Origin of the sequence: Spirosoma terrae (assembly GCF_010435915.1) — a bacterium.
Classification (GTDB): domain Bacteria; phylum Bacteroidota; class Bacteroidia; order Cytophagales; family Spirosomataceae; genus Spirosoma; species Spirosoma terrae.
The window spans coordinates 1,095,146-1,152,816 of record NZ_JAAFZH010000001.1; the positions used below are offsets into that span (position 1 = coordinate 1,095,146).

At 47.3% G+C, this 57,671-nt stretch carries 45 protein-coding genes (1 of these 45 cut by a window edge); 14 read left to right on the top strand and 31 right to left on the bottom strand.

Annotation, left to right across the window (positions count from 1 at the left end; translation table 11 throughout):
• On the top strand, positions 1 to 654 hold the 3' portion of the coding sequence (locus tag GK108_RS04800; protein WP_163943537.1) for a phosphotransferase family protein. Its footprint begins 414 nt before the window's first position; only the last 654 of its 1,068 coding nucleotides appear in the window; its start codon lies off the left edge, out of view; it ends in the stop codon at positions 652 to 654.
• A 46-nt stretch (positions 655 to 700) separates the two neighbouring features.
• On the opposite strand, the gene GK108_RS04805 is transcribed toward GK108_RS04800, so the two are convergent.
• The 17 genes from GK108_RS04805 to GK108_RS04885 form a co-directional block, all read right to left on the bottom strand.
• Complete coding sequence (locus GK108_RS04805) at positions 701 to 1,741, bottom strand: aminoglycoside phosphotransferase/kinase family protein (RefSeq protein ID WP_163943540.1); 1,041 nt, start codon at positions 1,739 to 1,741, stop codon at positions 701 to 703.
• A gap of 110 nt (positions 1,742 to 1,851) precedes the next feature.
• A complete protein-coding gene (locus GK108_RS04810; RefSeq protein WP_163943543.1) occupies positions 1,852 to 3,210 on the bottom strand; it encodes a glutamine synthetase family protein in 1,359 nt (452 codons plus the stop codon).
• A 211-nt stretch (positions 3,211 to 3,421) separates the two neighbouring features.
• Positions 3,422 to 4,663, bottom strand: a complete 1,242-nt coding sequence (locus GK108_RS04815; RefSeq protein ID WP_163943547.1) for a NupC/NupG family nucleoside CNT transporter — start codon at positions 4,661 to 4,663, stop codon at positions 3,422 to 3,424.
• Between the two features lie 142 nt (positions 4,664 to 4,805).
• Complete coding sequence (locus GK108_RS04820; RefSeq protein ID WP_163943550.1) at positions 4,806 to 5,384, bottom strand: Uma2 family endonuclease; 579 nt, start codon at positions 5,382 to 5,384, stop codon at positions 4,806 to 4,808.
• A 40-nt stretch (positions 5,385 to 5,424) separates the two neighbouring features.
• Positions 5,425 to 7,761: a polyphosphate kinase 1 gene (gene ppk1, locus GK108_RS04825; RefSeq protein WP_163943552.1), complete on the bottom strand. Its 2,337-nt coding sequence runs from the start codon at positions 7,759 to 7,761 to the stop codon at positions 5,425 to 5,427.
• 68 nt (positions 7,762 to 7,829) lie between these two features.
• The gene (gyrB, locus tag GK108_RS04830; RefSeq protein WP_163943554.1) at positions 7,830 to 9,830 is read right to left on the bottom strand and encodes a DNA topoisomerase (ATP-hydrolyzing) subunit B; all 2,001 of its coding nucleotides are present in this window, start codon (positions 9,828 to 9,830) and stop codon (positions 7,830 to 7,832) included.
• A 421-nt stretch (positions 9,831 to 10,251) separates the two neighbouring features.
• The gene (locus tag GK108_RS04835; RefSeq protein ID WP_163943556.1) at positions 10,252 to 10,659 is read right to left on the bottom strand and encodes a hypothetical protein; all 408 of its coding nucleotides are present in this window, start codon (positions 10,657 to 10,659) and stop codon (positions 10,252 to 10,254) included.
• Between the two features lie 116 nt (positions 10,660 to 10,775).
• Positions 10,776 to 11,990: an alanine dehydrogenase gene (locus GK108_RS04840; RefSeq protein ID WP_163943558.1), complete on the bottom strand. Its 1,215-nt coding sequence runs from the start codon at positions 11,988 to 11,990 to the stop codon at positions 10,776 to 10,778.
• Between the two features lie 58 nt (positions 11,991 to 12,048).
• Positions 12,049 to 12,471, bottom strand: a complete 423-nt coding sequence (gene tsaE / locus GK108_RS04845; RefSeq protein ID WP_163943574.1) for a tRNA (adenosine(37)-N6)-threonylcarbamoyltransferase complex ATPase subunit type 1 TsaE — start codon at positions 12,469 to 12,471, stop codon at positions 12,049 to 12,051.
• Between the two features lie 69 nt (positions 12,472 to 12,540).
• Positions 12,541 to 13,830 carry a Gfo/Idh/MocA family protein gene (locus tag GK108_RS04850; protein ID WP_163943577.1) on the bottom strand — a complete coding sequence of 430 codons (1,290 nt, stop codon included), beginning with the start codon at positions 13,828 to 13,830 and terminating at the stop codon, positions 12,541 to 12,543.
• Positions 13,831 to 13,913: 83 nt separating this feature from the next.
• The gene (locus tag GK108_RS04855) at positions 13,914 to 15,641 is read right to left on the bottom strand and encodes a RagB/SusD family nutrient uptake outer membrane protein (protein ID WP_163943580.1); all 1,728 of its coding nucleotides are present in this window, start codon (positions 15,639 to 15,641) and stop codon (positions 13,914 to 13,916) included.
• Positions 15,642 to 15,723: 82 nt separating this feature from the next.
• Positions 15,724 to 18,975, bottom strand: coding sequence for a SusC/RagA family TonB-linked outer membrane protein (locus tag GK108_RS04860; protein WP_163943583.1), 3,252 nt, complete (start codon positions 18,973 to 18,975; stop codon positions 15,724 to 15,726).
• Between the two features lie 190 nt (positions 18,976 to 19,165).
• A complete protein-coding gene (locus GK108_RS04865; protein WP_163943586.1) occupies positions 19,166 to 20,920 on the bottom strand; it encodes a phospho-sugar mutase in 1,755 nt (584 codons plus the stop codon).
• 204 nt (positions 20,921 to 21,124) lie between these two features.
• The gene (locus GK108_RS04870; RefSeq protein ID WP_163943589.1) at positions 21,125 to 22,771 is read right to left on the bottom strand and encodes a D-alanine--D-alanine ligase family protein; all 1,647 of its coding nucleotides are present in this window, start codon (positions 22,769 to 22,771) and stop codon (positions 21,125 to 21,127) included.
• 157 nt (positions 22,772 to 22,928) lie between these two features.
• On the bottom strand, positions 22,929 to 23,195 hold the full coding sequence (locus tag GK108_RS04875; RefSeq protein ID WP_163943592.1) for a NifU family protein: 267 nt from the start codon (positions 23,193 to 23,195) through the stop codon (positions 22,929 to 22,931).
• Between the two features lie 41 nt (positions 23,196 to 23,236).
• Positions 23,237 to 24,340 carry an Mrp/NBP35 family ATP-binding protein gene (locus GK108_RS04880; RefSeq protein WP_163943595.1) on the bottom strand — a complete coding sequence of 368 codons (1,104 nt, stop codon included), beginning with the start codon at positions 24,338 to 24,340 and terminating at the stop codon, positions 23,237 to 23,239.
• Positions 24,341 to 24,392: 52 nt separating this feature from the next.
• Complete coding sequence (locus GK108_RS04885) at positions 24,393 to 25,391, bottom strand: GSCFA domain-containing protein (protein WP_163943597.1); 999 nt, start codon at positions 25,389 to 25,391, stop codon at positions 24,393 to 24,395.
• 264 nt (positions 25,392 to 25,655) lie between these two features.
• Here GK108_RS04885 and GK108_RS04890 point away from each other — a divergent pair, with 264 nt between their 5' ends.
• Positions 25,656 to 26,027 (top strand): hypothetical protein, encoded by a 372-nt coding sequence (locus GK108_RS04890; RefSeq protein WP_163943600.1) that lies wholly within the window; start codon positions 25,656 to 25,658, stop codon positions 26,025 to 26,027.
• A 60-nt stretch (positions 26,028 to 26,087) separates the two neighbouring features.
• Here GK108_RS04890 and rplI read toward each other — a convergent pair whose 3' ends face one another.
• From rplI to GK108_RS04910, 4 genes are all read right to left on the bottom strand, one after another.
• The gene (gene rplI, locus GK108_RS04895) at positions 26,088 to 26,531 is read right to left on the bottom strand and encodes a 50S ribosomal protein L9 (RefSeq protein WP_163943602.1); all 444 of its coding nucleotides are present in this window, start codon (positions 26,529 to 26,531) and stop codon (positions 26,088 to 26,090) included.
• Between the two features lie 81 nt (positions 26,532 to 26,612).
• Positions 26,613 to 26,864: a 30S ribosomal protein S18 gene (gene rpsR, locus GK108_RS04900; RefSeq protein WP_012925715.1), complete on the bottom strand. Its 252-nt coding sequence runs from the start codon at positions 26,862 to 26,864 to the stop codon at positions 26,613 to 26,615.
• Positions 26,865 to 26,875: 11 nt separating this feature from the next.
• The gene (gene rpsF, locus GK108_RS04905; RefSeq protein ID WP_163943605.1) at positions 26,876 to 27,241 is read right to left on the bottom strand and encodes a 30S ribosomal protein S6; all 366 of its coding nucleotides are present in this window, start codon (positions 27,239 to 27,241) and stop codon (positions 26,876 to 26,878) included.
• A 138-nt stretch (positions 27,242 to 27,379) separates the two neighbouring features.
• Positions 27,380 to 28,321: a hypothetical protein gene (locus GK108_RS04910; protein ID WP_163943607.1), complete on the bottom strand. Its 942-nt coding sequence runs from the start codon at positions 28,319 to 28,321 to the stop codon at positions 27,380 to 27,382.
• Between the two features lie 180 nt (positions 28,322 to 28,501).
• Here GK108_RS04910 and GK108_RS04915 point away from each other — a divergent pair, with 180 nt between their 5' ends.
• The 6 genes from GK108_RS04915 (at position 28,502) to GK108_RS04940 (ending at position 34,333) form a co-directional block, all read left to right on the top strand.
• Positions 28,502 to 29,164, top strand: a complete 663-nt coding sequence (locus GK108_RS04915; RefSeq protein WP_163943855.1) for a YggS family pyridoxal phosphate-dependent enzyme — start codon at positions 28,502 to 28,504, stop codon at positions 29,162 to 29,164.
• Positions 29,165 to 29,306: 142 nt separating this feature from the next.
• Positions 29,307 to 29,684, top strand: a complete 378-nt coding sequence (locus GK108_RS04920) for a DUF423 domain-containing protein (protein WP_163943611.1) — start codon at positions 29,307 to 29,309, stop codon at positions 29,682 to 29,684.
• Positions 29,685 to 29,779: 95 nt separating this feature from the next.
• Positions 29,780 to 31,375 (top strand): peptide chain release factor 3, encoded by a 1,596-nt coding sequence (locus tag GK108_RS04925; RefSeq protein WP_163943614.1) that lies wholly within the window; start codon positions 29,780 to 29,782, stop codon positions 31,373 to 31,375.
• 81 nt (positions 31,376 to 31,456) lie between these two features.
• Positions 31,457 to 31,789 (top strand): hypothetical protein, encoded by a 333-nt coding sequence (locus GK108_RS04930; protein WP_163943617.1) that lies wholly within the window; start codon positions 31,457 to 31,459, stop codon positions 31,787 to 31,789.
• Positions 31,790 to 31,879: 90 nt separating this feature from the next.
• A complete protein-coding gene (locus tag GK108_RS04935; protein ID WP_163943620.1) occupies positions 31,880 to 32,119 on the top strand; it encodes a hypothetical protein in 240 nt (79 codons plus the stop codon).
• Positions 32,120 to 32,308: 189 nt separating this feature from the next.
• Positions 32,309 to 34,333 (top strand): PAS domain-containing sensor histidine kinase, encoded by a 2,025-nt coding sequence (locus GK108_RS04940; protein ID WP_163943624.1) that lies wholly within the window; start codon positions 32,309 to 32,311, stop codon positions 34,331 to 34,333.
• On the opposite strand, the gene GK108_RS04945 is transcribed toward GK108_RS04940, so the two are convergent.
• The 3 genes from GK108_RS04945 to GK108_RS04955 are packed head-to-tail and all read right to left on the bottom strand — an operon-like array spanning position 34,334 to position 37,578.
• Positions 34,334 to 34,909, bottom strand: coding sequence for a biliverdin-producing heme oxygenase (locus tag GK108_RS04945; protein WP_163943627.1), 576 nt, complete (start codon positions 34,907 to 34,909; stop codon positions 34,334 to 34,336).
• Complete coding sequence (locus GK108_RS04950; protein WP_163943631.1) at positions 34,906 to 35,337, bottom strand: response regulator; 432 nt, start codon at positions 35,335 to 35,337, stop codon at positions 34,906 to 34,908. Before GK108_RS04950 ends, GK108_RS04945 begins: the two co-directional genes overlap by 4 nt.
• Positions 35,338 to 35,340: 3 nt before the next feature.
• Positions 35,341 to 37,578, bottom strand: coding sequence for an ATP-binding protein (locus tag GK108_RS04955; RefSeq protein ID WP_163943634.1), 2,238 nt, complete (start codon positions 37,576 to 37,578; stop codon positions 35,341 to 35,343).
• 569 nt (positions 37,579 to 38,147) lie between these two features.
• Here GK108_RS04955 and GK108_RS04960 point away from each other — a divergent pair.
• Together GK108_RS04960 and GK108_RS04965 are read left to right on the top strand one after the other, a co-directional pair.
• Positions 38,148 to 40,580: a TonB-dependent receptor domain-containing protein gene (locus GK108_RS04960; protein WP_163943637.1), complete on the top strand. Its 2,433-nt coding sequence runs from the start codon at positions 38,148 to 38,150 to the stop codon at positions 40,578 to 40,580.
• Between the two features lie 120 nt (positions 40,581 to 40,700).
• Positions 40,701 to 43,658, top strand: coding sequence for a glycosyltransferase family 117 protein (locus GK108_RS04965; protein WP_163943640.1), 2,958 nt, complete (start codon positions 40,701 to 40,703; stop codon positions 43,656 to 43,658).
• Between the two features lie 100 nt (positions 43,659 to 43,758).
• Here the strand turns inward: GK108_RS04965 and GK108_RS04970 are convergent, their stop codons facing one another.
• The 6 genes from GK108_RS04970 to GK108_RS04995 form a co-directional block, all read right to left on the bottom strand.
• Positions 43,759 to 44,895 (bottom strand): cellulase family glycosylhydrolase, encoded by a 1,137-nt coding sequence (locus GK108_RS04970; RefSeq protein WP_163943643.1) that lies wholly within the window; start codon positions 44,893 to 44,895, stop codon positions 43,759 to 43,761.
• Positions 44,896 to 44,966: 71 nt separating this feature from the next.
• Positions 44,967 to 46,160, bottom strand: a complete 1,194-nt coding sequence (locus GK108_RS04975) for an aldose epimerase family protein (RefSeq protein ID WP_163943646.1) — start codon at positions 46,158 to 46,160, stop codon at positions 44,967 to 44,969.
• Positions 46,161 to 46,257: 97 nt separating this feature from the next.
• Complete coding sequence (locus tag GK108_RS04980; RefSeq protein ID WP_163943649.1) at positions 46,258 to 47,262, bottom strand: glycoside hydrolase family 43 protein; 1,005 nt, start codon at positions 47,260 to 47,262, stop codon at positions 46,258 to 46,260.
• Between the two features lie 164 nt (positions 47,263 to 47,426).
• On the bottom strand, positions 47,427 to 47,942 hold the full coding sequence (locus GK108_RS04985) for a Fur family transcriptional regulator (protein ID WP_163943652.1): 516 nt from the start codon (positions 47,940 to 47,942) through the stop codon (positions 47,427 to 47,429).
• A gap of 105 nt (positions 47,943 to 48,047) precedes the next feature.
• Positions 48,048 to 48,398 (bottom strand): DUF6686 family protein, encoded by a 351-nt coding sequence (locus GK108_RS04990; RefSeq protein WP_163943655.1) that lies wholly within the window; start codon positions 48,396 to 48,398, stop codon positions 48,048 to 48,050.
• 174 nt (positions 48,399 to 48,572) lie between these two features.
• Positions 48,573 to 53,210: a translocation/assembly module TamB domain-containing protein gene (locus tag GK108_RS04995; protein ID WP_163943658.1), complete on the bottom strand. Its 4,638-nt coding sequence runs from the start codon at positions 53,208 to 53,210 to the stop codon at positions 48,573 to 48,575.
• 132 nt (positions 53,211 to 53,342) lie between these two features.
• On the opposite strand from GK108_RS04995, the gene tsaD reads away from it, so the two are divergent.
• From tsaD to GK108_RS05015, 4 genes are all read left to right on the top strand, one after another.
• The gene (gene tsaD, locus GK108_RS05000; protein WP_163943661.1) at positions 53,343 to 54,362 is read left to right on the top strand and encodes a tRNA (adenosine(37)-N6)-threonylcarbamoyltransferase complex transferase subunit TsaD; all 1,020 of its coding nucleotides are present in this window, start codon (positions 53,343 to 53,345) and stop codon (positions 54,360 to 54,362) included.
• Between the two features lie 11 nt (positions 54,363 to 54,373).
• Entirely contained in the window at positions 54,374 to 55,264 is an 891-nt protein-coding gene (locus GK108_RS05005; RefSeq protein ID WP_212592713.1) for an MOSC domain-containing protein, read from the top strand.
• Positions 55,265 to 55,332: 68 nt separating this feature from the next.
• On the top strand, positions 55,333 to 56,160 hold the full coding sequence (locus tag GK108_RS05010; protein WP_163943665.1) for a UbiA prenyltransferase family protein: 828 nt from the start codon (positions 55,333 to 55,335) through the stop codon (positions 56,158 to 56,160).
• A gap of 81 nt (positions 56,161 to 56,241) precedes the next feature.
• A complete protein-coding gene (locus GK108_RS05015) occupies positions 56,242 to 56,634 on the top strand; it encodes a VOC family protein (protein ID WP_163943668.1) in 393 nt (130 codons plus the stop codon).
• On the opposite strand, the gene GK108_RS05020 is transcribed toward GK108_RS05015, so the two are convergent.
• Positions 56,631 to 57,614, bottom strand: a complete 984-nt coding sequence (locus tag GK108_RS05020) for an alpha/beta fold hydrolase (RefSeq protein WP_163943671.1) — start codon at positions 57,612 to 57,614, stop codon at positions 56,631 to 56,633. The genes GK108_RS05015 and GK108_RS05020 overlap by 4 nt on opposite strands.
• Positions 57,615 to 57,671 lie beyond the last annotated feature (57 nt).

Below are 57,671 nucleotides of genomic sequence, written 5' to 3' on the forward strand. Positions count from 1 at the left end.
GAGACACTGATCGATAACTTACTTGACATTCATTCGCTGGATATCGTTAAAACGGGTCTTGTGCAGCTTGGTAAACCCGACGGTTATGTACAACGTCAGGTTGAAGGCTGGATCAGGCGATATCGGCAGGCTCAAACGGATGTGATTTCGGCCATGAACGTAGTGGAAGAATGGCTTGTAAATCAGTATCCACCAGTGCAGCCCCCGGCTTTTCTGCATAACGATTACAAATACGATAACGTACTGTTTAGAGCTGATGAGAGCAGTTCGGGACCAAGTCCAGCCATTGTTGGTGTGCTGGATTGGGAAATGGCCACTGTTGGCGATCCGTTGATGGACTTGGGTGCTACGTTAGCCTACTGGTCTGAAGCGTCTGACTCCGATGCTTATCGTACATTCAATCTGACATGGCTACCCGGTAACCTGACCCGGCAGGACGTAGCACACCGCTACGCCGAACGTAGTGGCCGTAATCTGTCTAACATTGTCTTTTACTACGTATTTGGGCTGTATAAAAATGCCGTCATTGCTCAGCAGATTTATGCACGATGGAAGCAGGGACACAGCCGCGATGAGCGCTTTGGACGAATTTTACCCATGATTATCGAATTGGCTGATAAAGCGGTTTCGGCCATAAAAAGCGGCCGACTCTAAACGAATACGATTCTAAGTAACGTGCTCGTTGAGAGTCGGATCTGGATTAGATGCCAAGCCGCTTCAGAATTTTATCGGCATCAAACGTTTCAATGGAAGGAAAATACGTTTGATAGGCTTCGCGCTGAAGTTTGGTTGCGTAGGTGCGATGGAAGAAGTATCGACCGTACTTGATAACGTAATTGAGAATAAAAAAGCGATACGCTTCGGGCAGAAACCGAATTTCATTTTCCGTTAATGGATACACACGGTGGTATTCCTCCAGGAATAGCATAAAACGCTCTTCCATCAGCGGACCTATTACGTAGCTGAATACGGTTCGATCACCAACGTCGGAGGTGACCCGGCTAAAGAAGTAGAAATCCATGACCCGGTAACTGATTCTGAACCAGTCATAATCCCAGCGCGAGAATAATTCCTGATTTTCAGTAACGGAAAAATTGCCGATGTTCCAGTCTACGAAAACCGGCATGGTCTCAACCGAGCCAGCTACGAGTTTCTGGCGATTTTCGAGAAATAGATTGCACTGTTGTTTAAGCTCATCAACGTGCATTCGGTGTTCAAACTGCCCGGTTTCGGTTTCGAGCATATCCAGTAAATCCCAGATATCGGAACGTAGCGTTTTTGATGACTTGGGCAGCACTGGGCTGACGCGCGAACAGGCTTTATGGAATTTACCGATTTGGGTACCAAGCTTACGAATTTGCTCTTCGTTTAATCGGCGGGGTAGTCGGTACTGACTTCGAATAGGATTATAAAACACCACCCATGCATCAACCAGCCCTTCCTTATGGCGATACGTATAGACCTGACCGTCACGTACCAGCGATTTGGCCAGTACATTCTCAAATGGGTAAAGCAGGTTGTTTGAGAGCGCGTGGATGATTCGATGATCTTCTACGAAATGCTCATGTTTACCGAAATAAGAAAGCTTGGCAATAATGCTGTCACCATCTTCAAACGTGACTTTGAAAACGTGATTGGTTGACACCTTGGCGCTAATATCCGTGATACTTTGAATTTGCTCCGTCGGATCAAAGCTAGCCCAGGCTTTTTTTATGATAGTAGGGTAATCAACTAGACGCATGAAGGTTCTTCGTTTTCAGTTTATGGTTTATAGTAGCTGACGCGTCAAGATTCCTTTGCGTCAGCCACTGCTCGGGCAGCCCCGTGAAAACTCTAAACTGAAAACTCATTTTATATAATTTCAAAATATCGTTTCAATTCCCAATCGCTGACCTGGCTGACGTATTGTCGCCACTCCCAGTCGCGCGTGCGGGTGAAATGGTCAACAAATTCGGAGCCAAACAGTTCCGTTGCAATTGGCGAATTTGCCATTGCTTTAGTGGCTTCGTGTAAATTAGCCGGTAAAACGCCATGCTGTTTATCGACATACCCATTGCCAACCGAAGCCGGAATATCGAGCGTAAGTTGATGTCGAATACCGTATAATCCCGAAGCGAGCGCAGCCGCAATGGCTAAATACGGATTTGAGTCGGAGCCGGAAACCCGGTGTTCCACCCGCGTATAATTCTCATTCCGATTCAGTACACGAAGAGCCGTGGTACGATTATCTACTGACCACGTAACGGTTGTTGGCGCCCATGCCCCTTCCACCAGCCGCTTGTAGCTATTGATCGTTGGCGCAAACATAGGGGTGATATGGGGCAGGCAGTGAAGCTGACCAGCTATAAATTGCTTCATCAGTTCACTCATCCGGTCAGGTTGATCCGTGGCGTAGAATAGATTGTTTGTTTTATCCTGATTCCATAAGCTTTGGTGGATATGACCACTACAACCAGGGAGGTGGGCATTCCACTTAGCCATAAACGTAGCCACAACGCCGTGCCGGTAAGCTATTTCGCGAACAGCGGTCTTGAACAGGATTGCTTTATCGGCCGCCCTCACTACGTCATCGTGGGTAATGGCGGCTTCGTAAACGCCTGGCCCCGTTTCGGTATGGAGACCTTCTAACGGAATATCGAATTCGCTTAACAAATCGAATAAGTCATGATAAAATGCGCTTTCGAGCGAAGGGCGCAAAATGGAGTAACCAAACATACCGGGTGTTAATGGTTCCAGATTACGAAAATCCTTCTCCTGAAGGCTCTGCGGTGTTTCCCGGAAATTGAACCATTCGAACTCCTGCGCATATTCGGCATGAAAGCCCATGCTCTGGCACTGAGCCGCTATTCGTTTCAGCAACGAGCGGGGGCATGCTGCCAAATCATTGCCTTCGGGCTGGCTAAAGTCCGCCAGAAAGAACGGAATGTTTTCTTCCCAGGGAATTTGGCGGAACGTAGCGAGGTCGAGCCGGACCGGAGCGTCGGGATAGCCAGAGTGCCATCCCGTCGTTCGCCCATTATCGTAAGGCATATCGGACGAATCCCAGCCCCACACAACGTCGCAAAAACCGTAACTATCGGATAAGCCATCTATAAATTTTTGCCGGCCAATGATTTTACCACGTAGTATACCATCAATGTCGGCAAAAGCATATTTAATTTTCTTTATGTCGTTTTGCTCGATGAAAGAAAGAATTTCTTGTTGGTTCATGGCGTGTTGATGGGTAATTCCAAATCGCGTCAAAGATCAGTAAATAGTTTATCCGTTAACGAATTTAGGTCAATTATGGCTCAAAAAAGCGGTAGGAATAGGGTAAGAGTGCGATTTATAAAAACTCCCCCAGTTAGACAAACAAATTGGGCTGCCTTACTGAGGGCAGCCCAATTCAGAATAATGATTTGGCTAGTATGTCGAAAGGGAGTTACAAGAGCAACCCTGCCAGCGTAGCTGACATATAACTCGCTAACGTACCACATATCAGTGCCTTGAAGCCAAGGCGGGCCAGATCGCTTCGGCGGCCAGGCGCTAACTCGCCAATACCGCCTACCTGGATAGCAATCGAGCTAAAATTCGCGAATCCACATAGGGCGAAACTCGTGATAGCAATCGTCTTGGGGTCAAGCGTTGGTTTTACTTTCACCAGTTCAAGATAGGCGACAAATTCGTTAACAACCATTTTGGTCCCCATCAATGAACCAGCAACCTCAATATCTTTGCTGGGAACACCCATTGCCCAGGCAAATATCGAAAAGACCTTGCCCAGAAGGAAGTTCATGCTCAGGTTATCCATGCCGAAAACGTAAAAGCCTAATCGGAACAAAATACTGTCGAGCAGGGCAATCAGGGCAATAAAGCCAATCAGCATGGCTACTACGTTAAGTCCCACTTTTAGTCCTTCACTGGCTCCGGCAGCAATTGCATCCAGCAGATTGGCATGGGTCTTTTTTATTTCTACTTTGATAATTCCCTGGGTTTCCGAGACCTGGGTTTCCGGCATCACAATCTTACTGATCACCAAGGCACCGGGAGCGGCCATAATGCTGGCTGCCAGCAAATAAGGAGCCGGTACGCCCAGTGAAATATAAACGGCCAGAACCCCACCAGCAATGCAGGCGAATGACCCTGTCATCGAAGCCAGTAGCTCAGAGTTCGTCATTCCGTTCAGATACGGTTTGATCATGATTTGCGCTTCGACCTGCCCCACAAACGTACTCGCTACGTTGGAAAGCGCTTCGGCACCACTAACACCCATCAGCCATTTCATAGCGCGTGCCATGATAGCCACAATACGTTGCATGATGCCCAGATGGTAGAAAATATTGACCAGTACCGCTACGAAAATAATGGTTGGAACGACCTTGAAGAAGAAGATAAAATCGTTACCGGGGCCAAAGGCTTTAGCTAATACGTCGGAGCGTACCAACGATGAAAAGACAAACTCAGCACCTGTATTGGCTTTTTGAAGCAGACGGTCAACGTAATAGCCTAAACCCTGAAAAAGCTGCTGACCAGCATCAGTTTTTAAGACAAAGACCGCTAACCCGAACTGAAGGGCAAGACCGACACCGACTGTACGGTAATTAATTCTTTTTTTATTGTCGGAAAGGGCATAGGCAATGCCCAGAATTAATGCAATGCCTAGCAGGCCGGTAAAACGATCCATTCAGTGAAAATACAAATACAGTTAGGTTGGCGAATATACAAAAAGAAGGCTATGAATGAGTAGCTTGTGCGGGTTAGTAAACGATAAGGGGTGAAATGACAAACATTATTCGTCATTTCACCCCTTATGATGTGTAAAAAGATTAGTCAACCAGCCTGGCAAGATCGAGCGAAAAGCCAGGAAGGACGTCTTCGCCCGAGAGTAATTCCAGACCGTTAACTTCCTGCCGTTCCTGACCGGGTCGATAAATATATGTTAGTTGATTTGTTAGATCGATAAGCCAGCCTAATCGGCACCCATTAGCCATCCAATCATCCATTTTTTCAAAGCAATCTTTCAACCGATCTGATTGCGAACGAAGTTCCAGAATGAAATCAGGGCAAATTGGAGCAAAGGTTTTACGTTGATCCAGAGTCAATGCATTCCAACGGCTCCCTTCTACTACTGCTACGTCAGGCGACATAATTGAGGTATCTGGCAATGTAAAACCGCCCGATGAATCAAAGACTTTTCCGAATTGGGCTTGTCGATTCCAAATCACAAAATCAGCATTCAGTTCTGAATTATTAGCTGCCGTTTCACTGCCTGTAATACCCATAAAAACAATATCGCCGTTTTTTCGACGCTCAAACTTCAGGTCAGGATTGTCCTGGCAAAAGCGGAAGAACTCATCATCGTTCATCCGTAAATCTTCTGGCAAGTGTACGCGTATCGATTCCATGTTTCCTGTAATTAAGCAATCAAAACTACGAAATTGTTTACTAAATATTCGCGATAGCTCGCTCGGCACCTTCCTGATATTCTTCTTCTATTTGAGCGATTTCGGCTGGTTTGATTTCGGGGTCAAATAAGCGGGCTTGCATGGCTTCTTTTTCGGTTACGTCAAAGAAACGTTTATGAATGTTAAATGGCTCGCCACCTTCGGGGACTTCACATTTAGTAAAGTTGCCATCTTCCAGCAATTCGTAGGCATTGACGTTGTCTTTTAAATTATAATCCAGAATCAGGATTGCCAATTGTTTTACCCGTTGGTCGGCCAGAAAGAATAAGGATTCAATACGTCGGTCGAAGCTACGTACCATAACATCGGCACTGCCGCCATATACTTTCGGATCGCCATTGTTATGGAAATAGTAAACCCGGGTATGCTCCAGAAAGTCGCCCACAATCGAACGCACTGCAATGTTCTCACTTAAACCTGCTCGCTGGGGACGTAAGCAGCAAATACCCCGAACGATGAGACGAACTGGTACGCCAGCTTGCGAGGCTTTATATAGTTCATCAATCACCAGCTTATCTTCCAGTGAGTTGACTTTAATGCAGATGCCGCTTGGCAGGCCACGTTGTGCGTTATCGGCTTCAATCTTAATCAGACGCAACAACTGCTCGCGCATGTCGCGGGGCGCTGTAATCAGATACTGATATTCGTTCGGTAAAGAATGACCGGTTATTACGTTGAAAAATTCCGAAATGTCGTGCGTATACGTTTCGTTAGTCGTTAGCAGACCAATATCAGTATAGAGTCTCGACGTATCTTCGTTATAGTTACCCGTAGCCATATGGGCGTATCGTACTACTCGGCTGCCTTCGTTACGTACAACGAGTAACAGTTTCGTATGCGTTTTGTAACGGCTAATGCCATAAATAACAAAGCAGCCAGCCTTTTGCAGACGTTGGGCCTCGCGGATATTATTTTCTTCGTCGAAACGGGCTTTTACCTCAAACAGAACGGAAACGTGCTTCCCATTTTCAGCCGCTTTCAGTAAGGCTTCGGTAATACGTGAACGTTTGGCTAACCGATAAACCGTTATTTTGATCGCCAGTACGTTCGGGTCTTCGGCGGCTTGCTCCAGGAGTTGAAGTACTGGTTCAAAGTTGTTATAGGGATGATGCAAGAGCAGATCGCGCTGCTTGATCACTTCGAAGATATCATCATTCTTGTCGCGGCTATACCCTATTGGTGGCACAGGTGGGTGGGTAGTAGGCATATCATCCTTAAATTCGGGATGGCCGATAATCTGCCAGAAGGCTGAGAAATCAAGCATCGTGTCGGATTCAAAGATGTTCAGATCGTCGATCTCCCAGCGCTTTTTGATCAGGTTCATCATCCATTCAGAACCTACTTCACCTTTGCTATTGGTTTCGACTTCTACGCGAGTAACCCGGCCCAAACGACGGCTCTTAATTTTCTGCCGGACTTCATCCAGAAAGTCTACTTCATCGTCATCATTCTCGTCAAGTGTAAAATCGCCATTACGAGTTACACGGAACAGATTGAGCGATAGTATTTCGATGTTTCTATACAGTTTCTTGATATTCTGCCGGACAACCTCCGCAATAGGCAGAAACACAATCTTATCATCCCGCTCAAAAGAGAGGAAGCGGGGCAAATTAGCCGGAATCTGAACGAACGATAGTCGCTGACGATCTTCTTCGTCTTCTGAACGAAGGCTTTGGAGATTGGCTCCGTCAGGATTTTGCGTTACGACACCAAAAATGAGCACCTTAGCCAACAGAACCGGAAAGGTGTGGGTGTAGTCGTAAAGCATTGGCGTCAGCGTCGGATAAATCGCTTTGTCGAAATAGTCGGTTGCTTCGGCCTGTTCTTCAGATGTTAGCTCATTGAAGTTGACGAGTTGTAGCCCATTCTCGGCAAATAAAGGAAGCAATTGCTGAGTGAATACTTCCCGTTGATCGCGGCAGAACTGTTGGGCGTTCGTATAAAGCGCTTTCCGGAAAGGTACTTCCCGTAGCCCGGAATAATCAACCCGCTGTTTATGGTAGTCGAGGTAATTATAGAGGCTGCCAACCCGGATCATAAAAAACTCGTCGAGGTTGGATGCCGATATAGCAAGAAATTTCAGGCGTTCCATGAGAGTTCGGTCAGTGCTACGTGCCTGATCGAGAACGCGCTCGTTGAACTTTAACCAACTTAAATCACGACTGAGGTAGTCGCTCTGATCGATAACACTGCTAACCTTTTCGCTAACTTTTGCCATTTTATCAGTTGCCGACGTAGTTTGATCCTGTTGACGGTGGGTAAACCGGGAAACGATGTTGCCCAGTATTGAACGGTTTGGATTTAGGGAATAACGCATACTTAAATTAAAACGTTGAAATAAAACAAAAAAGCGGGCTAAAAAGCCCGCTCTGTGTTATCATTCGGTTAAACATCGACTCGGGCGTATTTCGCATTTCGTTCGATGAAGTCGCGTCGGGGAGCGACCTCATCGCCCATCAGGGTTGAGAATACGTGATCGGCATCGGCGGCCGACTCAACCGTTACAATTTTCAGGCTACGGGTGTCCGGGTTCATCGTAGTACTCCAAAGCTGCTCGGCGTTCATTTCTCCAAGACCTTTGTACCGTTGTACGCCTACACTTTCTTCACGACCGGCGCCTGCCAATTCTTTAACGGCTGCTTCTCGCTGGGCTTCGGTCCAGCAATACCGTTCTTCTTTCCCTTTCTTTACCAGATAGAGAGGAGGCTGAGCGATATAAATATAACCATTATCGATCAACGCCTTCATGTTCCGATAGAACAGCGTCAGAATTAGCGTCCGGATGTGGCTTCCGTCAACGTCGGCATCAGTCATGATGATGATTTTGTGATAACGAAGCTTGTCCAGATTCATTATCGTTTCATCGTCTTTCTTTTCGAGCCGAACGCCAAGAGCTGTCCAGATATTCTTAATTTCTTCATTCTCGTAGATTTTGTGCTCCATGGCTTTCTCTACGTTCAGGATTTTACCACGTAATGGCAAAATAGCCTGGAAAGCCCGGTTACGTCCCTGTTTAGCGGTTCCACCAGCGGAGTCTCCCTCTACGAGATAAAGCTCACATTTCTCGGGGTCCGTATCAGAGCAGTCCGCTAATTTTCCTGGAAGACCCATGCCGCCCATAAAGTCCTTCCGTTCGGTCATGATCCGTTTGTAGGCCAGGTCGGCCGCAATACGTGCCTGAGCCGACACCAGTACTTTCTTCACGATACCGGCCGCCGTCTTGGGGTTTTCTTCCAGCCAGGTTTCGAGCAGGTCGGCCATTGCCTGACTAACAGCGCTCACTACGTCCTGGTTACCCAGTTTAGTCTTGGTTTGCCCTTCAAACTGAGGTTCCGCAACTTTTACGGAGATGACAGCCGTTAATCCTTTGCGGAAGTCTTCACCGCTGAAGGTTACTTTACCCGCGTTCTTAGGTAAAACACCGGGATTCTTATCGGCGTAATTTTTAAGTACCCGGGTCAGAGCAGAGCGGAAGCCCTGTACGTGCGTACCACCTTCATGCGTATTGATATTATTGACGTAAGACAGTACGTTCTCTCCGGCTTCGTAGTTATACACCAGCGCAACCTGCACCGGCGTAGAGCCTTTGTCCGACTCCATGTAAACCGGCTTCATCCCATCAAGTGCTGGGCGCGTTTCGTCCAGGTACTGAACAAATTCGACCAGACCACCTTCTGAGAAGAAATCATTCTGATTGACTGGCTCGCCGTTTTCGTCCAGCTCCCGAAGGTCTTTCAGGAAAATATGGATGCCTTTGTTCAGGAAGGCTAATTCACGTAGTCGACCAGCAACAGTTTCATACCGATACACAGTCTCGGTGAAGATACTGGCATCGGGCTTGAAATGAACGGTAGTTCCGGTGTCTTCGGCCTCTCCAATAACACGAACATCGTACTGCGGAATACCAATTTTGTATTCCTGCTCAAATACTTTGCCTTCGCGGTGAACTTCCACGCGCAGATCAGTCGACAGGGCATTGACGCAGGAAACGCCGACACCATGCAAACCGCCAGAGACTTTATAGGTATCTTTATCGAACTTACCACCGGCGTGCAGTACGGTCATAACAACCTCCAGGGCTGACTTGCCTGTTTTGGTGTTTATACCCGTCGGAATCCCCCGACCGTTGTCCTGTACGGTGATAGAGTTATCAGGATTAATCGTTACGGTAATTTTATCGCAGTAGCCCGCCAGCGCTTCGTCAATAGAGTTATCAACGACTTCCCAGATGAGGTGATGCAAGCCGCGAATACCAACGTCGCCAATGTACATGGCAGGGCGTTTGCGAACGGCTTCCAGGCCTTCCAGAATCTGGATGTTATCGGCTCCATAATTGCCTAACGCGGTTTCAACTGGGGCTTCTGCGTCAATGATTTCGTTGGTCATATCGGAATAAGAGCGTGTCAGAAATAGTTGTTTATGGCTCAATAAACAACACACTCAGCTGAGCCTAATAGATTGTAAAAATACAAAAAATAGTTGTCTTTTCCTACCCTTTTGGATAAGATTGCCTTAATATACGCAAAATAATTTAGCCTTGCAATACAGAGAATAAGTAGTGGATTTTGATTGGCTTATGGTCTGTTTTCGCTGATTTTTTAGGCGTATTGGCTTTGGTAGCGTAGCACTCGAAATCGCTTGGGTCAGGGCTAGTAGGGGCCAGGGCGTTTTCTCGAAAAAGTATTATTCGAGAAAACGTTATGTTCGCCGTGAGTCGACGTAGAATACAACTAGAAAAGGGGATAGAAAGGAAAAAAAGAAGCCGGGTCGCAGAGGCCCGGCTTATGAGAATTTGATCGATGTAAGACTAATCTTCCGGATAGGGGATATATACAAATCCGGCAAAATCTCCGTGTACGACAAACAGACAGCAATATTCGTCGGGGTTCTTATAGTTTTCTTTCCAAAGGTCAACTGACTCCGGACCAATCAGCGCACGCTGAATGAATTCGTCAATGAACGAAGCTTTATAATTCCACTGATTTTCGGCCACTTCGTTAACACCGATAAGCAACTGACCCACCGGTACGTCCCGGCGCGAAGCCACAAAAACCGGGTGCTCTGAGAAGCCTCGTTTCCTGATTTGGTAGGAAGCTTCTTTCAGTTGATCGGCTACTTTCACAAAATCCGATGAAATTGCTCCCATTAACTCTTTATTTACATCGTAAGAGTTAGCGTCGTCGAGTAGTGTATTTTCGTTACTATGATTGATCATGGTTCTCAGTTTGTCGTTTATGGTTTATCGTTTTTTGTTTATGGTGGCTGACGCGTCGGAAATTACCTTGCGTTAGCCACTATAAGCCGAAAACGATAAACCATAAACTTTATAACTCAAAATCGGGCCGCCAGCAACAGATCCAGATCCTTGAAGCGCATGTTGAACTTCCGGGCGATATAGGCGTTGGTAAGCGTCCCTTTATGTGCATAAACACCTTTCATAAACCAACGGTTCGCATACATCATTTGCTCGATGCCACCATTGGTGCCGGTTTCCAGCAGGAATGGCAAAAAGATGTTGCTCAGTGCCATACTGGCGGTATAGGCAACCCGGGCAGCAATATTGGGCACGCAATAGTGAATGACTCCCTGATGCTTAAACGTCGGCTGTTTGTGGGTGGTCATGCGGGAGGTTTCAAAATTACCGCCCTGGTCAATAGAAACGTCGATGATGATGGAGTCGGGCTTCATACGGCCCACCATTTCCTCCGTTACGACTATAGGGCTTAGGCCGTCTTCGGCCCGCATAGCACCAATCACTACGTCGGCCCGTTGAATAGCCTCGGCAAGCGTATCAGAATCAATAATAGAGGTATATATGTGCTGGCCTACCGAGTATTTAAGCCGTTGAAGCTTGTACAGATGCTTATCAAAAACCTTTACGTCGGCGCCCATGCCTAATGCCGTACGAACAGCATATTCAGTAACCGTACCGGCTCCCAGCATAACTACTTTGGTAGGAGGAACGCCAGTAATACCACCCAGAATAATGCCTCGTCCGTTAGCCGCATTACTTAGGTATTCGCCTGCGATGAGCATCACCGCACTGCCCGCAATTTCGCTCATCGAACGAATGATAGGCATATTTTCGGCCTGATCCTCAATGTATTCGTAGCCGAACGTAGTGAGCTGCTTGCTGTTGATTTTTTCAAAATAAGCCCGATCGTGCGACGGCAGGTTCAGGGCCGAAATAACCGTACTGCCCGACTTTACATAGGCAAATTCGGACTCAACCAGTGGCTCTACTTTAAGAATCAGATTGGCTTCATTGTAGACTTCCTGGGGAGACTGAGCAATCTGGGCGCCAGCCTCGCTGTATTCGTTGTCCGAAAACTTCGCTTTTTCGCCCGCTCCTTTTTCAACGATCAGGTTATGGCCGTTGCGAACCAGAATAGATACGGCTTCCGGCGTAAGCGCTATACGGCTCTCCTGAAGCGATACTTCTTTAGGTAAACCAATAGATAGGCTGTTCCGACTGGTTTTTACGGCCAGCGGTGATTCCTTTGGATATAGGGCCGTTTGTTTGGCCAATTCCTCAAATCCTGTCACGCGTAAGAAGTTTTCAGTTTTCAGTTGCAGTCAGGTACTAATGACTCGTAACCGTAAACTAGTCTACTAATAGAGTTTTTACTGTTCGACGACCGGAATGGTCGGCAGAAAGGTTAACCTGATAATACGTAGCAGGCCATAACGATTCGATACGTTCCGGCCACTCAACAAAGCAGTAATCGCCCGAATCGAAATACTCTTCGATACCAATATCGAGTGCTTCGGCGGCATTCCGTAACCGATAACAGTCGAAGTGATATACGGAATGACCTTCGTGAGTGGTGTATTCATTAACAATCGAAAAGGTCGGACTCTGCACCATGCTCACGACACCCAACGCTCGACACAAAGCCTTGATAAGTGTTGTTTTACCTGCGCCCATATCACCTTCAAACAGCCATACTGAATAAGCTCGCCCTTCTGCCAATAGCTTATGCGCTACAGCATCTAATTCGGCGAGCTGGTGAAATTGTACTGTCATGAATAAATTATCTACACAAACCGCATCCGCATACCGGTTCTGACACGAACGGTCTGTAAAGATACTATTTTATACGGTCCACTTCGTGCGAATTGGTCGACTTAACAGTTTATTAGCGTCGGCATCATTTACAAATTGCTCTTTCTCGGGGTTCCAGCGTAGTGGCCGCCCGAGTTGATAGGCAATATTGCCCAGCGTGCAGACCGATGCCGTACGATGGCCAACCTCTACGTCGGAGATTGGGTTTTTTCGGCTACGAATGGCATCCAGAAAATCTTTGTAGTGGTTGTCGCTGAAATAAACCCGTTTTTCTGTTTCGCCGATTATCTTGTCTTTCAGAGAAGCAGGCGTTGTTGTCAGGTTCTTCCGACCTACTTTTATTTCTCCCTCTGAACCAATGAACTGACAAAACTGAAAACCTTCTACTGGCGTATGGTTCATTTCAATGCCATTCGCATAGCGATACACCAACCCTTTACCCTCTTTTCCGGGAACGAGTTCGGTTGGGCCTGAGTTGTCCATGTCGAGTCCCCACTGCGCAATATCGAACATGTGAGCCCCCCAATCGGTCATACCACCACCGCCAAAATCGCGGATATCGCGCCATTTTCCCCAGAACGTGTCGGTCAGTGATGGGTTTAATACGTTGTTGTAAGGGCGTTCAATCGTATTGGGACCTAACCAGGCATCCCAGTTCAGTCCAGCCGGAATCGTCTCGGCGGCTAAGTCAAAATCACGGGGAGGCCCGCCTACATTTACGTTGACGGTTTTTATCTGTCCAATGTAGCCGTTACGTACCAATTCCACAGCCTGTCTAAATTCAGGCCAGGATCGCTGCATATTGCCGGTCTGAAAAACACGTTTGTATTTGCGAGTGGCTTTCACCATATCGCGGCCTTCCTGAATGGTGAGCGACAGAGGTTTTTCACAATAAATATCTTTGCCAGCTTTGGCGGCCGCTATCGCTATCGCACTATGCCAGTGGTCGGGCGTAGCAATAACAACCGCGTCAATGTCTTTATTCTGGAGTAGGTTTCTGAAATCGTCGTAGGACTGGCAACCTTTGTAGGCACTTTTATCGGCTTTTTCGGCGTAATGTTTATTGACGGCTTCGGAAAAAGCGGTGACCTTTGTTTTATCGACATCGCAGGCCGCCATGACGCGGGCTTCATTTTTAAGGAATTGCCCCCGAAGGCCATTCGCTTGTCGGCCAAGGCCAATGAAACCGAGCGAAATCTGGTCGCTGGGGGCCAAAAAGCCACGGCCCAGCACATGACGGGGAACAATGTAGAACGTAGCAAGGCCAGCGGCTTGTTTGATAAACGTCCGGCGGTTAGGGCGATAGGAAGAGTCAGTCATAAGGGCAGAAGTTTACAAGCAAAAAGTGGTTAGCTGGCAACCTTTACTTGCCAGCTAACCACTTGTATGTTGATTCGCCCGGATTAATACCCAGGATTCTGTTGCAATGTTTCTTTGCCGTTTACTTTACTATTGAAAATCTCCTGAATTGGAATGGGGAAATATTCGTGTTTGCCTTTCGTAAACGTAACACCTTTCAAGTAAATCCGTTTGCTGGATTCGGCGGTGTAATAACTATTAAGCGTTTGGTCAGCAATGCCCCAACGTACCAGATCGAATCGGCGATGGCCTTCCATACCAAACTCAAGTCGTTCTTCGAACTGTACGGCTTTACGAGCAGTAGCCTGATCAGCCCAGGAAGCGGAGTATTCTTTTACTACGTAGTTCGCAGCTGCTGTTCCGTCCGCATTTTTTACGAAACCGTCGGGGTTGGAAGCTCGCTTACGGATCTGGTTGACATAAGTCCGTGCCTTATTTAGATCGCCAATCTCTACTTCAATTTCGGCTAACCATAAGAGAACATGGCTATAGCGAATCATACGGTAGTTGTTGGCATTCAGGCGAGGATTACCGGCGAATGTGTTCGTGCCGACATCTGACCGATACATAACGTGCTTTTTGGGGGAGTAAGGACCACCATACGACTGATCGCGAACGTAGGCTTTGCCTGGATGAACGCCCCAATCCAGGAATGGAATACCCCGACGACCAACTGTCCAATCGAGCCGAGGGTCAACGGTGCCTGTGTAAGGCGCAAAAGAAGCCGTTGACTCAATCCCCTGATCATTGGTGATATCGGTTGCGTTGAACGTATCGAGCAGAGGCAATCCATTTGCATCGGTTTTGAACGCATTGACTAGATTTTGTGAGGGCTGGAAGAAACCGCAGCAGGTTGTTACGCCACCACCACCATAAGGGTAGTTGAGCGTAGCGCCAACGTTACCATTTTCACCGCCCGAAGCTCCATCGTTAACAGAGTGTTCAACCTCAAAAATCGACTCGGCATTGTTGTTGGTAACGGCCTTAAAGTTGTCGTGGTAACGATCCATGAGTCGATACTGGCCACTGGCTACCACCGCTTCGAGTAACGTTTTAGCTTCGGCGTATTTTTTCTGGAACATGTAGGCTTTGCCTAATAGCGCTGCCGCAGCCCATTTCGTTGGGCGACCTACCTGTGTTTGTTTAGCCGGAAGAACATCGTAGGCAGCCTTGAGGTCCGCTACAATATTAGGCCATATATCCGAGCTATTAGGTTGTTTAGTGCTTTCCAGATCGTTCGGGTTGTACGTTTTTTCGTCGATGTAAGGCACCATATTAAACATCTTCTTAAGCTCGAAGTGGTAATGGCCCCGTAAAAAGCGTGATTCGGCAATAACCTGCGCTTTCTCGGCATCAGTCATGTCTTTTGCTACGGCTACGGCCTGTAATACGTCATTCGAGCGAGCAATACCGTCGTACGCGCTCCGCCATTTACCCCGGAAATAGATATTGTCGGATTGAATGTTGCCCTGCTCAATCAGAGAAATGGGTGGCTGGTCACCGGCAATGGTTCCTTTGTAAGCATCGTCAGAGGCTACACTGCCAAACACCCAGTTGTCTGCACTGGACTGGTAGGAACGATAAGCGCCTTCGGGAGTTGCCCAGCCGTCCAGCAAGGAATAGGCCCCAATCAGGAGTGAATTGACTCCGGCTTTGTTTTGCAATACCGTAACGGCTAAGGCTGCTTTCGGCTGTACGTCCAGAAATTTGTCGGAGCAGCCCGTAGCGATTGCCAGACAGAATATAGTTATGGAAACCGTTATTTTTTTCATGACAATGTTTTTATGTATGGTGTAGGGTATATGATGTATTTGTTCTTGTACATCCATTAGATACTCTACAACCGATAGTATCTTAGAAGCTCAGATTTAAACCCACCAATATCGTTTTCGCTACTGGATACGAGCCACCGTCGACGCCAATTTGCCGGTCGTTTCCAGCTGAATAGGCCCGCAGATTAACTTCAGGGTCCATGCCAGAGTATTTAGTAACTGTAAACAGGTTTTGCCCCTGAATATAAATCGATGTAGAGCCCAGTTTCAGACGCGATAGTAATGCCTGTGGGAGTTGATACGTCAGCTGGATATTCTTCATGCGGAAATACGAACCGCTTTCGAGGTAATACGTAGATGGCAGAATGCTAACCTGATCGCTTGAACGAAGCTGTGGTAAAATGGCATCGGTGCTGCCAGGGCGCCATGATTGATACAGCATCCGGGTGCTGCGGTTGCCCCCAAACGTTGGGAAGTCGGTCCAGTATTTGGTGTAGTTGAAAATCTTATTGCCCTCAACGCCCTGCCCAAATAACGTCAGTCCGAAGTTTTTGTAATTCAGGCTGACATTCACACCATAGCTGAAATTAGGGTGCGGATTGCCAATAATGCTAAGATCGCCAGAATTGATCACGCCATCGCCATTGACATCCCGGAATTTGAACCGGCCCGCTACGTTCTCTGCAGCGGCATTCCCAAATTGTACAGGATGGGCTTTGGCCTCTTCGTTCGACTGGAAAATTCCGTCAACAGTATAGCCGAAAAAGGACGCAATCGGGTAGTTCTGTTGGGTAACAACGAAGTTCTGAATCCGCTCATCGTTGATGCCAAAATACTGCGTACTGGGATCTCCGTTAGTTTTGGTCACTACGTTACGATACGTACTGAAGTTGGCCCCGATGCTGTACGTAAATCCGCTATTGCCGATTTTATCGTTGTAATTCACCATCAGATCAACACCTCGGTTACGCATCGAGCCAATGTTTTGGAACGGCACTGTCGCCACACCCTGAGTCAGGGGAGCCTGAACCGGGAATAGCATGTCGGACGTAGTACGGGTATACCAGTCGAAGGCTACGTTCAATCGGTTCTTAAGCAACGTAGCATCAAAACCGATATTCAGACTGGTGGTCGTTTCCCATTTGGCTTTAGCATTCCCGAACTGAGTCAGTTCATAGCCTGGAACGGCTGAGGTGCGCGTACCATTAATGTCGTAAAACGACGTAATAGGGTTGGTGCTGAATTGTGTAAATGAGTTATAGTTGCCAATTTCCTGGTTACCCGTTTGTCCGTAACCGGCTCTGATTTTTAGGTCATCGATAAACGTAGTGGTTTTAAAGAAGTTTTCTTTTGAGATACGCCATCCAGCACTAGCCGCCGGAAATATAGCCGACCGGAATTCAGGTGCGAAGCGGGAGGAACGGTCTCTACGTATAGTCAGATCAAGTAGGTATTTATCATCCAGCGCATAATTGACTTTGGCAAATTCCGATGCCAGTCGCCAGTTCGAAGCGCCCCCGTTATTGGTCTGTACGCCGGTTCCTGCGCTGAGGTAGCGGTTTTCAACATCATCAACGGCAAAGTTGGTCCGGCTGGCGTCGAAGAACTCATAATAGCTCTTGATAGACTCGGTTCCGGCGATGATATTAAATCGGTGCCGGTCGCCGAGATTGACGTTGTAGGTCAGCGTATTATACCAGGTCCAGGTCCATTCGTAGTTATTGCTGGTTTGCAAGCTGTTAGAGCCACGTGCTTCGGATGCTTCGATATTGCGAATGGAATAGTTTCGATAGTTAAACAGGTTATAATCGATCCCAAAGCTGGTCCGGGCTGTTAGGTTAGGAAGAATGTCGACTTCAGCAAATGCATTACCAAACAGACGAATTTCCTTTTGTACATTGTCTTTGTTTCGATAGAGGTCAGCCATCGGGTTGAAGGCATTATCGAGGTCGCCACCACGTGTACCCGCAAAATTTCCTGCTACGTCATACACTGGAATAATTGGTTGAATCCGATACGCGAAGGAAATAGGGTTACTCTCGGCGTTGTTTCCGTTAGGTTGGCCAATACGCTCGCCATAGGCTATCTGAAAATTCTGACCCGCCCGAATCCGTTTGGTAATGTTGAATTCTGTATTGGAGCGTAGTGAATAGCGTTTGTAGCCCGTATACTTCATAATACCGTCCTGGTTGAAGTAATTGAGCGACATCGCGTAACGCCCGTTTTCGCCACCTCCCGATACGCCTATCTGGTGATTCTGGATGGGCGCAGTCTGGAAAATTTCTTCCATCCAGTTTGTCCCTATTTTATTGGCTTTGGTAATGAGCAGGAAATTGGGCGAGTTAATATCGTTGTTGTAGTTTTTATACGTACCATCGGCGTTCTGGGCAACGCGTGGATCTCCTTCCATTGCTCCGCTAGGTAGAATATAATCGGGAATCACTGGTGTGGCTCCATTGCCAAACTGTGAATGGATTGGGTTTCCATTAGCTCCCACAACGCCCGAATTTTTACGGGATTCCCAAATCAGATTCGCATATTCCTGCGTGTTAAGCATATCGAGTAGCTTACCATGCCGTTGCGAGCCATAGTACATGTCGTAGGTGAATTTGGGCTTACCGGCTTTTCCTTTTTTAGTCGTGATAATGACAACGCCATTACCCGCCCGGGAACCGTAAATAGATGCCGCCGATGCATCTTTCAGAATCTGCATACTTTCTACGTCGTTCAGATTCAGCGTATTCAGGTTTCCTTTTGTTGGAACACCATCAACCACATACAGTGGTGAGTTATCGTTAATTGTCCCGAATCCACGAATACGGACCATAACCCCACCGCCTGGCGAGTTCTCGTTGCCGACCTGCACACCGGCCACGCGGCCTTGCAGAGCCTGGCCTACGTTGGTTGACGGCACCGATAGAAGTTGCTTGGAGTCGACCGTTGCAACGGCACCCGTAATATCACGTTTTGCCTGAGCACCGTAGCCCGTTACAACGACTTCGCTTAGCGTTTTAATGTCGGGTACTAAGGTTATGGTAAGCGTTGTACGGCTGCCAATTGTTACGTCTTGAGAGGTATATCCAATGGCCGAAATAGTAAGAACATCGCGTCCGGGAGCTACGTTCAGCGAAAATTGACCCGTAGCATCAGTGACCATGCCTGTTTGGGTCCCTTTGACAACAACGTTGGCTCCAGGCAGAGGATTATTGTCGTTGCCATCTAAAACCCGACCGGTAATTTTACGATCCTGGGCAAACACCTCTATGCACACAAGCCAGCATACCAATACCAGCGGCCATGTGCTGCGCACATTCCGTAGAAGTTTGTAAATCATAAGATCTTAATTAGAATAGGTAGTATAAACAAGCTAATGCTTGGGTATTAATGCTTAAAGTAATGAATGATTATTTTATAATCAATTTATCTTTATTTTTTATGAAATAAATTTTGTCTAATAAAAAACCCGACTTGTGCAAAAAGTCGGGTTGTTAATAAATTACTGGTACTAAGTAGAAATACTAGTATTAATTGAGTTGGAGTTCGTCGATAACCCGTTGAACCTTTGCTTTCAGTTGTGCATACGTATTATCGAATGCTTCCTTGCTTTCCAGTGGCTCGCGAACACTGACGTAAAACTTGATTTTGGGCTCTGTACCGGACGGACGGGCCGAAACTTTAGTCCCGTCGGCCGTGAAGAACTGCAATACGTTCGACGACTCGATACCCATCTTACCGGCTTCAATTGGGCTTGCCTGTCCACTCTCATCGGTTCGGGTAAGCGCTTTGTAATCATCAATACGAACAACCGCTGAGCCTGCGATGGATTTGGGTGGGTTAGCGCGGAAGTCGGCCATCATCTGCTGGATTTCTTCAGCGCCTGATTTCCCTTTTTTAGTTAGGGAAACCAGTGCTTCGTAGTAGAAACCATTTTCCTGGTACATAGCCATCAGCAGATCGAACAAGCTTTGCCCGCGATCTTTAGCGTAGGCAGTAAGCTCGGCAATCATCGCGCAGGAGGCTATAGCGTCTTTATCGCGAACAAAATCGCCGATTAAATAACCGTAGCTTTCTTCGCCACCACCTATAAACTGTTCCTTGCCTTCCAGCTCGCGAATAACTTCAGCGATGTATTTGAAACCAGTTAGCGTATTATAGCATTTTACGCCATAACGCTCGCACATCTGATCGATCAGATCAGTGGTTACGATTGTTTTGGCTACGAATTCTTTGCCCGTCAGTTTGCCCGCATCTTTCCAGGCATTAAGGAGGTAATAAATAATCAGGCTGGCCATTTGGTTACCGTTCAGCAACTCAAACTCGCCGTGGTGATTGCGGGCACCGGCACCAACACGGTCAGCATCCGGATCGGTTGCCATAACCAGATCGGCATTGATCGACAGGGCCAGATCAAGAGCCAGCTGCATGGCTGGGCGCTCTTCCGGGTTTGGCGATTTTACAGTCGGGAAATTGCCATCAGGAGTTGCCTGTTCTTCTACAATATGGACATTCGTGAAGCCAAGCGCATCAAGGGCACGTGGCACTAACGTAATTCCTGTACCGTGAATAGGGGTGTAAACGATATTTAGATCAGACTGACGTTTGATAACATCCGGATTGACGGCGTTAGACTTAATCCGTTCGATGTAGGGCGCGTCGATCTCTTCGTCAATGAACTGAATCTTTGTCGGTACGCCTTCAAATTTGATGTCATCGACCGAGGTAATTTTATTTACTTCAGCAATGATAGCTTTGTCGTGAGGAGCGACTACCTGAGCACCGTCGTTCCAGTACACTTTGTAGCCGTTGTATTCGGGAGGGTTGTGGGAAGCGGTTACAACAATCCCGCTCTGGCAACCTAACTGGCGGATAGCGAAAGACAGTTCAGGCGTTGGCCGAAGAGCGCTAAATAAATACACCTTGATACCATTGGCCGAAAAAATGTCGGCTACCAATCGCGCAAACTCAGGGCTCATCCGACGACTGTCGTGAGCGATAGCCACGCTAATGTCCTGATCGGGAAAAGCCGCGTTGATATAGTTCGAAAGCCCCTGAGTAGCTGCGCCAACAGTGTAACGGTTCATTCGGTTGGAGCCTACACCGACCACACCGCGTAAGCCACCTGTGCCGAACTCAAGATCACGATAAAACGAATCGGTAAGCTCGGTAATATTGCCTGAATCAATTAGATGTTGGATCGTTTCTTTTGTAGCGGCATCGTAGTTTCCACTGAGCCATTGGTCAACGCGCTGCTGTGTCGATGCGTCAAGGGGTGTTGTCATGCTAAAGGGCAGATTAATACATTAGTAGATTAGGCGTCAAAGTTACAATTCCCCTTTTGTCTGCCAAATCCTCAGGGTAGTTTCATCGATAGAATGGCCAGAATCCTCTGAGACGCTACGTCGTATAGAAAAAACGAAACCAGACTAACTGACAGTTGTACAGTTAATCTGGTTTCGGGAACGTAGTGTGCTACTATTGACTATTTATATATACCGTGACGTAATATGAGCTGTTCGCTCAGCTGTTTCAATTAGTAACGGATGGCGTGGCTGACTAAGGGCCAGGTCAAGTTCTGCGATCGTGTCTTTAAATAAAAAATGGACAGGCACCGGGTATGACTCACCTTCGCTTTTTTGATAAATAAGGGCGGGACGTACCGTTCCTGAGGCAGCTAGTTGATTGTACTGTTGCTTGGCACCGATAAACTCTTCGTCAATGGGGCCAAACGTAATAACCTGGTCGGGTAAGGGATTGGCTTTACGGTTTGCAAGCTGATTATCAAGTTCCGCCAGTAATCGTTTCAGATGAGAGGTATCTTTTCCGGTGCGAATACGTTCACGCAGTGATTGCCGAATCAGGTACGTTAGCGAGTTCGATAAATTCAGTCCGATCTCAGCCATTTGTTTGAATATAAGCGATGAAGGCGACATGCCCGGAATCGTATTCGGATCATGCAGCAGTACGCGGCCATCGGGCGTAAGAAAACCATCAATTCGCGCATAAACGTTTATGCCTAATCGAGTGAAGACTTCGGATACGGCCAACTGAATCTTGCGATTGTTTTCTAACGTAGTGTCGACCGGAATACGCTTTTTAGTCGTGTTGAGCTTGTACTTTGATTCAAAATCGAAGCTCGTTACGTTATAAATTTCCGTTGGCGGTAGGGCGATAGCCATCTGATCGTCGTCCTGAATAACTCCGCATGAGAATTCCTGTCCGCTGATAAATTCCTCAAACAGAACTTCATCTTCGGCATTAAGCGAGGACAACGTGATTGCTGAGCCTGCCAGTTCGTCCAGTCGTTGGATGAATGCCTCAGGATGGCGAATAACTTCTCCTGTCTGTTCAATAACAACCGGAAAACTAATTCCTGAGTCCAGACTGACCATTTTTTGCGCTAGCTCCTGCTTTTCCCCGGCCGATAGGTTGTTCCAGGCACTGAGCTTACTCCAACCATCGGGTTGAATGCTCATCGTGAAAAAGCATTGCTCAACAGCCTGACAGAACTTTTCTAAATCAGCTTCACGTACGATTGCTACGCCAATTGATGATCCCTGATGTGGAGCTTTTACAACGATTGGCAAGCCTAGGTGTTCGATTAACGAATTGAAAAACTGGGCTTTATCGGCCCGCTCGTAGGCATCACGGCTGATGGTTGCCGTTTTTTTCTGCTGCCCGTTTGCCAGAGCAATCAGTTCATTTTGGAGGATTTTATTGATACCCACTGCCGAGCCAACTAATCCTGGGCCTGTGTAAGGCATTTTATACCATTCCAGTAAGCCCTGAATAGCACCATCTTCGCAGTCGGGACCGTGCATCGCCAAAAAGGCCAGGTCAAAATAATTGCGAAAATGCTCGGGACGAATTTCGGGCAGAGTCGCTTCCAGTACGTTTATATCCAGCGATTCATCATAAACCGAAAAACCGGAACTATCCTGAGGCAACGCATCACGTAAGGATGGGTAGTCGAGAAAATCGGGCTGAACCAGTCTAAAACGGCCACGTCCATCTACGAATATCAAAACTGGCTCGAATAAGCCCTTATCTAAATTGGCCAAGGCTGTGCGCCCACCTGCATACGACACCTCACGCTCTCGCGCCGGTCCACCGAAGAAAATGCCTATTTTCACTGAATTGAGGAATAATGCGATTCGCAAAGAAACGAAAAAGCCGCCTGTTTTCGGACAGGCGGCCTAAAATCAATAGGTCAAAATGTATATAAAAAGCTACTATGCCTTACGTAAGTAATATAGATAACAACAACTTTTTGACAAACTAAGCTATCTACTAAAAGGCAGGCGTAATATTTATAGCTTCAACTTTCGTTATTTCAGGTACTGCTTTCAGAATAGCTTCTTCCAGGCCACCTTTGAAAGTCATAGCCGACATGGGACAGGAGCCACAGGAACCAACCAGTTCAAGCCGAACCGTTTTATCGTCGGTTACTTCCAGGACTTTCACGTTGCCTCCGTCGGCAGCCAGATAGGGCCGCATACTGTCGAGCGCGCGTTCAATTCTTGTAATCAGTTGGTCGTTATTAACTACCGCTTCCATGAATACTGTGATTTACGGTAAATTTACAATTTGTGGTTTATTTATGCAACTTCAACGCGCTTTGTTCGGTCGAGGGTGGCATTCCGAATAGCAACTTGTTGAGCCAGCGCTTCGGCAGCGGCCTGAAAGGCGTCACTGGCAATTGGTTCGCCGACACTGATAGCAGGACGGCCTTCATCGCCAGCCTCCCGTATGCCCTGTACCAGCGGAATCTGACCTAATAAGGGTACGTCAAACTGCTCGGCCAGTTGTGTTCCGCCACCTTTACCAAAAATGTAATACTTATGATCAGGCAATTCGGCCGGAGTGAAGTAGGACATATTTTCGATAACACCCAGCACTGGTACGTTAATTTGTGGTTGCCGGAACATGGCTAGTCCCTTTGTTGCGTCGGCCAGCGCTACTTTTTGGGGCGTTGTCACTATAATGGCACCGGTGACGGGTACGGTCTGCACCAATGTCAGGTGAATATCGCCGGTTCCTGGAGGCATATCGATCAGCAGGTAGTCTAACTCACCCCAGTCGGCGTCTGAAAAGAATTGTTGCAGTGCCCTCCCGGCCATGGTTCCGCGCCAGATAATGGCCTGGTTTGGCGCAACCAAAAAGCCCATCGATAGTATTTTAACGCCAAACTGACGTATCGGCTCCATTTTGGTTTGACCGTCTACCTGGTATATTTTGGGCTGAATATTTTCCGCGCCAAACATGGTAGGCATAGACGGCCCGTAAATATCGGCATCAATGATCCCAACTTTAGCGCCTGATTTATGAAGTGCAATGGCTAAGTTAGCCGTTACCGTCGACTTGCCTACACCGCCTTTGCCCGACGACACGGCTATGATGTTTTTAACACCAGGCAGCGTTGGCGCGTTGGCGCGCGTTGAGGTGACGTCAGAAGTCATATTGATCTTAACCTCAATGTCAGGACCAATGTGGGTATGAATGGCGTCTTCACAGCGTTTGCGAATTACTTCTTTTAACGGGCAGGCTGGCGTCGTTAAGACAACCGTGAAGCGGACCTGATCGATGCTGAGCTCAATATCTTTCACCATATTCAGGGTAACGATGTCGCGCTTTAAGTCGGGTTCTTCAACGTGGCTTAACGCTTGTAAAACTGATTCTTTGGATAATCGGTAATCAGACATTGGCTAGTGAGTAATGTAGAGTGTAAGATAACGTGTATGAGGCCTTTACAGGCTACGCATCATGCATTACACATTTTTCTAAACGACGATGCACCTCTGCCAGTTCCGCCGAAACGTCTACCTTCTTCGATAATGCTTCTAATTGCGCCAATAACTTGGCCAGAAACTGGCGGTGAGCCACACTGGTATCGTCGTATAGAGGCCGATGGGCCAATGATTTACTTACTTGCGACCACTCGGCCACAAAGTGGCATAAGCTGGCGTCAAAGGCGCTTTCGGCAAGCTTGCCGAAAATATAATCGTGTGCCTGTTTATTCGGATGAACAAGATCCGCTTCATAAAAACGATAATCGCGCAGGTCATCGATCATGAGTTCGTAAGCAGGAAAATAAACTACCCAATCGTTCCAGATGGTTAGTTCGTGCGCCATGACACGTAGCAGCGACTTGCTGACCTGGTTGAGCGGAATGGTTTCCCGAGTGTGACGTACCGGGCTGACCGTTAGAATCACTGTCAATTTTGGATTCGCATTACGAAGCGTCTTCAACAAACGATTCATGTCGTCGCGCAGATGATCGATTTGATAAAGATATTTCTCGAAAAGCTTACCGGGCATTTTATGGCAGTTTGCTACGACCTTACCAGTATCTATATGTCGATACACAACCGCCGAACCGAGTGTGAGAATCAGAAAGTCGGCCTGCCGAATAGCCGTATTGGTGTCGGACAGTTGCTGTATCAGTTTACTACGTAATAAATCCTTACTCGTAGCCCAGAGTGAGGAGTGAAAATCGTAGTGGAACCAAATGCCAGCTCGCTCAACGTATCGATTCTCGTCAGGAAGAGTGGCATTGAGCGACATGGTCAGAAGCTTGGCCATTGATACCGGATTGAATATAGTTCCAAACGGATTGTCTAAAACCGTTAGTTTATGATCGGAAAGCCGACGGCCCATGACCTCTGCAAAACATGATCCAATCGTTACGATCCGGCTGTTCAGAGCGATGCGATTAGGAAAAGATTCGGGAGAAAACTCGGTATGAAACTGCATACAGAATAAACAAAAAAAACACCTGATTAGCTCCTGGATTTTTGTTTATTTTTTGTGGTTTAATGGCTGATTATTAGATGGTTAATTGCTATTGTTTAAGGGTGTTTGATTTAAGGCTACTTATCCGGCACAGTAAGCAAAACGACGCGTTAGATAAAAAAGAAGCGACGAAAGGTTTATTTGTTAGTACCCGTATGTCGCTATATGGAGATATTTTTTACTTTCACCATAGAAACCATTCTTTTCGACATACACAATAGTCCAATGACCCTCCAGAAACGTATCAAAGGATTAAGTTTTGAATCGCTACATGAATTAATTAATCAGGCTCACCATGAAATTAATCGCCGACAACAGTTTATAGACAAAATTCCACAATTGCGTCTTCAGGAAATATCATTTTCCATTCGTGCCAGGGATTTACTCTATCGGACAATTGCGGAAAAAAGGAAGCTGGTTTATTGGCAGGAGGCTCAGAAGTTAACTCTTCGGGAAACGCTGAAAGTACTCGATCCCAGCGACTGGAGACAAATTAAATATAAAAATACAAAAGTCTTTGAGGAGATTTCGACCATTTTTGAGCGCCATAAAGCTCCACTAGAATGGTACTACAGCGAGATCGAAGCGAAAGTATAGTCATAAAAAAAGTCGACCAAGATAAGCACCTGGCCGACTTTTTTGTGGTAGCAAGTGGGCTTATTCAGCCGATACTACTTCGAACTTCACTTTGTGCTTCACATCTTTGTGAAGATCCAGTAAAGCCTCGTAAGTACCAAGAACCTTTACGTCATCAACCGAAATTTTCTTCCGGTCAACGTCGAAGCCTTTTTCACGTAGCGCATCAGCCACCTGCGTGTTGGTAACACGACCAAAAATTTTGCCGCTGTCACCTGCTTTGGCAGGGATCGTCAGAACGGTTTCGCCAATACCATCAGCGATAGCCTGTGCATCATTTTTGATTTTCTCGGCTTTGTGAGCAGCCTGACGAATGTTTTCGGCAACGATCTTTTTATTAGAGTCGGTAGCCATGACTGCATAACCCTGAGGAATCAGGTAATTGCGTCCATAACCTGGCTTCACCGCTACGATGTCGTTTTTGTAGCCCAGGCCGGCAATATCAGTTTTTAAGATAATATCCATTTTTGAAAATAGTTTTCAGTTAACGGTTTGTGCGTTTACAGTTTCTAGGCTAGGCCAACCGAAAATCACAAACCGAAAACTTTATTTCAGTGAATCACCTACATAAGGCAGGATAGCCAGATGGCGAGCGCGTTTGACAGCCTGGGCCACTTTGCGCTGATTTTTCAGGCTCGTACCTGTTAGACGGCGTGGCAGAATTTTGCCCTGCTCGTTCAATAATTTGAGCAGAAAGTTGCCGTCTTTGTAGTCGATATATTTGATACCAGCTTTCTTAAAGCGGTCGTATTTTTTGCGGTTCTCGGTTTTCGAGACTGATTCGTTTTGCAAACTCATGATTACTGGGCCTACCCGGCGTTTTCGGTTTGTTTTTTCTTACCTACTAATCCATTGCGCTTACGATCGTTGTACGCAACAGCGTGTTTATCGAGCGATACCGTCAAATGGCGGATTACGCGCTCGTCACGGAGATACTCGGTGTTGAGTTTCTCGATGATCGTGCCGGGAGCTTTGAACTCGAAGAGTTGGTAGTAACCCGTGTTCTTGTGCTGGATCGGATAAGCCAGTTTGCGAAGGCCCATGCTCTCTTCGTGAACGAGTTCCGCCCCGTTATCGGTCAGCACTTTGCGGAACTTGTCAACGGCGTCCTTTATCTGAGTTTCAGATAAAACGGGAGTCAAAATGAACACCGTTTCGTAGTTATTAGGAAACATTGTACGTAATTGGTTTGAAATGAGGGCGCAAAGGTAGGTAAAAAACTTTTTAGTTGCCAGTTCCCGGTTAAATAAGTCATAAAAAAAGACGGAAGCACTTCCGTCTTTTAGTCATTCAATGCGCTACGTGGTTTTCCGTTACCGGACGGTGAAGGCACCTTCACCAATGCGGAATCCTTCGCAATAGATTTCGATCGTGTATGCACCGGGGTTGAATCGCTGACCACCGCGACCATAGATGAAATCGACGGTTTGACGACTGTTGTCGAAATTGAACCGTTGCATGGCCGTGTATATCATGCCCTGACCATTGTAGGTGAATTCGCCTGAGCCCGTTGCCATATCGGCTACTACGGCTCCGCTGGGGTCGAGCAGGCGCATATAGAGTTCTTTTTCTTCCTGCTTAGCCAAACCATTAGGGGCCAGACGTACCGAAATTTTAATCTTATCGATCTTTTTAGCTTTGTAACGATCCCCATCGCTTTCTTTTCCGCGTTTGTTGATCGCATTGGCCGTAACCGTTTCGGCACGTAGCGCAGCGGCAATCGTGACTTTTTCGGACAGCTCCTGGTTCTTGGTGGCTACGGCCACAACAGAATCGCTCAGGGTCTGTTTTTCGGCTTTAAGACTGTTATTTTCCTGCGTTAACGATTCATTCTGCTGGCTCAAAACGCCATTTTCTTCTTTTAATCGGGCAATTTCCTGGTCTTTCTGAGCTAGCAACGCCTGATAGTTTCGAATCTTCTGCTCATATTTCTTGCCATCGAACGAGTTGACGTTACGTAGTTCGCGTTTGTCGATTTCCAGTTGCGATTTCACCTTCATCAACGAATCCACATTGCCGCCCAGTTGCTGAATTTCTGCAATTTTAGCGTCCAGCTGTGCCGAAATAGAGTCGAGTTTTGTTTTGGCAGAAAGCACTTCTTCCGTTTTAGCGGCAATGGTAGCGTCTTTCGTTTTGTTGTCCTGGCGCTCCTGGTAGTAGAAATACAGCAATAATATGTTCAATGCAGCCAGAATCAGTAGGGCGGCCAGCAGATAGCTGCGACTATTGTTTCGGGATTGGGGTCTAGGTTCCATTGGAGTTATTTAGTAAATCAGATAGTTGTAGTTAGATCCAGTCAAAACTAAATGTTTCACGGATTTATTGCACCAATAAGATGGTTTAAGGCCAAAAGCTACACGTTTTCGCGTAGTTCTCAAACCTATCTTTGCACAATATTAATAAACGGTCGGCTTAGCACCGACTTTTAGGTTATGATGATTGCCGATAATATTCGTCAGATTGAAGCTGAGTTAGGCGGCCGGGCAGAGCTGATTGCTGTCACGAAAACAAAGCCTGTTGAGATGCTACGGGAAGCCTACGATGCCGGGTGTCGAAAATTTGGAGAAAACAAAGTTCAGGAAATGGTGGACAAGCAGCCGCAGCTTCCTGACGACGTAGCGTGGCATTTGATTGGGCACCTTCAGTCGAACAAAGTGAAGTACATTGTGCCGTTTGTTACGTTGATCCACTCGGTCGACAGTTTGAAGCTATTGCAGGAAATAAACAAGCAGGCTGCGAAGCATGATCGGGTCATTGATTGTTTACTTCAGATTTACATTGCTGATGAAGAAACCAAGTTTGGGCTCTCGACAGACGAAGCAGAGCAGTTGCTGAACGATCCCAACCTGGAAACGCTTACCCATGTGAAAATTGTTGGCCTTATGGGATTGGCCACGAACACGGACGATGAGAACAAGATACGGCTGGAGTTTCGCGGACTGAAGCAACTGTATGATAAACTCGCTACGTCGACCAGGGCCAATGTTTGTTTCTCCGAATTGTCGATGGGAATGAGTGGTGACTATCAAATTGCTGTTGAGGAGGGGAGTACACTCGTTCGGGTGGGGAGCGCTATCTTTGGCAGTCGTATGTATTAACTATCTGAGCTAGGATTTCAATAATCTCTGAACCGGAATTTCAACAAGATTAGAACGATTTCAGCAAGATCATGTGAATCTTTTTAATCTTGTTAAAATCCCGGTTCAGAGATTGTTTTCTGGTTCTGACAAACTTTATCAGATGAAATTTTTTATTCAGGCAGGAGCAACATTAGGATTGCTGGGAGTGGCAATTGGTGCTTTCGGAGCGCACGCATTACGGGCAATGCTTGACGCATCGGGCAGAACGGCAACGTTCGAAACTGCGGTTAAATACCAGTTCTACCACGCGCTGGCCCTGGTGCTGGTAGGCGTATTAATGCAGCTATTTGGCAGTAATCCAACCATAGTGAAATTACTAAACTGGTCGGGTTATTCGTTTTTAGGGGGAACGTTAATTTTTTCGGGCTCCTTATATATCCTCTGCTTCACGGGGATAACCTGGTTGGGCGCTATTACGCCATTAGGCGGTGTGGCCATGATAGCTGGATGGGCTTTGCTGCTCTGGGCGTTTTTATAGAAAGATGAAATGTAAAAGGGAAAAACTGTCATTCATCATTTCCCATTCATAATTCATCATTCAATCCGTATCTTTGTCGTCTGATTCTGAGAATAATGCAAACGAATATACAGGCTGAAACCGCTCGTCGGCGGACATTTGCCATCATTAGTCACCCGGATGCCGGAAAAACAACATTGACCGAAAAGTTACTGTTGTTTGGTGGAGCCATTCAAACGGCGGGGGCTGTTAAATCTAATAAAATTAAGAAGACGGCTACGTCCGACTTCATGGAAATTGAGAAGCAACGGGGAATTTCGGTTGCTACGTCGGTTATGACGTTTGAATATGACAATCTCAAAATAAATATTCTGGATACGCCTGGTCACAAAGACTTTGCGGAAGATACGTACCGGACACTAACCGCCGTCGACAGTGTTATTCTGGTGATCGACTGCGTCAAAGGCGTTGAAGAGCAAACGGAGCGATTGATGGAGGTTTGCCGGATGCGCGATACGCCGGTTATTATTTTCATCAATAAGCTTGACCGGGAAGGACAGAACCCGTTCGATTTGCTCGACGAACTGGAAGAAAAACTGAACATTCGCGTGCGTCCAATGACCTGGCCGGTCAATATGGGGTCAGACTTTAAAGGTGTTTACAGCCTGATCGAGAAAAAATTATATTTCTTTAAGGTCAACAAAACCAAAGTAGAAGACGACGTACTGCCAATTGAGCTAGATGATGCGCTGCTTGACCAGAAAGTTGGTGAACGCGATGCGGCTCAGCTTCGGGAGGATGTTGAACTAATTGAGGGCGTTTATGATACGTTTGATCGGCAGGCGTATCTGGATGGTAAACTGGCACCGGTTTTCTTCGGGTCGGCGGTGAACAATTTTGGTGTTAAAGAACTGTTGGAGGGATTCTGCCATATTTCGCCCGAGCCAATTGCCCGGCTGACCGATAAGCGCGAGGTGTTGCCAGAGGAAAAGAATTTCAGCGGTTTCATTTTTAAAATACACGCTAACCTCGATCCGCGCCACCGCGACCGAATTGCTTTCCTGCGGATTTGTTCCGGTGTGTTTGAACGGGGAAAATTCTATCATCATACGCGGCTGGATAAAAATGTGCGGTTTGCCTCGCCATTTAGCTTCATGGCCGATAGTAAAAGCGTCGTGGAAGAAGGCTTTCCGGGCGACGTAGTTGGTTTATACGATACGGGTACGTTCAAAATTGGTGATACGCTGACCGAAGGAGAGGAACTACAGTTCCAGGGTATTCCGAGCTTTTCGCCCGAAATCTTTAAAGAACTGGTCAACCTTGATCCAATGAAATCGAAACAACTGGACAAAGGAATTCAGCAGTTGACAGACGAAGGCGTGGCTCAGCTATTTACGCTTGGCATTGGCAATCGTAAGCTCGTTGGAACGGTTGGTGAACTTCAGTTTGAAGTAATTCAATATCGGCTGGAGAATGAATATGGGGCCAAATGCCGGTGGGTACCGCTGAATTATACCAAAGCTTGCTGGATTACGGCCGAAAACCCGACCAAGCTAACCGAGTTTATTCGCCTTAAAGGAAACCAGATCGCCTACGATAAAGATATGAATCCTGTTTTTCTGGCAGAATCGGACTGGATGCTACGTATGAACCAGCAAAATAATCCTGATATTCAGTTTCATTTAACATCCGAGTTCAACGTAGCGGTGTAGCCGCTCGATTGGATTCTGGTCATATCGAAAACTACTGAAGGCAACTTGGGTTAGTTTATCATCACTAAACGAACAATACTGATGATGAATGTAATCACAACCGTTGCCTTCGCTGTTTTTATGACGGGCGCGGCAATAGCACAGGATAAACCCGCTAAACGTACGGCAAAAACATCGTCGTCAACCACAGGCACCCTATCGCCCGTAGATGCCGCGCGCTCAAACCCGTCGGCAGCCAATACGCACGATGGTACAATGGGTGCATCGACCGGAACAGGAACTACGCTTGAACAAAATCAGGCGGCCAATGCCGGTGGAAATCGTACTACGTCGACCGACGCCACCAGTAGCGTTCGCAAAAAAGCATCGACGGTGAAGGCTAAAAAAAAGAAGACCAGCACGGATAGCCAGTAGGCTTTTGATCGGCCTGTCATTTAACGGAAGTTTAATAACCTTTGCGTTTACAGGCTCGTTAAGCTATTGTTTTACTTATCTAACAAGACTATGAAAAAGGTAATCATGCTAGCCGTTGTTGCACTGCTTATGACGGGTGGTGCATTTGCTCAGGACGAGAACAAGAAAGATGCGAAAATGGCCCATAAAGAAATGAAAAAAGAGGCCAAGCAGATGAAGAAGGATGCCAAGAAAGAGGGCGACGATGCCAAAGCGGATGCTGCTAAAGACATGAAGCATATGCACAAGGAAATGAAGAAAGAAGCGAAAAAAGAGAAAATGAATCGCTAGATCTGATTAACCTTGTCAAGCGAAAAGCCTCCCGAGCCCTTGGGGGGCTTTTCGCTTTAAGTCAAGAGCAATCTTGGGGGCGCCGGAAACACGTAGGAAAGAGAAGAGGTTTAGACGCAATTAATAACTAATCATATTAAATCTATGTTAGCATGTAATTAATCTAACTATTGCTTTAGGGTACTAAGTATGAGTCGGCTCAATCCTGATCAACATAATTTACATCCGGAAGAAACAGTATTACTACGTTCGTATGACCAGTTGCAGACGGCTCTTAGTATAGGAGCGATTGCTACCTGGTTTTGGGATATTGAAACCGATAAAGTCTTTGGCGACTCAAATTTGCTACGGATGTTTGGGGTTGATGCCACGAACGAAAAAGAGGGGTTGCCGCTCAATTTATTCGTCAGTAATATTCATCCGGCCGACCAGTCTCGGGTAGTGAAGTCTATTGAGGAGAGCATGTATTCGGGTAAAGGTTATGAGGCCGAGTACCGAATCATACCCAATGCCCAGACGGTTCAGTGGGTGCTTGCCCGAGGCCGCCTTACGTATGATGCTGCTGGTAAGCCGGTTACGTTTTCGGGAGTATTGGTCGACGTAACACAGCGGAAACAGGCCGAAATTAAAACGCAGGAAACGGAAGAACGGTTACGATTGGCGACCGAAGCGGCCCAGTTGGGGACCTGGGATCTTAATGTGCATACAGGAGAGTTGCTCTGGTCGAATCGAACAAAGGAGCTTTTTGGTTTATCACCCTCAGCATTTGTCGATTATTCCGTTTTTCTAAAAGGTCTGCATCCCGATGATCGGGAACGAACCGATCAGGTTGTTCAGAATGCGCTAGATCCTAATGGTAGTGGTCGTTACGATATAGAATACCGTACGATAGGGTTAGAAGATGGGAAACTCCGCTGGATCAGGGCTAATGGGCAGGCATTTTTCGATGACAACAAGATCGCCACTCGATTTATTGGCACCGTAATCGACATAACAGATAGTAAGCAGGCTGAAGAAACACTTCATCGTCGTGTATCGGAACAGACGTATCATGTAGAGCAGCAGGCCCACCAACTACGTATCATTTTAGATGCTTCGATCAATAGCATCATTGCCATGACGGCGATTCGGGATGAGCAGGGGGAAGTCATTGATTTTATGATGGATACAGCTAATGAAGCGGTAATCAAAAGTAATTTCATGACACCCGACCAAATTGTTGGACACACGCTTTTGACGGTATTTCCTGGCAATCGGGATAACGGTTTTTTTGATTTATACGTACGGGTTGTTGAAACAGGCGAATCGGAGGAGAGTACGCAATATTACCGGGATGAGTTCGGTCTGGAGGGCTGGTTTGAAGTGTCGGCAGTGAAACAGAAAAGTGATGGGGTTGTAGTAACGTATAACAACATTACGGACCGTAAACAAACGGAACTAGCCGTCATGAAACAGGCGGCTGAGCTGCGTGAAGCGAACATAGAACTTAGACGTTCGAACGAAAGCCTTCAGCAGTTTGCCTACATCGCCAGCCATGATTTGCAGGAGCCGCTACGTCGTATTCAGGCCTTTAGCGATTTACTGTATACCCATTTTGTTGATAATCTGTCCGATGGCGAAATAGACATGGTTCGTCGTATTCAGCGGTCTGCTCAGCGAATGCAGTTATTGATCCGGGATTTACTAGCCTACTCGCAGCTAACAACAGTTCGGGCTCCTTTTGTGGAGGTTTCGCTACATAACGTAGTAACCGACGTACTAAGTGATCTTGAAATCGTTATCGCGGAAAAAAAGGCTGTTATTAACGTTACGTCCTTACCCCCGGTTTTAGGTAGTGCCCCTCGACTACGCCAGTTATTTCAAAACCTAATTGCCAACTCGCTGAAGTTTGCTAAACCTGATACGATACCGGAGATGACTATCGACGTTTGCCGGGCTTCGGCTGAAGAGTTGCCTGATCGATTACAGGACCAGCAATCATCGGCTTATTGGTTGATCACCATTGCTGATAACGGTATTGGTTTCGACGAAAAATACAAAGACCGCATTTTTACTCCTTTTCAGCGATTACACGATGCCGCTAAGTATAGCGGAACAGGCATTGGACTGGCTATTTGCCAGCGTGTAGTCGAGAGTCATGGCGGAGCTATTGACGTATCTAGTCAACCCGGCGTTGGCTCTACCTTTACCATTTTTCTGCCCGCCAGCCAATAGTTATTCGGGCTGAACGTAACGAAAAACAGTTTGATAAGCGATGAAGGCTTGTTTGGCCGCTTCTACTACGTTGTTGGGATCATTGGCCCCCTGCTGATTAAGAAAAACGCCAAACTGCTTCCAGTTCGCACCCGTTTGAGGGCCATATCCCCGGTAAAAACGAGCTTCCGATAAAAGCGGTTGCAGAGAGGGATTCTGTTGGAGTAATTTCCAGATAATAGTTCCGCCTAACATCGACCCTTCGCTTACGTAGGCTGCCCCCAGCAATGCCGTTGGTGACCAATTGTCGAAGAGCCCCGGCATTGATGCCGGAAGCGGTTCGTCCAGTTTGGCTAAATCAGAAGAGAGCCAGGCCGTTTTGGTACGCATGGGAAGATCATATGCCTGAAAAAAAAGGGGATGCTGACGAATAGCTTCTTCCAGAGCTTTGTGAAAAACCAGGTGAGTTCGGAGCAGGTGCGTATATTCCGAGATGGATAACGTACCGTTTTTAAGCGATTCTGTATAAAAAAGCTGTTCTGTCTGTTCGTGTAATGAGCGGGTTTCCTGCCGTAGTTGTTCGGGTAACGATATCATTTACTGTCAATTCGAGTGTTGTAATCCAGCCAGAAAGTAAAAAGCTGGGTAAGTAAAGACCCCGTTGCATGATAAGTGCCAGGTTTTACTACGTACGCATTGATTCCGGCTTCATAAGCCGTTTTAATGTCTTTCGGATTATCGGACGTACTGAAAGCTATAATAGGCAGGAAACGGGTCCGGTCTATTTCTCTGGCTTTCTGAATTACGTCAAAACCGCTTATGCCTAATAAATTGAGATCAAGTAGAATTAGTTTGGGCAAGGGAGCTACCTGATTCTGGTAAGCGCCCTGACTGGTTAAAAAATCGACGGCTTCGGACCCACTGGCGATAATGGTGTAGCTAACGGGACGGTCTATTTTCTGCATCAGGCGGCAGAAAATGTCCGCATCGTTGGCATTATCTTCAATGTATAAAACGTCGGTCATGGGTTAGGTAGTAGTAACCGTTGGAAAGGCAACCGAAAAGGTTGTTCCCCGATTAGGTTCGCTATGAAACCATATTTTTCCACCATGTCGGTTAATAATACGTTTTACGATAGCCAGTCCTACTCCCGAACCTTCGTAAGGGCGGGCGTTTTCCAGCCGTTTAAAAAGGTCGAACATCCGTCCAGCCTGCTTCATGTCAAAGCCAATACCATTGTCTTCTAATGTATAAATCACTTCGCCATCGGATTGTTTGCCGCTAATCCGAATAATAGCGTCAGGGTTGGGGCGAGTGTATTTGGCCGAGTTACTGATCAGATTGGTAAACAATTGGAGAGCCATCGTCGGGTCAGCTAGTATGGGTGGCGTTGAGCCAATCTCAAAGGTCAACGCTCGATCTTTCATCGTAACCATAATTTCTTCCCGTATGCCTTCCAGCAGTTCTTTCATGTCTATTTCCTGTGTATCGAGATCGGTTCGGCCCATACGCGAGTAATAGAGAATATGGCGGATCAGGGATCGCATTCGTTCGGTCGAATCGATAATTTTCTGAAAGAGTGCCTGTGCATCGGCGCTCATATCTTTACCATATTCTTCCTGTAATATTTCTGAATAGCACCGGATGGACGATAGGGGCGTACGTAAGTCGTGCGATACGGTATAGCTAAAGGCATCCAGTTCTTCGTAAGCCAGCTGAAGTCGTTGATTTAAGAGACGAATTTCATTAGCCTGTTTGGTAACGACCTGTAAAATATCTTCCCGTAGTTTCACGACAGTAGATACCTCAGCTTCTGTCCACGGGTTTGACGTATTATGAACAAGCTGCGTCCAGGCGTCAAAACTCTTTCTGGGCGAAAGGCGCTGCTGACCATCTTCGCCAACTGTAACGGGTTTTTCAGGATTACCAGCCCAGGTCACTTCCTGTATGCGTTCCGGCTTAAACCAGAAAACGTACTCATTGAGCTCCTTAGATAAAACAACCGCTAACAGGCCAGCTCCTTCGGCTTTGAACGATTCGGCAGGCGGATACAGCGCAGGCAGATGATTCGTTTCCAGGAAGTTTTCGGTGTTGCTCGCTTTTAGCCAGTCGGCCAGCCCCATAATTTCGGCCTCGTCGGGCGTTTTACCCAGGCGGTATATTTTGTTACTAAACAATAAAGCGGCTCCGGTCGCTTCGGTAAGGTCCAGAATCGTATGGGCTCTTTTGGTCAGCGCCTGCACAATGTTTTCGTCAATGAGCAGTTGTTCGTGGATGTACTGACCATACTGCCGATACTTGAGCAAGTTGGTTTGGTCTTCTTCATCTTTTCGGAACTCCAGGGCCGCTGATAAAAGCTGACTGACAAATTTAGCTGCCTGACGGGCTGAGAAGTCAACAAAACGGGGGTGGTAATTATGGCAGGAAATAAGCCCCCACAATTCACCCCGATAGAGCAACGAAATACTCATGGATGCCTGAACACCCATGTTGCCCAGGTATTCGATATGTACCGGCGATACGGCACGTAATACCGAATGCGTTAGATCCAGTGGCTGGTCGGCAGGCCAGTCTGTTTCGGACAGAATGCGGGAGGGCGTGCTCGTTGCATCTGCAATTTGCCGCACCAGATTGATTTTATATAACTCGCGAGCCTGCCGGGGTATGTCTGAAGCAGGATAATGTAGACCAAGATAAGCCTCCAGATGGTCTGCTTTCTCTTCGGCTACTACGTGTCCGTGCCAGTCGGCTTCGAAACGGTATACCATAACCCGGTCATACCCGATAATAGTTTTAATACGTCTGGCCGTGTTTTGCAAAAGCTCCTTAATCGTACGGCTAGATTGCAACTCAGTTAGTGCCTGGGAAATTAGTTGCTGATTGGCGGCTGTATTCTGATCGCCTACTGGCTCCCATTCGAGCAGGATCAGCCCATTGTGTTCATGAATAATCAGATTCCAGTTCTGTTGATCCAGAATGAGCTGGTAGGGGTTAAGCGTATCCCAGCTGCCACTACGTCGGCCTACGTTCAGAAACTCAACCAGGGAGCCAACCGGCAGTTCAGAATTGGCCAGTGCCTGTTCAATAGACTGGCCTAACAACTGGCTGGCCGGTATGCCAAGCAGTTTGTCAATATTGTCGCTGGCATGAACAATAGTGTATGTCTCAGGCTGAATAGCTACTAGATAGCCATACGACTGGATAGAGCCAAGGATATGAATTGGCTCTCGTTCACAGTTGGTTAAGTCAACGATTGATGGAGTCATTAAGCAAAGAGTACTACCTTGATTGATGTAGCGGTTAAATCCATTAATCGGTAATTCAATGAAAAGAATTACCGTGATAATTGGCAATATACGTACATAATCAGAAAGTTATTTAGAATCCTATTGCTTGTCTGATTGTCTGCTTTTGGGGTTGTTTAGTTTGTTGTTTTTTAGCGGTTTATGTGGTTATAGATACTTTTTTGTAAGTGTGAAAGGCCGGGGACGTAGCGCAGATACGTAGTGAGCCAATGACAACGCGAGGTAGCCTGTTTTTTTATATAATCTGGCTAAGTAATCTGAACGTTAGGGAGTTGGATGCGTAACGCTAGTACGTGTAGGATCGTATTGAAGAAAAAGTTGATGAGCTGTGTAATGCTTTGCCTTCGAAATCGTCTCTTTCGTTGAATTGAAAAACTATTTTGGTGTAGGATGCAACGCGCAACGCTTTCCTCCACTCTTTGTCTCAACGAATCGGGTAAGGATGAGTCCGGATCATTCTGAACGTTAGTTAGCCAATATCACCTCTTTAACGGAATTACTCCATCCCAACAAGTCCCTGACAACATTTCATGAAACATATTCTAACCCTGCTCATGCTGGGTGTATGGGTGAATAGTGCCCTGGCACAAGCAACACATAACGGTAAGATAACCGGCTCATTAGCTGATTCTACTACCGCCAAATCTGTTCCGTTCGCTACGGTAGCTTTAATGAATGGGCAAAAGCTTATTACGGGTACAACCACTGATGAAGCTGGCACATTCGTACTTTCAACCATTCCGCAGGGCGCTTATACCCTTGCTCTATCGTTTGTTGGGTATCGGACAAAAACGGTACCGGTAACCATTTCTTCTGAGCGCCCGTCGATCCAACTCGGTACTATTTCTATCGCTCCCGAAGGAAAAACGCTCGGTGAAGTAACGGTTGCCGGTCAGAAAGCACTGGTTGAAGACAAAGGCGATCGATTGGTTTACAATGCTGAGAAAGATATTTCAAACGCGGGCGGAACAGCGGCCGATGTGTTACGTAAGGTGCCTACGTTGAGCGTCGATCTGGATGGTAACGTGCAGATGCGTGGCAATGGTAATATCAAAGTCCTGATCAATGGGAAGCCATCGGCCATGATGGCCCGTAATCTGGCCGATGCGCTACGTCAAATGCCCGCCAACGTCATCAAATCCATTGAAGTGATCACCAGCCCTGGTGCCAAATATGATGCAGAGGGATCGGCCGGTGTCATTAATATTATCACTAAAAAAGCGCTTCAGGGTTTCAATGGTTCTGCCAACGTAACGGCTGGTAATATGAATCGGAGCATTGGTACGAACCTGAACCTGAAGAAGAAAAAAATAGGCTTTTCGCTTTCGGCGAATGGCTATCAGTTCCGAAATCTGCGGGAAAGCCAAACCCGTCGGACCTCGCTGGATGGGGCCGGGCAGCCGCTCTCTATTCTAACTCAAACCAGTAAGGCCGATAATACAGGTACAGGTGGTTATGGTGAAATGAGCTTCGATTATGATCCAGACTCAACGAACCATATCAATTTGTCCGCTAACGTCTGGGGGGGATATTATCCGAATAATAACAGTGTCATGAACCGGTTAACCAACCCAGTTGGCGAAGAGCTTCAGGCTTTTCGTAACGATATACGTTTTAGCAATCCCTACGGAAACGGCCAGTTGGATCTGGGATATACAAAAACATTTCGGAAGCCCGGCCAGGAGTTTTCGTTCCTGTCGCAGTTCAGCCGAATGCCCGATAATTACTTCTACGACACAGATCGTTACGCTGCATCGGAGGTATTAACGTATCGGCAGCATAGCACCAATTACAGTAGCAATAAAGAGTATACCTTCCAGACCGATTATACGCACCCTTTCACGATTAAAGGTCGTAAGGACACAACCAATATTAAACTTGAAGTTGGCCTGAAGGGTATCATACGCGATATCGGTAGTGAATATCGGGTAACAGAGTCACTAAATGGTTCTAGTCCGTTTGTGCTGGACTCGACCCAGTCGAATGATTTTAATTATATTCAGAAAGTATATTCAGGATATACGTCGCTACGTCTGGATACCAAAACAAAATGGAATCTGACGGTTGGTGCCCGTTTTGAGCATACCGATATTAACGGTGATTTTGTGACGACGAAAACGAAACTGGTAAGCCAGTATTCGAACCTGATTCCGAGCGTTACGTTGTCGAAAGCGATTAAAACGCATACGCTGAAAATCAGTTATAATCAGCGAATTCAACGGCCAATGATCTGGTTGTTGAACCCCTGGATGAATCAGAGTGATCCGCAAAACATTCAGACGGGTAATCCGTACCTGAATCCTGAGTTAAGCCATGCTACGGAACTATCGTATAGCGTCAATACGAAAAAAGGAACGTCGATCAACTCGGCTATCTACTGGCGGCAGACCAACAACGCTATCGATTACATCTCAACGGTCGATGCGTCGGGCGTATCCACTGGCAAGCCGCAAAATATTGCACAGCGCAAAGCCTACGGTTTGAACGTAAATATCAACAGTCAGCCGATTAAAAACTGGACTATAAACGGGGGAGGGGATATCCGCTACGTCGACTTAGCTAGCCCCGCACTGGGCCAGAGTAACAACGGTGTGGTCTGGAGCGTCAATATGAATACCAGCTATAAGCTTCCTCAAAACTACACAGTTCAGGCCAACGGAAATTATAACTCAGGCTGGATTAGCTTACAGGGAACCAACACTGGTTTTTACTGGCACAGCATTTCGATGAAGCGCGAGATGATGAACAAGCAGGCAAGCTTAACCCTGGGAATCAACAATCCGTTTATTGGAACTATCGTGCAGCGAAATAGTCAGTCGGCTCCGACGTTCGAATCGGAAAGTCAATTCTACTTCGTTCGCCGATCGGTACGGCTAACGTTCGAATGGCGGTTTGGCCAGATGAATGCGGGCGGTGGCAAAAAAGGGAAGAAAATCAGCAATGACGACGGTAGTGGTCGATAGTTATTGTTAAAAATCTGTAAATCAGGGGTTTGTTAACAGTTTTTAACAGAAGCTTAGAAACGTGACAGCGTAGATTTGGCAGCGTCTTACACAAACAAGCGCTGCTAACGCTACGTTTCTATGCCTACATTTCGCCGATTAAACACACTGACGGGGTGGCTTGTATTTGCCATCGCCCTCATTACGTACGTAACAACTGTTGAACGAACGGCCAGCTTCTGGGATTGCGGTGAGTTTATTGCCGCATCCTTCAAACTTCAGATTCCGCATCCGCCCGGCGCTCCGCTATTTTTGCTGATCGGGCGGATTTTTTCCATGCTATCGCTGGGCGATTTAACACAGGTTGCTTACTGGATCAATATGGGGTCGGTGCTGGCCAGTGCCTTTACCATACTGTTTTTGTTCTGGACGATTACTATGCTCGCTCAGAAATTGGTCAGTAAGGCCGAGAGCGAATACAGCCAGTCGGAAAGCCTATTGATTGTTGGGACTGGTCTTGTTGGGGCGCTGGCCTACACGTTTTCCGATACGTTCTGGTTTTCGGCTGTGGAGGCAGAAGTTTACGGGATGTCGTCGTTTTTTACGGCTATTGTGGTGTGGGCCGCTTTCCGGTGGGAGCGAATAGAGGATGGAGCCGCTTCTAATCGATGGCTGATTTTTATCGCGTATCTGACCGGGCTGTCTATTGGTGTTCATTTGCTGAACCTGGTTATTCTGCCCCCGCTGGCACTGATATACTACGTCAGAAAATCGGAGAAACCTACGTTCTGGCGCGGAGTGGCTGCACTGGCAGTGGGCCTGGTTATTCTGGGCGTAATTAATGCGTCTATCGCTGGTATTCCGACGCTGGTTTTCTGGATGGAGCGGCAGTTGGTGAACTCATTGGGCTTACCGTTCAATTCGGGCGTGTTTTTGTCGGCATTGCTGGCTATTGGTGCGATCAGCTATGGACTAATCTGGTCTGTTCAGCGGCAGCGAGTGGCACTAAATACGGCCTTGCTGGCCGGGGCTTTTTTGCTGATTGGCTACACATCTTACTTACAAGTGCTGGTTCGGGCCAACTTTAATCCCCCGCTCAACGAAAATGACCCAAGCGATATAATCCGCTTCCGGGCTTATCAGGCCCGCGAACAATACGAAAGTCGTTCATTGCTCTATGGCCCTGTCTTTACGTCGCGCCCAATCGATCAGAAAAAAGGAGCGCCTATGTGGAAACGCCAGGGCAATCAGTACGTTATCTACGACTATTATCCGGAATACACCTATGCGCCGGGCGATCAGATGCTGTTCCCCCGTGTGTATAGCACGCACCTGAATCATCCACAGCTCTATAGGCAGATACTTGGCCTGGCCGAAGGACAAAAGCCGACTATGGGCGATAATCTTAAGTTCCTGTTTACGTATCAGTTAGGCCACATGTGGTGGCGATACCTGATGTGGAATTTTGCCGGTCGGGAGAGTGATGAAGAGGGAGCCAGTTATTTATTACCCTGGTCGTCGAACGATCAGGTGCCCGATTTGCTGAAGGCCAACAAAGCCCGCGACAATTTTTACATGTTACCGTTTTTACTTGGATTGCTGGGTGCAGTTTTCCAGTTTTCCCGACGTAGGCAAGACCTGATCGTGATTGGATTGATGTTTCTGCTGACGGGAATCGGGCTGCAGATCTTTCTGAATTCTCCTCCATCGGAACCGCGCGAACGCGATTACATCTACGTTGGTTCGTTCTACTTCTTCGCAATCTGGCTGGGGCTGGGTGTGATGGCATTGGCCGAAGCACTACGTAGCGTTCTTCGGTTTAGATTGGCAATTCCACGTAACGAACTGGTACTTGGCCTATGCATTTTCGTGCCGATTATGATGTGTATGAAAAGTTGGGACAATCATAATCGGGATCATCGGTTTCACTCGGTCGATTTTGCGAAAAATATGCTCAATTCCTGCGCGCCAAACGGAATTCTGTTTACCGAGGGCGATAACGATACGTTCCCGTTATGGTACGTTCAGGAGGTTGAAGGGTTTCGGCGCGATATCCGGGTCTGTAATCTAAGTCTGCTCGGTACGGAGTGGTATATTCAACAGATGAAGCGGAAAACATACGAATCGGAGCCTGTACCGATGTCGTTGACGTACGATCAGTTTAACAAGGGGAAAAATGATATTATTCCGTTTTACGAGGTACCGAGTGTAAAAAATGGCATCGACCTGAAGCAATATATCAGCCTGGTTAAACAGAGTAATCCGGCTATTCAGGTACCGCTTACTACGGGCGACATGACGAATATTTTGCCATCGTCGGTTCTGTTTCTGCCCGTCGATAAACGGTCGGTCGACCAGGCCAAGTTTGTGCCCGCTACGTTACGTCCGTTGATGAAAGATACTATCCAGTGGAGCATTGGTAAGAAAGATCTTTTCAAGCCGGATCTGATTATGCTTGATATTATTGCCAATAACGACTGGAAACGGCCTATCTATTTTTCGAGCACGCTGGCAACCGATCATTATCAGAATCTGAAAAACTATATGCAGTTGGAAGGCTATGCCTATCGGCTTATGCCGGTAGCTGTCCCCGGCGCTGAGGATGGTTACGTGAACTCGGATATTATGTTCGAGAACATGATGCATAAAACGGCCTGGCGCGAGTTCGACAATCCGGACGTTTATTACGACGATACGTATAAAGGCGCTCCCGTTATTTCGGCCCGAATCGCTTTTTTCCGTCTGGCCGATCAGTTGCTTCGGGAGGGAAAAACGGAGAAGGCGCGTCAGGTACTCGATTATTCGCTGAAGGTTATGCCCGATAAAAGCATTCCTTACGATCAGCTTTCATCGAATTACGTACGGGTTCTGTTCGCTGTCAATGACCCGAAAAAAGCGCTTACTATTGCCGACACAATGGTTACGCGGGCCGATCAGAATCTAAGTTATGCCCGACAGAATCCGGGATCGCTCCGGCACCCGAACGGTGATCTGTATGTTTTACAGACAATTATTGAGGCTTGCAAAGCGGCTAAACAAACGGCAGAAGCTGCAAAGTATGAGGCTATCTTTCAAAAGCATCTGGCCATTTTTGGCTAAAAGAGTATCGTTCATGAGAAACGTAACGCCCCGAAAGCTGACAAACTTTCGGGGCGTTACGTTGTGGGCAGGGTTATAAAAAACGGCAAGAACGCACCGTTTATTTACCCGTTGCCTGTTTGATGGCAGCGATCTCGGCTGGATCGACCGGAGAACCGTCCTGCTTAAATACTTCGTGGAACCAGATGGTTGGCTTACGTCCGTTTACGTATGGTTTTTGCCAGCTATCCCAGGGCAGGAAAGTTTGCGTTTTTCCGGCCACAAAGCCCCAGTTAATCATGCCTACCTTGTATTTTTTGGCGATTGGTAAATGGGTCTGGAATTTACTATCGGCCCCGCGAGCCATGTATTCCGTACAAATGACCGGTCGACCAAATGATTTCAGTGCAGGAATTACGTCTTCCAGTGCTTTCGGTGTTGAGTACTGGTGAAACGTAATGATGTCGGAGTTTTCGAACTGAATCTTTTCCATCGCAGACCATTTTGCTGGATCTTTCCATTTCTCCGGTGATTTATAAATCCATACGCCACACGTTAACGGTTGCGATGGGCCAGCTTCCCGCGCCCACTGGAAAACCTGTGGCAAAAGCGCCGTTACCAGCGCTACTTTATTGGCAGGTTCCAACTTCTTGTTATTCTTGCCGTAGCTGTTGTCGTTTGTGTTGTCGGGTTCGTTCCAGACATCCCAGGCCAGAATACGTTTGTCGTTCTTAAAGGCGCCTACAACCCCTTTTACGTACGCTTTTAGGCGTGGGTACTGTGATTTATCCGTCAGAGCGTCCGCGCCGGGGCTTTGCAGCCAACCTGAATTGTGGATACCTGGCACCGGATCGTGCTGTTTGCCTAGTTTGGGGTTTGGGTCCCAGCAGGAATCGAACAGTACCAGCATGGGCCGGATTTTATGTTTAGCGCAAAGGGTCAGGAACTGATCAAGACGTTTTGTAAAACCAGCTGAGTCGTTCCAGAGCAGGTCGTGCAGGAAAACGCGCATGGTGTTCATGCCGATGCTTTCGGCCATAGCCAGCTCTTTATCAATCGTTTTCGGGTCGAAACTATCGGCCTGGAACATTTCCAGTTCGTTTATGGCATTGGCGGGTGCATAATTCGCACCAACCAGAAACGGTTGTTTGGCATACCAGGCATTCGCCTTCTGGGCCGACCAGCGACCGGGAGCATCCTGACTGTATGAGAGAGTGGCTAGTAGTAAAGCAGCCAGCAATAAAAAGCGGTTCTTCATTGACAAGGTAAGCGTTAGAATGATCGATAGTCAAAGCTCCTGAACATGGGCAGGAGCTTAGGAACGTATTATTATTTCACCGTTGAGAATCGGTAGATTGTTTCCTGCGTGTAGGTCTGACCAGGTTTCAGGATGGTATTAGGATACGTTGAATGGTTGGGCGAGTCAGGGTAATGCTGTGTTTCCATCGCAAACGCATCGCGGTGGTTAATTGGCTTACCGTATTTTCCGACCTCTTTTCCTTCAAAGAAGTTGCCACCGTAGAATTGCATGGCTGGTTCGGTTGTCAGAACTTCCATTTTAATGCCTGATTTATCGCCAGTAACTTCGGCTGCTTTAGCTAACTCACCGGCTTTGGGTTTATTGAGAACCCAGTTGTGGTCGTAACCACCCGCAAAACCCAGCTGTTCATTCTTTTCGTCAACCCGAGCTGCAATAGTGGTTGGCTTACGGAAATCGAAGGGAGTCCCTTCTACCGAAACTGGCTCGCCCTGCGGAATGAGTCCTTTATCAACCGCCGAAAACTTATCGGCATTGATCATCACTACATGGTTGTTGATCGTACCACTACCTTCGCCGTTCAGGTTAAAGAACCCGTGGCTGGTAGGATTGTAGGGAGTCGCCTTGTCCGTTTTGGCTGAATACACGATTTTTAGCCCGTTGTCGTCGGTCAGGGAATACGTAACGTCGGTCGTTACGGTGCCGGGGAAACCGCCTTCGCCATCTTTCGATACGTACGTCATTTTCACCGTTTTGTCATCGAGTTGTTTAGCGTCCCATACGTGGTTATGGAAGCCCGTAGGACCTCCGTGTAACGTATTGCCGTTGTTGTTCAGGTCGAGCGAATACGTTTTCCCGTCCAGCGTAAATTTGCCTTTCGCAATCCGATTTCCGAAACGGCCCACCACTGGACCAAAAAACGCACCACCCGGTTTCTGGTAGTCCGCTACGGTCGAAAAGCCGGGCGCTACGTCGGTCATCTGGCCATTTTTGTCGGGGACTAATAAGCCCACAATCCGGGCGCCATAATTGGAAATAGCAACCTGAATATCTTTACTTTTGAGGATATACAGACTTGCCTTTTTGCCATCGACCTCTCCGGCAAATGAAGCCGGATCGGGTAATTTTGCTGTCATCATAGCGGTTGTGTCGCCGGTAGCTACGGCGATTGAATCAGTTGCTTTTTGTTCGTTTTTATTAGCAGTTCCGCAGCCATTGAGCGTGAGCATGGCCACTATAAGTGCAGGGAGAGTTAGTTTCTGCATGGGTGTAAGGGAATTAATAAAGGGGTAACATGGATAAAATCAAAACTATAACGAAAGCGGTATAAATAGAGTCAAATTCTTTACCGAATCGATTCTATTATTCTGATGGAACGGGGGTTGGCTTTTTGGCGATTGGTTTACCGAAATTCGGCGACCCATCGGCGTTCCATGTAAACGGTTGGATGTGGGGAGCGCGTTTATTACCACAACCGTCGGTAGCGGATGGGTTGGCGTGGTAAATCATCCAATCCTGCTTGCCGTCTGCTGACCGGAAAAAACCACCGTGCCCCGGTGCCCAGACATTGTTTTCGGGCGATTGCACAAAAACGGGCTGTTGGCTCTTGATCCAGTTTTTAGGATTCAGCAAATCACCCTTACCGGTGTAGGTAAGCAGGCCCAGACAGTAATCCAGCCAGCAGGCATTAGCCGAATAAACAATGAATAATTTGTTGTTATGCTGGAGAAATTCGGGCCCTTCGTTGACATAGATTTTAGGGACCTCGCCATTTTTTTGCCATTCCTGCGGTACGTCGCCGTGCATTTCCCAGGGCAGGTCGGGCTGTGAGATTTTCACCCGATCGCCATCAATTGTCCAGGGGTTTTTAAGTTTTGCCAGATAAATATCCTGACGTCCATTCCTGGGGCCTTCCCAACCCGACCAGGCTGCATACAGCTTGCCCTGATACTCAATGACCGACATGTCGATGGCCCAGTGGTCGTCTTTATCACCAATTTTGCCTTTCATAATCCATTCGCCCTGCATAGGATCGGTGGAAGAGTTTTCAATGACCCACATCCGATGCGACAGATTATTGAGCGAATCGGCGGCAAAGTAGATGTACCATTTTCCGTTGAAGGAATGTATTTCGGGGGCCCATAACTCTTTTGAATAGGGCTGACCGGCTGGCGGTGTGTAAATAACCTTGCTTTCAGCGGTAGCCAGATCGGCCACATTACGGGTTCGCCATAGCGTCAGGTTTCTGCCCGTTGTATTCATATAATAATACCAACCGTCTTTCTGAAAAACCCAGGGATCAGGGCCGGATGGCTTAATCGGATTCGTGAATGTCCGCTGGGCGGTGGCAGTTAGGCCAAAAGTCATTAACAGTAGCAGTAGCCAAAACGTCGATGTGTTGACAGAACAAGGGGGGGATTGGTAAAAGCGCCAGATAGAAGATTGAAGGGGACGCATATAGTCAGAACAAGCTTTTACAAGCAAAAGCCCAAATTCTGCTTTTTTACCCCTAAGCGGCTAAAAATAGGAGCCTACTGACTGAGGTCCTGAGTGGGGATACTTGCCGACGTATCGCGATCCGGCCTTGTTTCACAGCCATCGTCGGTACAGTGGCCGTAGAATACCAGCGAATGAGACGCTACGTTAAATTGAAGCGCATTGCCAACGTTGGTTTTGATAAGGTGCAATCGGGGGTCGCAAAACTCTTTCACATGGTGGCAAACCGTACAAACCAGGTGGGCATGCTGCTGGCGGCCGAGCGATTTTTCGTAACGGCTTTTGCTATTATCTTCCTCGCCGAAATGATGCCTGATAACCAGGCCGCAATCAACCAGAACTTCCAGTGTATTATAGACCGTAGCGCGACTAACCGGGTAGGCTTTTTGCTGCATGGCCTGGAATAAATCGTCGGCATCGAAATGATCATCGCGCGAATAGACTTCTTCCAGTATGGCAAACCGTTCGCCCGACCGGCGCAAACTTTTTGCTACTAAAGCATCCTCTAATTTTGCCCGAGCGGTTGCTAATAACGATTGTTGATCCTTCATGCATTAGTTAATTTTTAGAAAGGAATCAATCAACGATCGATCCCTTTTCTCCTAACCTAAACTATGAGTTGTCAAAACGTGTGCTCTTTATTTGGCTTGGCTATATCAGTTTCCACGCCGATTACTTTCCGTTGATGAGCGTAGTATGTCATCTACCTGCATCAACAGGCTGGCATCGTCCATCATCTGCCCCATTTCACTGATTTCATCATCCGTGAGCATGAGGTAATAGTTCTGCATGGGCGTTTTTAACAGCCACTCTTTGCCGTGCGTCGTATAGAAAGGACGCATACCCAGATGGTCTGTTAATGCCTGGCGGAAGTATGTATATTCTGGTTCGGCCAGCACAAACAGCATGTTTTTATAAGCCACATTGTAGCTGCCACATCCGGCACAAAAGCCAATATATCCGTTGTCCTGTTGGGTCAGTGATCTCAGATGATGTTCATGTTCCATGCCTGCGTTTGGCTAAAAAGGCTGTCTAAGTAAAAATGAATCTATTATTTAGACTAATTTTAAACAAACATAAAAACAGAGACTCAGTATCGCAAGGATTTTTGCTGAAATTTCGCTCTGACATTCGCTAGGTATTCATAAAGAGGTACTTATTCTGCCTCGGAGCGCAACCCTTTATAGAGCTGATTTGCCAATACTGCCAGCGGTGGGGTAAGGCACAGGAGTAGGATCGTCGGCGGGTTTTTCAGGCGTAACGCCAGGCGTATTTCGTTTGCTGCCGAAAAGCCGGTTAAATGAGCGGGTATAAAGAAAACTTAAGCCACCACCCGTTGTGATGGTACTGCTCAGGCCGTATTGCCCAAAAATACTTTGCTGATTACGGTTATATACCTTGGCCCGGAACTTGCCATCGGGTGTAATAAAGTATTCCAACGTCCACTCGCCCAAGAGACTAGCCGCATTATATTGACTCTGACCGTACGTAAAGCCACCGTCCCGGCTGATACGTAGTCTATCATTTAATAGGCGATATGAAAACCGAAGCTGCAGATTGTTCAGCAGGTTTTCGTTCTGGGTCGTATTGCTGGTAAAACCGCCAATGGAGACGCCAACGTCAAGTTTTTCATTAAGATTCGAGGCTAACCGACTGATCTGGTTGGAAATTAGCTCACTCACGCTATTGGCTACGCCTGAGTTAACCTGATTTTGGTCGAATAAATTAGTTCCTTCTGGGAGTAACTGGTTAAATATTAAAACGCTGCTTACCTGGCGCGTTAACTCCTGATCGTTGCTTTGAATGCGTGATTTAAAAGCCGTAACGGCCTGTCTGAAATCCGACGAAGCCGGATATTCTTTTACGTCCAGATCGTAACTAATAGCCGGAGAGCCCAGATCGCCATTCAGTTTAATGACGAGGTCGACTGGATAACGACGCGACTGATCGGCGCTGGTGCTGGAGGCTGGTAGTAAGGGCGATAGAGAGGTGTACTGTCTATAGGCCGCCGTTACGTCCAGTAGGGCTCCATAAGGGTCGCCTGTCCAGGTTATGCGGCTGTTTGGCTGAATCTGAAAACGTTTGTTTATGATATTTTGAAACGTAAACGTGTATTCTCCGCGACGAATTTCGTAGTTGCCAGTCATGGTGAAATCACCTTTCGTATCGACCTTCATACCCAGCCGACCCTGACCGTAGGCTTTGATAATATCGCCCGTTTGCCGATCAAATTGAATTTCGCAGTACGCATCGGGCGTAATATCGAAATTGAAATCCATTTGAATGCGCGATAAGTCGATGGCAGACGTAGAGCTTGTCGGGTTACTGGTAACCGCTGATTGGCTATTCGGATAGCTTGCCCGGTTTACGAATCGAATCTGATCATCCGACGATAACGTAGTGGCCCCATCCATCGGAATATAAATACGGGTCCCTTTGTTACTGGCTACATTGGCGCGAATCGTTAAATTATTCAGAGGCCCATATAGTTCCGCTTTTCCGGTTACCACGGCCTGGCCGTAAAACATATCATTGTCTTTGGCCGCCGTATTGAGGATTTTAAAGTTTTTCAGATCGGCGTCGAAGCCTAACGTAAAGTATCGAAACCCATCGTGATAAACACCCCCTCGAATGTCGGCACTGTTTCCGTCTGGGTCACGTAGTGTCAGTTTACGGGTTACGATTTCATTTTCGCCAAAATAAATTTTGTCGTCGAATGTAAAGTCGGCTTTCAGATAATCGAAACGGCCCCGGCCACCTTTTACCGTTACGTCGCCGTTCAACACCGGCGCTGAGGGGGTGCCAGAGATAGCTACACTACCCGAAGCCGTTCCACCTAAATTGGAGAATAGGTCTGTCGTAAACGCTTCCAGAATGTGTAAATCGGTGCTATTCAGCGTTGCTTTTAAGGCCAGCGGACTGGCTTTTTGCTGAGGAATATAGTTACCCGTAAGAGTCAGTACGTCGGTTCCTTTACGATTCAGATTGGCATCTACGTTTAGACGTTGCGTTGCCTGATCCCATTTAGCACGGCCGCGCAGATCACCAACGAGTGCTTTTTCGTAGGATAACGTATCGACCAGAAATTCACTTTCGATGATAGGTGTCGCGTAAATGTCACGTAGTGTTACGGTCCCATTAAGCGTTCCTCCCAGCGTAGTGCCTAACACCGAATTCAGCGAGTGAAGGAGAAAATTATGCGCTCCTACATTAAGGCGTTGTACCGAATCGGCAGACAGCTTGCCGGAAGCCTGTATTACCTGATCCCGATTACTAACAACCAGATTCCTGATCGTGTATTCATCGCCTATCTTGCGGATTAAGCTTTCGGTATTTAGTGTCCAGTCGCCATCCAGCACTCTTATTTTTGACGGATTGAATGTTAAGTCAACCGCATCACCCTTAAACCACATCTGGCCATTCAGATTGGCGCGATTGGTACTGCCTGACTGTTCTACGCTACTGGTGAAACGAATATGATCAACATCCCAGGACGCTTCTGCCTGTAAATTTTGGGTAGGTAATAACGTACTGAATGTCTGTCGCTGCGAGGAGATAATAACCGATGCCAGAACGTCCTGGCCGTATGTGAATTTCGATGTAGTCAAGTCCAGCTCGCTGGGCCCAAAGCCAATCGTTTTGAAGCTAACTGAATCGGTTTTAACATTGGCCGTCAGAAAAGCTGTATTATCTTTCGTGAACCGCCCTTCAAGATTCGAGGCTGGTGCTATATAAATGGCTGGACTCAGAAACGCCAGCAAGGGCGCTATATTTTTAGCGACGAACTGATAATCGATGCCATACCGCTTTGTTGCGTTATTGGATCGACGGGCCGACTGCCGCTCCTTGGTTTCATAATAGGTTTTCATGCCAGCCGCATCGCCAGCAAAGTGCATCTTATATTCTTCTACTAACTGACGAAGATCGTCAAACGTTTTTTGAGGCTGAAAATCGCCCTGAAGCCGGGTAATGAGAAAATCGGAATCGAGGTCGAAATAGCGCTGCAAACCAATCGAATCCCGCTGTTCGATAGAGGATGAAATGGTTAACGTATCGATGCGAAGTTTACGTTTGTTCAGGCTTAACTCGCCATCGTGAAAGTAAGCATTACCGATAATCTCATCTAGCTTGCGACCTTCCAGTTTGATGTCCAGATCCGTTTTGACTACTAGCGAATCGTCTAAAAAGCCCAGTTCCCGCAAATCGGCGTGACGAACTCTACCCTGAATATCGTATCGGCTGCGTGGGTTCCTAAAATCGAATTCACCTTCCAGCGCAAAATTTAAATTAGGATCGTCGAGGCTAGCCTGCCCGTTAAAAATACCATGCTGCAGATTGCCCCGAGCCACTGTATTTCGGTAATTGTATCCCTGCCAATTAAACAGGTCAAAATGGCCATCAAAGGCTATATTGGCTTGTTCGAGGTCTGTTCCGGTTCCCGTAATAGTACCTTCGCCGTTCAGCTTGCCAAACTGCTTCGTATCGTCCAGTAGTTGACCCAGCTCCAGGTTTTCCGCGCGAAGATTAGCCGTGTATTTTGTGGGCGAAGCCTTGTCGGCCAGTTTTAAAGCCAGATCACCAAAGACATTCCCAACGGCTGTTCGAAAATTGCCTTTGGTCTTAAAGTTATCGAAGGTTCCGACGAAGGTCGCATCGAACGTAGCGTTCCCTAGTTTCTGAATCGTGTGATTAAAGGCTGAGTCAGGATAATATTGCCGAATATCGGCCATGTTGACTTCCGAAGGGGTGAAGTTGAAATCAACGCTTGTATGGTCCATATCCGGCAAACCCTTCCAGGCAATATCGCCCGTTAGTTTGCTACGTCCATTTGGGCCGAAGCGCAGATCGGTATGGCTGAGCCTGAACTCATTGACGGTTCCGGTAAAGTTGCCCGTTAGGTACCAGGTTTCGTTAAGCTCCCGCAGGTAGTCGGAGAAAAAACCTAAATCCTTTGATTGTACCTCGCTGTCGTGGAAATGCGCCTGCATCAGCACACGGCTGTTGAAATCGCTAAAAGCGGATGGTTTATCGTAGAAAAAAGTAAGACTGTTACGAATGATCGAATTGCCGATGTGCGCATGGAGCTTCGCCAGCTCCATCTTTGTATTGCAGTATAAAAAGCGAGTATCTAACTGTCGGATTTTGATTCGGGAATCGCGATCAAAACCAGATAAGCCTTTAATATCCAGGGCAATGGTATCGCCAAGAACCAGGAAGTTGCTGACTTCGGCGGTTAAGTTTTTAAGCGTAAAATGATTATAGTCAAAGCTTTTTGGATCACGCATGAACGGTTCACGCGGATCTTCCAGGGTATAAACTCCCTCAACCAGATGGATATGGCTGATCGTGAAGGGTACGTTCTGATTAGGAATACTTGGTTTGGTCGGGTCGGAGGTCAACTCTTCGATCCGTGCAATAAACTCATCGAGGTTGGTGTCGCCGGTTTTCGGGTTTTTGATCATCCGGACATCTGGCCGGTATAGCACAACCTCGTCCAGATGGATATTGTGGGCCGAGGAGTCAATCAGGTTCTGGAGATCGTAGTCGGCGTCAAGGCGACCAATCTGGATCATGGGTCGGCCTTCCCGATCACGAATGCGGACACCCGTAAGCGTTATCGAATCGAACCATTTAATAGAAACACCCTGTATATCAACCGGAAACTGAAGTTTGTCGGAAAGCCTTGTCGCTAGTTCGCCCACCACCCGCGTCTGCACGGCCGGAACCTGCAGACCTAGCACGATACCTACCAGCAATCCGATTACCGTTAGCAGCAGGTAGAGCAGTGTTTTTAGAAATATGGCGAAGAATTGACGCATTCGGGCCAGAAAAGCCTAATATACAACCGAACGATTAAAAAGCTTATTGGTCAGACAACTAACAAAGGGAACGGTTTAGTAGCAACTTCCATTATATATTCTACAAGAATCATTATCTATTAGTTTTGTACGGTGAATATTTTAGCTATTGAATCTTCCTGCGACGAAACATCGGCGGCTGTTTTAGCCAACGGTCTGCTTAAATCAAATGTTATTGCTGCGCAGTTAATTCATGAACAATATGGAGGTGTTGTTCCTGAACTTGCCTCCCGCGCTCATCAGCAGCACATTCTACCCGTTGTTGAACGTGCCTTAAACGATGCAAATATAGCCAAAACCGATCTGTCGGCCATTGCGTTCACCCGAGGTCCTGGTTTGCTGGGTTCTTTGCTCGTGGGTGCTTCTTTTGCGAAAGCGTTAGCACTGGGTCTGAATATTCCTCTGATTGAGGTTAATCATATGCAGGCGCATATTCTGGCTCATTTTATTGATGCTGATGGTGACGTAGCGTTACGTCCCAAACCTGCTTTTCCCTTTCTGTGTCTGACCGTCAGTGGAGGCCATACGCAGCTGGTGCGGGTCAACGGTCCGCTCGATATGGATGTGATCGGACAAACACAGGACGATGCCGTGGGCGAGGCTTTCGACAAATCGGCCAAGTTGCTTAACCTGCCCTACCCAGGTGGACCGTTGATTGATAAGTACGCCAAAACAGGAAATCCACTGGCGTATAAATTTCCGATGGGAGAGATGCCGGGCCTGGACTTTTCATTCAGCGGTATTAAAACGGCTATTCTGTATTTTCTCCGGGATAACGTAAAGGCTAATCCTGATTTTATTGCGCAAAATCTCCCGGATATTTGTGCCAGCATCCAGTACACGTTAGTGCAGATGCTGCTGACGAAGCTTAAGCGGGCTGTCCGCGAAACCGGCATTCGGGAAATTGCCATAGCCGGGGGCGTATCGGCCAACAGTGGCCTTCGTGCCGCTTTGACTAAACTGGGCGACGAGCAACAGTGGAATGTCTACATCCCCCCATTTGATTATTGTACCGATAATGCGGCTATGATTGCCATAGCTGCTCAGTTTAAATACGAACAGGGCGATTTTACGGCGCAAACGGTTAGTCCGCTACCACGAATGAGTTTTTAACTGACTCGATTATGATCACTATTTTAGGGCTTTATATCTATCCAATCAAATCGCTTAGCGGTATCGCTGTATCCGAAGCGGTCGTGGAACCGAAAGGACTACGGTACGATCGACGGTTTATGCTCGTGACGCCCGATGGCCAGTTTATTACGCAGCGAGCAACCCCACAAATGGCATTGCTCGACGTAGCTATCGACGGCACGACGTTACGTGTCTGGCATCGCTATCAGCCCAACGATACGCTGGAGCTACCTTTAACCGTGCCGGAAAGCGATGGTGATTATGAAACAATAGCGGTTGATATCTGGGATAGTCATGGAGTTCCGGCTATTACGTTCAGTGCTGAAGCCGACCAATGGTTCTCGCAGGTACTCGATATGCCTTGTCGGTTAGTCTATATGCCGGACGCTACGTATCGGGAAGTTGATGCCAAATACGCCCGAAACAACGATGCCGTCAGTTTTGCGGATGGCTATCCGTACCTGCTGATTGGCCAGGCATCACTGGATGAACTAAATCGCCGAGTCTCCTCTACGGATGACGAATCGGTAAAACCGCTCGAGATGCGTCGGTTTCGGCCCAATATTGTGGTGGAGGGCAGTCGGCCATACGAGGAAGATAGCTGGCAACAGTTCAACATCAACAACATCGATTTTTACGGGGTAAAACCCTGCGCCCGCTGTGTGCTGACAACCATTGACCCCGAAACGGCCCAGAAAGGGAAAGAGCCGCTTCGTACATTGGCTACGTACCGGACGTGGAACAAGAAAATTTTGTTCGGACAGAATGTGCTGGGGGCATCAACTGATCAGGCTGTGCTAGGCACAATTTCGGTCGGACAGTCCATCGAGATTGTTAATCGGCAGGAACCCTGGCTGGCTCCGCCTGAATTTGCTGACTGATTTCGTATCGGCTGCGAAACCTAAGTGACTATTGTGAGTTTATGCCTACAGTTAATTGATCAAGTCCTTTGATTACACCTTTACGCAACGCCTATTACTTAAGTTTACCGGTTGTTTTCGGCGCCGTGTTGTCCAATAAGATGGCAGCTCGGTTATCGGACGTAACGCCTGTTCATTGGGCTACGCCGGTTGTACTGGCCGTGGCGGTATTTATTATTTACACGCTCGATCGATTACTGGATATCCAGAAGTCTGGATATACGCAAACGCCCCGGCACCAATTTCATCAGCACTATGAGCCTTTGCTTTGGCGGGTACTACTGGGCGCAGCTGTTCTAGGCATAGTGCTAGCTTTTTTTCTGCCGAAAAGCGTTGTCAAATTTGGTATTGTTCTGGGAGGAGTGTGTGCAGCATACGTAGCAGCCGTCTATCGTCTTCCCGAACGACATCCTGCCCTTTTGCTGAAAGAACCACTGGTCGCCATCTTATATTCGGTTGGGGTATGGGGGAGCGTTTGGGTGCAGCGGCCGGAAACCAATGGAATTGAAATCGCTCAGTTTTTCATGTTTTTGGGCATTGCTTTCCAAAACCTGCTATTATTTGCTGTGATGGAAAATCGGGAGCAACCGCAGCGCCCAGCCTTTTCATTAGCCACTGAGCTGGGCCTGGAACGTAGCGATACGGTTCTTCGCTGGCTTACGTTTCTGGTAATTGCTACGGGGTTAACGCTCTGCTTTTTAACGGAAGATCGGTTTGCTCAGCGATCGGCTATTATGCTGGCTATCATGAGTTTGACGCTGTACGGGATTCAACGATATCCGGCCTACTTTCTTAAACACGAGCGCTACCGCTGGCTGGGCGACGCCGTTTTCTGGTTTCCTGCCCTGGTGCTATAAGGGGCCTATGTGGCTATACAGCAATAGTTTCGGATAATGGGGACGTAGCATCTTCCTCTACTGATTGCGGATATTTGCGTCATGCATATTGAACATCTAGCCTTGTGGGTTCGCGATCTGGAAACGATGCGGCATTTTTACGAGAACTATTTCGGAGCGGTGGCTAACGATAAATACGTTAACACGACTAAGAACTTCTCATCTTATTTCTTAACCTTTCCCGGTGGTGGGGCACGCCTTGAGATTATGCATAGGCCCGGAATCCCCGATACGGCCAACGACCCCGTGGCCCAATTTTCAGGACTCATTCATTTCGCAGTCTCTGTTGGTAGTGAAGTCGCCGTTGATACGTTAACGGAACAACTACGTAGTGCGGGGTACACTATTGTGGGAGAGCCACGCCGGACGGGGGATGGCTATTACGAGAGCGTTGTACTGGACCCTGAACAGAATCGTATTGAAATAACCAGTTAGCGAACCATAACGGAAGAATATAATCTGCTGGCTACAGCTTTGCCTTTCATCACCATTTGTTTCGGTTTCGCTTCTTCGTTTTTGGGCAGTTTGTCCAGAATATCGAGCAGAATCTGGGTCATGTATTCTCGCTTGTTAAAGACAATATCATGACGGTTTTCAGGTAGAAGGAATTGCTTCACCCGCGCATTGATCAGATGTTGTTGGGCAAACGATACGTTGGTTGGATACACTAACTCATCGCGTTGGCCATGAAGCATGGTAATGTTAGCCTTTATCTTGGGCCAATCTGGCAGTATAGCTTCCAGGGCTTTCCGGTGCGCTAATTTTTCGTCATTAGCTAACCGGAGCAAGGGCGGAATTCCCCAACGTAGTAAAGGCGTGTCAACCCAATGGCTGATGGGGTAGGTGCGTTCCAGCCCCGGCCCCAGGGCCGACGAGACAAAAACAACGTGATTGACCGCTTCTGGGTTGTTCATCGCTAATCTTGCCGATACAGAGCCGCCATACGAGGAGCCTACCACCATTAGGTAAGGTGCGCTGGCGTACCGATCAATCAGCGGTTGTAAAAACTCGGCTTGCCGAACAATCGATGTCTCAACGCGTCCATAATCTGAATATCCATAGCCTGGCCGGTCTACAGCTACTAACTGGGCGCGTTTAAGCAGGTTCGTATCCTTAAAAAACTCGTTGAAAAACGACAGCGAGCTGGGGGCACCATGCACAAATAAAACGACAGGTAATGCTGAATCACCGGGTAGGGCCGGGGTTTCCATAAACCGAATCGTGCGGGGAGGTTCATTGCCGTCTTTGATTTGATAATGATGGACAGCAGGACGTATACGTTGATGACGGAACTCGGCTAGTAAATCCTCATTAGTTTGACGGGAATCAATAAACCAGGCGGTTACTAAGGTTCCGATTGCCAGGAACAAAATAACCAGTAAACTCCATCGAAGTACAAGCAAGAACCGTTTCATATGCGTGCCGTGTGGAACTATAACCGCAAATCAGCGGCCAAAGGTTTACAAAAGCTC

Excerpts from the sequence above, each read along its gene's own strand:
- GK108_RS05005 (WP_212592713.1), top strand. The coding sequence starts at position 54,374 with ATGATCACTATTTTAGGGCTTTATATCTATCCAATCAAATCGCTTAGC.
- GK108_RS04980 (WP_163943649.1), bottom strand. The coding sequence starts at position 47,262 with ATGACTTTTGGCCTAACTGCCACCGCCCAGCGGACATTCACGAATCCG.
- GK108_RS04930 (WP_163943617.1), top strand. The coding sequence starts at position 31,457 with ATGATGAATGTAATCACAACCGTTGCCTTCGCTGTTTTTATGACGGGC.
- GK108_RS04815 (WP_163943547.1), bottom strand. The coding sequence starts at position 4,663 with ATGGATCGTTTTACCGGCCTGCTAGGCATTGCATTAATTCTGGGCATT.
- GK108_RS04945 (WP_163943627.1), bottom strand. The coding sequence starts at position 34,909 with ATGATATCGTTACCCGAACAACTACGGCAGGAAACCCGCTCATTACAC.
- GK108_RS04880 (WP_163943595.1), bottom strand. The coding sequence starts at position 24,340 with ATGTCTGATTACCGATTATCCAAAGAATCAGTTTTACAAGCGTTAAGC.
- GK108_RS04995 (WP_163943658.1), bottom strand. The coding sequence starts at position 53,210 with ATGCGTCAATTCTTCGCCATATTTCTAAAAACACTGCTCTACCTGCTG.
- GK108_RS04910 (WP_163943607.1), bottom strand. The coding sequence starts at position 28,321 with ATGGAACCTAGACCCCAATCCCGAAACAATAGTCGCAGCTATCTGCTG.
- GK108_RS04985 (WP_163943652.1), bottom strand. The coding sequence starts at position 47,942 with ATGAAGGATCAACAATCGTTATTAGCAACCGCTCGGGCAAAATTAGAG.
- GK108_RS04865 (WP_163943586.1), bottom strand. The coding sequence starts at position 20,920 with ATGACAACACCCCTTGACGCATCGACACAGCAGCGCGTTGACCAATGG.
- GK108_RS04875 (WP_163943592.1), bottom strand. The coding sequence starts at position 23,195 with ATGGAAGCGGTAGTTAATAACGACCAACTGATTACAAGAATTGAACGC.
- GK108_RS04835 (WP_163943556.1), bottom strand. The coding sequence starts at position 10,659 with ATGATCAATCATAGTAACGAAAATACACTACTCGACGACGCTAACTCT.
- GK108_RS04960 (WP_163943637.1), top strand. The coding sequence starts at position 38,148 with ATGAAACATATTCTAACCCTGCTCATGCTGGGTGTATGGGTGAATAGT.
- GK108_RS04975 (WP_163943646.1), bottom strand. The coding sequence starts at position 46,160 with ATGCAGAAACTAACTCTCCCTGCACTTATAGTGGCCATGCTCACGCTC.
- GK108_RS04860 (WP_163943583.1), bottom strand. The coding sequence starts at position 18,975 with ATGATTTACAAACTTCTACGGAATGTGCGCAGCACATGGCCGCTGGTA.
- GK108_RS05015 (WP_163943668.1), top strand. The coding sequence starts at position 56,242 with ATGCATATTGAACATCTAGCCTTGTGGGTTCGCGATCTGGAAACGATG.
- GK108_RS04970 (WP_163943643.1), bottom strand. The coding sequence starts at position 44,895 with ATGAAGAACCGCTTTTTATTGCTGGCTGCTTTACTACTAGCCACTCTC.
- GK108_RS04965 (WP_163943640.1), top strand. The coding sequence starts at position 40,701 with ATGCCTACATTTCGCCGATTAAACACACTGACGGGGTGGCTTGTATTT.
- GK108_RS04935 (WP_163943620.1), top strand. The coding sequence starts at position 31,880 with ATGAAAAAGGTAATCATGCTAGCCGTTGTTGCACTGCTTATGACGGGT.
- GK108_RS04820 (WP_163943550.1), bottom strand. The coding sequence starts at position 5,384 with ATGGAATCGATACGCGTACACTTGCCAGAAGATTTACGGATGAACGAT.
- GK108_RS04890 (WP_163943600.1), top strand. The coding sequence starts at position 25,656 with ATGACCCTCCAGAAACGTATCAAAGGATTAAGTTTTGAATCGCTACAT.
- GK108_RS04810 (WP_163943543.1), bottom strand. The coding sequence starts at position 3,210 with ATGAACCAACAAGAAATTCTTTCTTTCATCGAGCAAAACGACATAAAG.
- rpsR (WP_012925715.1), bottom strand. The coding sequence starts at position 26,864 with ATGAGTTTGCAAAACGAATCAGTCTCGAAAACCGAGAACCGCAAAAAA.
- ppk1 (WP_163943552.1), bottom strand. The coding sequence starts at position 7,761 with ATGCGTTATTCCCTAAATCCAAACCGTTCAATACTGGGCAACATCGTT.
- GK108_RS04805 (WP_163943540.1), bottom strand. The coding sequence starts at position 1,741 with ATGCGTCTAGTTGATTACCCTACTATCATAAAAAAAGCCTGGGCTAGC.
- gyrB (WP_163943554.1), bottom strand. The coding sequence starts at position 9,830 with ATGACCAACGAAATCATTGACGCAGAAGCCCCAGTTGAAACCGCGTTA.
- GK108_RS04885 (WP_163943597.1), bottom strand. The coding sequence starts at position 25,391 with ATGCAGTTTCATACCGAGTTTTCTCCCGAATCTTTTCCTAATCGCATC.
- GK108_RS04850 (WP_163943577.1), bottom strand. The coding sequence starts at position 13,830 with ATGACTGACTCTTCCTATCGCCCTAACCGCCGGACGTTTATCAAACAA.
- GK108_RS05020 (WP_163943671.1), bottom strand. The coding sequence starts at position 57,614 with ATGAAACGGTTCTTGCTTGTACTTCGATGGAGTTTACTGGTTATTTTG.
- GK108_RS04915 (WP_163943855.1), top strand. The coding sequence starts at position 28,502 with ATGATTGCCGATAATATTCGTCAGATTGAAGCTGAGTTAGGCGGCCGG.
- rplI (WP_163943602.1), bottom strand. The coding sequence starts at position 26,531 with ATGGATATTATCTTAAAAACTGATATTGCCGGCCTGGGCTACAAAAAC.
- rpsF (WP_163943605.1), bottom strand. The coding sequence starts at position 27,241 with ATGTTTCCTAATAACTACGAAACGGTGTTCATTTTGACTCCCGTTTTA.
- GK108_RS04990 (WP_163943655.1), bottom strand. The coding sequence starts at position 48,398 with ATGGAACATGAACATCATCTGAGATCACTGACCCAACAGGACAACGGA.
- tsaE (WP_163943574.1), bottom strand. The coding sequence starts at position 12,471 with ATGACAGTACAATTTCACCAGCTCGCCGAATTAGATGCTGTAGCGCAT.
- GK108_RS04940 (WP_163943624.1), top strand. The coding sequence starts at position 32,309 with ATGAGTCGGCTCAATCCTGATCAACATAATTTACATCCGGAAGAAACA.
- GK108_RS04855 (WP_163943580.1), bottom strand. The coding sequence starts at position 15,641 with ATGAAAAAAATAACGGTTTCCATAACTATATTCTGTCTGGCAATCGCT.
- GK108_RS04950 (WP_163943631.1), bottom strand. The coding sequence starts at position 35,337 with ATGACCGACGTTTTATACATTGAAGATAATGCCAACGATGCGGACATT.
- GK108_RS04955 (WP_163943634.1), bottom strand. The coding sequence starts at position 37,578 with ATGACTCCATCAATCGTTGACTTAACCAACTGTGAACGAGAGCCAATT.
- GK108_RS04925 (WP_163943614.1), top strand. The coding sequence starts at position 29,780 with ATGCAAACGAATATACAGGCTGAAACCGCTCGTCGGCGGACATTTGCC.
- GK108_RS04920 (WP_163943611.1), top strand. The coding sequence starts at position 29,307 with ATGAAATTTTTTATTCAGGCAGGAGCAACATTAGGATTGCTGGGAGTG.